Annotated in this window: 47 protein-coding genes and 1 pseudogene; 19 read left to right on the top strand and 29 right to left on the bottom strand. The window is 66.4% G+C overall.

The features are described from left to right. Positions 1–696, bottom strand: a 696-nt coding sequence (locus QMZ25_RS00895; protein WP_283218981.1) for a tyrosine-type recombinase/integrase, incomplete at its 3' end; no start/stop codon positions are given. Positions 697–752: 56 nt separating this feature from the next. On the opposite strand from QMZ25_RS00895, the gene QMZ25_RS00900 reads away from it, so the two are divergent. Beyond that, positions 753–1,244 carry an RDD family protein gene (locus QMZ25_RS00900; protein ID WP_065175339.1) on the top strand — a complete coding sequence of 164 codons (492 nt, stop codon included), beginning with the start codon at positions 753–755 and terminating at the stop codon, positions 1,242–1,244. A gap of 41 nt (positions 1,245–1,285) precedes the next feature. Here the strand turns inward: QMZ25_RS00900 and lptG are convergent, their stop codons facing one another. Both lptG and lptF read right to left on the bottom strand, forming a co-directional pair. Then, positions 1,286–2,392 carry an LPS export ABC transporter permease LptG gene (gene lptG, locus QMZ25_RS00905; RefSeq protein ID WP_053516943.1) on the bottom strand — a complete coding sequence of 369 codons (1,107 nt, stop codon included), beginning with the start codon at positions 2,390–2,392 and terminating at the stop codon, positions 1,286–1,288. Further along, on the bottom strand, positions 2,389–3,471 hold the full coding sequence (gene lptF, locus QMZ25_RS00910; protein WP_053516945.1) for an LPS export ABC transporter permease LptF: 1,083 nt from the start codon (positions 3,469–3,471) through the stop codon (positions 2,389–2,391). The genes lptG and lptF overlap by 4 nt, the downstream gene beginning before the upstream one ends. A gap of 104 nt (positions 3,472–3,575) precedes the next feature. Between lptF and QMZ25_RS00915 the strand changes: the two genes are divergently transcribed. The 4 genes from QMZ25_RS00915 (at position 3,576) to QMZ25_RS00930 (ending at position 9,364) form a co-directional block, all read left to right on the top strand. Then, positions 3,576–5,054 carry a leucyl aminopeptidase gene (locus QMZ25_RS00915; RefSeq protein WP_283218982.1) on the top strand — a complete coding sequence of 493 codons (1,479 nt, stop codon included), beginning with the start codon at positions 3,576–3,578 and terminating at the stop codon, positions 5,052–5,054. 82 nt (positions 5,055–5,136) lie between these two features. Then, positions 5,137–5,562, top strand: coding sequence for a DNA polymerase III subunit chi (locus tag QMZ25_RS00920; protein ID WP_004154132.1), 426 nt, complete (start codon positions 5,137–5,139; stop codon positions 5,560–5,562). 73 nt (positions 5,563–5,635) lie between these two features. Then, the gene (locus QMZ25_RS00925; protein ID WP_283218983.1) at positions 5,636–8,479 is read left to right on the top strand and encodes a valine--tRNA ligase; all 2,844 of its coding nucleotides are present in this window, start codon (positions 5,636–5,638) and stop codon (positions 8,477–8,479) included. A gap of 63 nt (positions 8,480–8,542) precedes the next feature. Beyond that, entirely contained in the window at positions 8,543–9,364 is an 822-nt protein-coding gene (locus QMZ25_RS00930) for an EamA family transporter (RefSeq protein ID WP_180875766.1), read from the top strand. 75 nt (positions 9,365–9,439) lie between these two features. On the opposite strand, the gene rimI is transcribed toward QMZ25_RS00930, so the two are convergent. From rimI to pssA, 3 genes are read right to left on the bottom strand one after another with little or no spacing between them, the layout of a single operon-like run. Next, positions 9,440–9,937: a ribosomal protein S18-alanine N-acetyltransferase gene (rimI, locus tag QMZ25_RS00935; RefSeq protein WP_283218984.1), complete on the bottom strand. Its 498-nt coding sequence runs from the start codon at positions 9,935–9,937 to the stop codon at positions 9,440–9,442. After that, on the bottom strand, positions 9,934–10,428 hold the full coding sequence (locus tag QMZ25_RS00940; protein WP_283218985.1) for a hypothetical protein: 495 nt from the start codon (positions 10,426–10,428) through the stop codon (positions 9,934–9,936). The genes rimI and QMZ25_RS00940 overlap by 4 nt, the downstream gene beginning before the upstream one ends. Then, entirely contained in the window at positions 10,425–11,201 is a 777-nt protein-coding gene (gene pssA / locus QMZ25_RS00945; RefSeq protein WP_053516952.1) for a CDP-diacylglycerol--serine O-phosphatidyltransferase, read from the bottom strand. Before pssA ends, QMZ25_RS00940 begins: the two co-directional genes overlap by 4 nt. An 80-nt stretch (positions 11,202–11,281) precedes the next feature. Here pssA and QMZ25_RS00950 point away from each other — a divergent pair, with 80 nt between their 5' ends. The 3 genes from QMZ25_RS00950 (at position 11,282) to QMZ25_RS00960 (ending at position 14,414) form a co-directional block, all read left to right on the top strand. Further along, positions 11,282–11,659, top strand: a complete 378-nt coding sequence (locus tag QMZ25_RS00950; RefSeq protein ID WP_074902117.1) for a DUF4124 domain-containing protein — start codon at positions 11,282–11,284, stop codon at positions 11,657–11,659. A gap of 460 nt (positions 11,660–12,119) precedes the next feature. After that, a complete protein-coding gene (locus QMZ25_RS00955) occupies positions 12,120–13,811 on the top strand; it encodes a proline--tRNA ligase (protein ID WP_283218986.1) in 1,692 nt (563 codons plus the stop codon). Between the two features lie 222 nt (positions 13,812–14,033). After that, complete coding sequence (locus QMZ25_RS00960; RefSeq protein WP_053516955.1) at positions 14,034–14,414, top strand: H-NS histone family protein; 381 nt, start codon at positions 14,034–14,036, stop codon at positions 14,412–14,414. 54 nt (positions 14,415–14,468) lie between these two features. On the opposite strand, the gene QMZ25_RS00965 is transcribed toward QMZ25_RS00960, so the two are convergent. Beyond that, positions 14,469–15,728: a threonine/serine exporter family protein gene (locus tag QMZ25_RS00965; RefSeq protein WP_053516956.1), complete on the bottom strand. Its 1,260-nt coding sequence runs from the start codon at positions 15,726–15,728 to the stop codon at positions 14,469–14,471. 92 nt (positions 15,729–15,820) lie between these two features. Here QMZ25_RS00965 and QMZ25_RS00970 point away from each other — a divergent pair, with 92 nt between their 5' ends. From QMZ25_RS00970 to QMZ25_RS00985, 4 genes are read left to right on the top strand one after another with little or no spacing between them, the layout of a single operon-like run. After that, positions 15,821–16,942: an ABC transporter permease gene (locus QMZ25_RS00970; RefSeq protein ID WP_053516957.1), complete on the top strand. Its 1,122-nt coding sequence runs from the start codon at positions 15,821–15,823 to the stop codon at positions 16,940–16,942. A 1-nt stretch (position 16,943) separates the two neighbouring features. Next, entirely contained in the window at positions 16,944–17,771 is an 828-nt protein-coding gene (locus QMZ25_RS00975) for an ABC transporter ATP-binding protein (protein ID WP_053516958.1), read from the top strand. Between the two features lie 3 nt (positions 17,772–17,774). Continuing rightward, positions 17,775–18,701, top strand: a complete 927-nt coding sequence (locus QMZ25_RS00980) for an MlaD family protein (protein ID WP_053516959.1) — start codon at positions 17,775–17,777, stop codon at positions 18,699–18,701. After that, a complete protein-coding gene (locus tag QMZ25_RS00985) occupies positions 18,698–19,339 on the top strand; it encodes an ABC-type transport auxiliary lipoprotein family protein (RefSeq protein ID WP_053516961.1) in 642 nt (213 codons plus the stop codon). Before QMZ25_RS00980 ends, QMZ25_RS00985 begins: the two co-directional genes overlap by 4 nt. An 8-nt stretch (positions 19,340–19,347) precedes the next feature. On the opposite strand, the gene QMZ25_RS00990 is transcribed toward QMZ25_RS00985, so the two are convergent. The 7 genes from QMZ25_RS00990 to rfbB form a co-directional block, all read right to left on the bottom strand. Continuing rightward, a complete protein-coding gene (locus QMZ25_RS00990) occupies positions 19,348–19,935 on the bottom strand; it encodes an alpha-ketoglutarate-dependent dioxygenase AlkB (protein ID WP_053516962.1) in 588 nt (195 codons plus the stop codon). 48 nt (positions 19,936–19,983) lie between these two features. Continuing rightward, on the bottom strand, positions 19,984–20,616 hold the full coding sequence (locus tag QMZ25_RS00995; protein ID WP_053516963.1) for a CoA transferase subunit B: 633 nt from the start codon (positions 20,614–20,616) through the stop codon (positions 19,984–19,986). Between the two features lies 1 nt (position 20,617). After that, positions 20,618–21,349 (bottom strand): CoA transferase subunit A, encoded by a 732-nt coding sequence (locus QMZ25_RS01000; RefSeq protein ID WP_053516964.1) that lies wholly within the window; start codon positions 21,347–21,349, stop codon positions 20,618–20,620. A 90-nt stretch (positions 21,350–21,439) separates the two neighbouring features. Then, positions 21,440–22,339, bottom strand: coding sequence for a dTDP-4-dehydrorhamnose reductase (gene rfbD / locus QMZ25_RS01005; RefSeq protein ID WP_283218987.1), 900 nt, complete (start codon positions 22,337–22,339; stop codon positions 21,440–21,442). Then, on the bottom strand, positions 22,336–22,893 hold the full coding sequence (gene rfbC / locus QMZ25_RS01010) for a dTDP-4-dehydrorhamnose 3,5-epimerase (RefSeq protein ID WP_283218988.1): 558 nt from the start codon (positions 22,891–22,893) through the stop codon (positions 22,336–22,338). Before rfbC ends, rfbD begins: the two co-directional genes overlap by 4 nt. Further along, entirely contained in the window at positions 22,890–23,777 is an 888-nt protein-coding gene (gene rfbA, locus QMZ25_RS01015; RefSeq protein ID WP_283218989.1) for a glucose-1-phosphate thymidylyltransferase RfbA, read from the bottom strand. The genes rfbC and rfbA overlap by 4 nt, the downstream gene beginning before the upstream one ends. Before the next feature lie 13 nt (positions 23,778–23,790). Next, a complete protein-coding gene (gene rfbB / locus QMZ25_RS01020; protein WP_263177250.1) occupies positions 23,791–24,846 on the bottom strand; it encodes a dTDP-glucose 4,6-dehydratase in 1,056 nt (351 codons plus the stop codon). 261 nt (positions 24,847–25,107) lie between these two features. Here rfbB and QMZ25_RS01025 point away from each other — a divergent pair, with 261 nt between their 5' ends. The 5 genes from QMZ25_RS01025 to QMZ25_RS01045 all read left to right on the top strand — a co-directional run bounded on the left by QMZ25_RS01025 (position 25,108) and on the right by QMZ25_RS01045 (position 31,155). Then, positions 25,108–25,854 carry an electron transfer flavoprotein subunit beta/FixA family protein gene (locus QMZ25_RS01025; RefSeq protein ID WP_053516970.1) on the top strand — a complete coding sequence of 249 codons (747 nt, stop codon included), beginning with the start codon at positions 25,108–25,110 and terminating at the stop codon, positions 25,852–25,854. Continuing rightward, complete coding sequence (locus QMZ25_RS01030; RefSeq protein WP_283218990.1) at positions 25,854–26,795, top strand: electron transfer flavoprotein subunit alpha/FixB family protein; 942 nt, start codon at positions 25,854–25,856, stop codon at positions 26,793–26,795. The genes QMZ25_RS01025 and QMZ25_RS01030 overlap by 1 nt, the downstream gene beginning before the upstream one ends. Before the next feature lie 143 nt (positions 26,796–26,938). After that, entirely contained in the window at positions 26,939–28,297 is a 1,359-nt protein-coding gene (locus tag QMZ25_RS01035) for a phosphomannomutase/phosphoglucomutase (protein ID WP_053516973.1), read from the top strand. A gap of 14 nt (positions 28,298–28,311) precedes the next feature. Beyond that, entirely contained in the window at positions 28,312–29,721 is a 1,410-nt protein-coding gene (locus QMZ25_RS01040) for a mannose-1-phosphate guanylyltransferase/mannose-6-phosphate isomerase (protein ID WP_065175349.1), read from the top strand. A 3-nt stretch (positions 29,722–29,724) separates the two neighbouring features. Next, on the top strand, positions 29,725–31,155 hold the full coding sequence (locus QMZ25_RS01045; protein WP_197572361.1) for a UbiA family prenyltransferase: 1,431 nt from the start codon (positions 29,725–29,727) through the stop codon (positions 31,153–31,155). Positions 31,156–31,264: 109 nt separating this feature from the next. Here the strand turns inward: QMZ25_RS01045 and QMZ25_RS01050 are convergent, their stop codons facing one another. The 15 genes from QMZ25_RS01050 to QMZ25_RS01120 all read right to left on the bottom strand — a co-directional run bounded on the left by QMZ25_RS01050 (position 31,265) and on the right by QMZ25_RS01120 (position 50,307). Next, positions 31,265–32,401, bottom strand: a complete 1,137-nt coding sequence (locus QMZ25_RS01050) for a glycosyltransferase family 4 protein (RefSeq protein ID WP_164152893.1) — start codon at positions 32,399–32,401, stop codon at positions 31,265–31,267. 2 nt (positions 32,402–32,403) lie between these two features. Then, the gene (locus QMZ25_RS01055) at positions 32,404–32,751 is read right to left on the bottom strand and encodes an EamA family transporter (RefSeq protein ID WP_053516976.1); all 348 of its coding nucleotides are present in this window, start codon (positions 32,749–32,751) and stop codon (positions 32,404–32,406) included. Between the two features lie 61 nt (positions 32,752–32,812). Then, on the bottom strand, positions 32,813–35,011 hold the full coding sequence (locus tag QMZ25_RS01060) for a hypothetical protein (protein WP_111186689.1): 2,199 nt from the start codon (positions 35,009–35,011) through the stop codon (positions 32,813–32,815). Positions 35,012–35,105: 94 nt separating this feature from the next. After that, positions 35,106–36,008, bottom strand: a complete 903-nt coding sequence (locus QMZ25_RS01065; protein ID WP_053516979.1) for a GDP-mannose 4,6-dehydratase — start codon at positions 36,006–36,008, stop codon at positions 35,106–35,108. Then, positions 35,992–37,026, bottom strand: a complete 1,035-nt coding sequence (gmd, locus tag QMZ25_RS01070; protein ID WP_283218991.1) for a GDP-mannose 4,6-dehydratase — start codon at positions 37,024–37,026, stop codon at positions 35,992–35,994. The genes QMZ25_RS01065 and gmd overlap by 17 nt, the downstream gene beginning before the upstream one ends. Further along, on the bottom strand, positions 37,023–40,703 hold the full coding sequence (locus QMZ25_RS01075; RefSeq protein ID WP_283218992.1) for a glycosyltransferase: 3,681 nt from the start codon (positions 40,701–40,703) through the stop codon (positions 37,023–37,025). The genes gmd and QMZ25_RS01075 overlap by 4 nt, the downstream gene beginning before the upstream one ends. After that, positions 40,700–42,121: an FkbM family methyltransferase gene (locus tag QMZ25_RS01080; protein WP_283218993.1), complete on the bottom strand. Its 1,422-nt coding sequence runs from the start codon at positions 42,119–42,121 to the stop codon at positions 40,700–40,702. Before QMZ25_RS01080 ends, QMZ25_RS01075 begins: the two co-directional genes overlap by 4 nt. 9 nt (positions 42,122–42,130) lie before the next feature. Further along, on the bottom strand, positions 42,131–43,393 hold the full coding sequence (locus tag QMZ25_RS01085; RefSeq protein ID WP_053516984.1) for an ABC transporter ATP-binding protein: 1,263 nt from the start codon (positions 43,391–43,393) through the stop codon (positions 42,131–42,133). Next, on the bottom strand, positions 43,390–44,184 hold the full coding sequence (locus tag QMZ25_RS01090; RefSeq protein WP_111186692.1) for an ABC transporter permease: 795 nt from the start codon (positions 44,182–44,184) through the stop codon (positions 43,390–43,392). The genes QMZ25_RS01085 and QMZ25_RS01090 overlap by 4 nt, the downstream gene beginning before the upstream one ends. 37 nt (positions 44,185–44,221) lie before the next feature. Beyond that, on the bottom strand, positions 44,222–45,520 hold the full coding sequence (locus QMZ25_RS01095; RefSeq protein WP_283218994.1) for a glycosyltransferase family 4 protein: 1,299 nt from the start codon (positions 45,518–45,520) through the stop codon (positions 44,222–44,224). Positions 45,521–45,528: 8 nt separating this feature from the next. Continuing rightward, entirely contained in the window at positions 45,529–46,701 is a 1,173-nt protein-coding gene (locus tag QMZ25_RS01100; RefSeq protein ID WP_065175355.1) for a cystathionine gamma-synthase, read from the bottom strand. Positions 46,702–46,824: 123 nt separating this feature from the next. Continuing rightward, positions 46,825–48,195, bottom strand: a complete 1,371-nt coding sequence (locus QMZ25_RS01105; protein ID WP_053516986.1) for a pyridoxal-phosphate dependent enzyme — start codon at positions 48,193–48,195, stop codon at positions 46,825–46,827. 304 nt (positions 48,196–48,499) lie between these two features. Continuing rightward, the gene (locus tag QMZ25_RS01110) at positions 48,500–48,736 is read right to left on the bottom strand and encodes a YdcH family protein (RefSeq protein WP_053516987.1); all 237 of its coding nucleotides are present in this window, start codon (positions 48,734–48,736) and stop codon (positions 48,500–48,502) included. A 324-nt stretch (positions 48,737–49,060) separates the two neighbouring features. Next, entirely contained in the window at positions 49,061–49,945 is an 885-nt protein-coding gene (locus QMZ25_RS01115) for a hypothetical protein (RefSeq protein WP_283218995.1), read from the bottom strand. Then, positions 49,942–50,307, bottom strand: coding sequence for a DUF4398 domain-containing protein (locus tag QMZ25_RS01120; protein ID WP_065175358.1), 366 nt, complete (start codon positions 50,305–50,307; stop codon positions 49,942–49,944). Before QMZ25_RS01120 ends, QMZ25_RS01115 begins: the two co-directional genes overlap by 4 nt. 121 nt (positions 50,308–50,428) lie before the next feature. Between QMZ25_RS01120 and QMZ25_RS01125 the strand changes: the two genes are divergently transcribed. Together QMZ25_RS01125 and QMZ25_RS01130 are read left to right on the top strand one after the other, a co-directional pair. Continuing rightward, a complete protein-coding gene (locus QMZ25_RS01125) occupies positions 50,429–51,556 on the top strand; it encodes a PilT/PilU family type 4a pilus ATPase (RefSeq protein ID WP_053516991.1) in 1,128 nt (375 codons plus the stop codon). A gap of 131 nt (positions 51,557–51,687) precedes the next feature. Beyond that, positions 51,688–51,993 (top strand): annotated as a pseudogene (locus tag QMZ25_RS01130) (biotin synthase); the annotation flags it as partial.

Below are 51,993 nucleotides of genomic sequence, written 5' to 3' on the forward strand. Positions count from 1 at the left end.
CCCATCGGCGAGTGCCTGCACCCTGCCCTTTCCCACCAGCTGCGGCCGCGAATGCTGCAGGTAACGCTCCAGCCAGTGCTGTGACTCCTCGCCCAGCGGCACCAGCCGCTCCTTGCTGCCCTTGCCGGTCACCCGCAGCACGCCCTGCCGCAGGTTCACCGCCGTTGCCGGCAGCAGTACCAGTTCGCTCACGCGCAGGCCCGCGGCGTACATGAGCTCCAGCATGGCCCGATCGCGCAGCCCCAGCGGACTGCCGACATCCGGCGCGGCCAGCAACGCATCGATCTGGCTTTCGGCCAGCGCCTTGGGCAGCAGTCGTGGCAGCTTCGGCGGATCCAGCAGAGCGCCGGGGTCCTCGCTGCGCTCGCCGCGACGCACGCCATCGGCGAAGAACGCACGCAGCGCCGACAGCAGGCGCGCATTGCTGCGTGGCGACCAGCCATGGCGCGTGCGCCAGGCCAGGTAGTCGAACAACCCGGCGCGTTCGACGCCGGCCAGGCCCCCTTCGCGGCCGTCCAGCCAGCGTGCCAACCCTTCCAGATCGCGACGGTAGCTGTCCAGGGTGGCCCTGGCCAGACCGTTCTCCGCCCAGATGGCATCAAGGAAGCGCTGGATGCGCATGCTGTCGTCGGCACGCAGTGCAGGCAGTTGCTGGACCAGCTGACGGCGCTCGGCGGGGGTGGAAATGACGGCCATGCGTGGAGGATACGAGGGTGACTGCGGACGCGGCCAGCTTTGCGTATGCTCGGCGCATGTCCAGCCCTGCCACCGACGTGTCTTCCACTGCCACGCCCGAGGCGCAGCGCCCCCGTGCGCTGCTGCCGTGGCGCGTGCTGGCGATGGTCTACGACGCGCTGCCCGTGCTCGCGCTGTGGATGCTGGCCGGCACGGCGTTCACCCTGGCCTATACCTTCAGTGGCCATGCACAGCGCGAGAACATCGCGCCCTTCAGTGCCTGGCAATGGCTGTTGTGGGCGGTGTGCTGGGTCGTAACCGGGGCCTATGCAACCGCCAGCTGGCGCCGGGGTGGGCAGACCCTTGGCATGCGGCCGTGGCGGCTGAAACTGGTGTCGGCCGACGGCACCGCGCTGCGGCGCGCGCAGCTGTGGCTGCGGTTCGCCGTGGCAACGCTGTCGTTGCTGCTGGGTGGGCTGGGCTTCTGGTGGGCCCTGCTGGATCGCCAACGCCTGGCGTGGCACGACCGTGCCAGTGGCACGCGTCTGGTGCGGATGCCCAAGCGCTGAAGTGTCCTGCTGGCGCCGGGCATGGCCCGGCGTTGCCGGAATCAGCCCGATTTCCGCCGGAACAGCAGGCCTGACACCACCAGCATCACGATCGGCGGCAGCGCGTAGGCGATGCGGTAATCAAACTTCAGTGCGCCGGCCATGCGCCCGAAGAACAGCTGCAGCAGCCAGAAGCCCAACGCGAACAGGATGCCGAGGAACAGGCGCTTGCCCATGCCACCACTGCGCAGCGAACCAAACGCGAACGGCACGGCGGCCAGGCACAGCGCCAGTACGTTCACCGGATAGAACCAGCGGCTCCAGTACACATCCTCGAAGTCACGCGCATCCAGGCCGTTGCGCTCGCGATAGGCGATGCTCGTGCTCAGTTCGGACACGCTCAGGTTGCGCGGCTTGGCGATACCGGTCGCCAGTGCCGCCGCGTCCAGCTTGGAATTCCAGGGCTCGCGCGCCACTTCCTCGCGCGTTGCCGAGCGCTCGCCGAAGGTATCGCGGCGCACGCCGGTCAATACCCAGCCGTCCTTGTCATGTTCGGCAGTGGCGGCGTGGGTCAGGGATGCGATCCGCCCGTCTTCGGCGATCCGGTACAGGCGGACGTCACGCAGGATCAATCGCGTTCCCGTGTTGCCGACCAGCTGTTCCTCACCGCTCTGCGCGTTGAGGAAAGTATCGCCTTCGCGTGCCCACATGCCGGAATAACGGGCCACGGCCATGTCCTGGCCCCATTTGGCACTCATCTTCAGCGAATCGGCACGGTTCTGCCCCCACGGGCCCAGCGTCTCGGCGCTGAACACCATCACTGCGGTCAGCAGCGACAGGGCAATCGCCACCGACACGCTCAGGCGTTTGCGGGACAGGCCCAGCGCACGCAGCGCGGTCAGTTCGGAGGTCGCCGCCAGCTGGCCCAGCCCCATCAGCGCGCCGATCACCGCTGCGGTCGGGAAGAAGGTGTAGGCGCGGCGTGGCACCGTATACAGCACCCACGCCGCGGCGTGTCCCAGGGTGTAGCCGTTCTTTCCGATGTCCTTGAACTCGCCGGAGAAGGCCATCACCACGTCCAGGCCGGTCAGCACCGCCCAGGTCAACAGCACGGTGCCGAACACCGCGCGCCCGAGGTAGAAATCGAACCGCATCGGTCGCAGCATCATGCGCGGGCCCCCTTGGGCAGGCTCATGCGTCCATCACGCGCATACATCCAGACCGCGAACGCCAGCAGTGGCAGGGTCAGCCACCACAGGCCCAGCATCGCCGGCAGCTTGCCACTGGCGATCCAGCCGGCGCCGATGAACGTCAGGTTGGTGCCGACCATGTAGGCCAGCAGGGCCAGCATCATGCGCCCGTAGCGCTGCTGGCGCGGCGAGCTGCGCCCCAGCGGCACGGTCAGCAGGGCGAACGCCAGGGCGATCAGCGGCGGGGCCAGCCGGCGATGCAGTTCGGCCTGGGCCTGGGTGCGGCCGTCGCCCAGCAGCTGCAGGGTCGACATCAGTTCCGGATCGTCATCCTTGCGGGTCTGCGCACCGTCAGGCAGGGCCACATCGTTGCGGGCGAAGGTGGCCAGCCGGTAATCCAGCGCACCGGCCAGCGGACCCTCGACCTGGTGGCCCTTGTCCAGTTCCAGGAAGCGCTGCCGCTCGCCCTCGAAGTACATGCGGCCGCTGGCGGCAGAGACCACTTCCAGCCGGTCGTCCTTGGCACGCTGCAGGAACACCTTGCCCAGTTGGGTGCCATCGGGCGAAATCGAGGACAGGTAGACCACGCCGCCGTTGGGCAGCGGGGTGAAGCGCCCGGGTTCCAGGCCGGCCATCAGTACGCTGCGGTTGGCGTCCTGGATCATCTGCTCGGCGGTGCGTGAGGCCCACGGCCCCAGCCACAGCGAACAGGCGCCCACCACCGCCACCACCGGCACCACCAGCATCAGCAGCGGCCGCAGCAGGCGCCTGGGGCCCACGCCGATGGCGGTGATCACCGCCATTTCCGAGTCGCGGTAGAGGCGGGCGATCGCCAGCAGCAGGCCCAGCATCAACGCCAGCGGCAGGATCAGCGGCATGTAGACGATGAACTGCAGCGCCAGCTGCGAGAACAGCAGCCTGGCCGGCAGGCGCCCGTCGGCGATGTTGCCGAGGATGTCCACCAGCACGCCGCCCACGCTGACCACCAGCAGGACGATCAGGGTGGCCAGGAAACTCTGGACGAAATCGCCCAGCAGGTAGCGGTCGAGCTTCAACATGGGGCGGTGGTTTAAACTCTGGGGTTCGTTCGCGGTGCCGCCCAGTCTAGCGTCTGGGCGTAAACGGTCCGCGATTGTACGGACTTGCCAATGGAATCTGCTCAATGGCTCTCGAATTCACCCTGAACCACCTCGCCCCGGCCGCCGCCCCCGTTGACTGCCTGGTGGTCGGCGCGTACGCCGACCATACCCTGACTCCGGCTGCACAGGCGCTGGATGCCGCCAGCGGCGGCCGCCTGTCGGCCCTCGCCCAGCGCGGCGACCTGTCCGGCAAGACCGGCGCCACCAGCCTGCTGCACGACCTGCCGGGCGTGGCAGCGCCGCGCGTGCTGGTGGTCGGGCTGGGTGAAGCCGCCCGCTTCGGCGTGCCGCAGTACCTGAAGGCCGTAGGCGACGCCGTTCGCGCGCTGAAGGCAGGCGCCACCCGCAGTGCGCTGTTCACCCTGTCTGAAGTGGCTGCGAAGGAGCGCGATGCGGCCTGGGCGATCCGCCAGGCAGTGATCGCCGCCGATCACGCGGCCTACCGCTACACCGCCACGCTGGGCAAGAAGAAGGCCGATGATGCCGGGCTGGCCCAGCTGGCCATCGCCGGTGACGACGCGCAGGCCCTGGCCCAGGGCCAGGCCATCGCTGCCGGTGTCGAGTTCGCCCGCGAACTGGGCAACCTGCCGCCGAACTACTGCACCCCGGCCTACCTGGCCGAAGTCGGCGTGAAGTTCGCCAGCGAGCATGACGGCGCCGAGGCCGAGATCCTCGACGAGACCCAGATGGAAGCCCTGGGCATGGGCTCGCTGCTGGCCGTGGCCCGTGGTTCGGCCAATCGCCCGCGCCTGGTCGTGCTGAAGTGGACCGGTGCCGGCGATGCCAAGCCCTATGTGCTGGTCGGCAAGGGCATCACCTTCGATACCGGTGGCGTCAATCTGAAGACCCAGGGCGGCATCGAGGAAATGAAGTACGACATGTGCGGCGGCGCCAACGTCATCGGCACCTTCGTCGCTGCGGTCAAGGCCAGGCTGCCGCTGAACCTGGTGGTGGTGGTGCCGGCCGTGGAGAACGCCATCGACGGCAACGCCTACCGCCCGTCCGACGTCATCACCTCGATGTCGGGCAAGACCATCGAAGTCGGCAACACCGACGCCGAAGGCCGCCTGATCCTGTGCGATGCGCTGACCTACGCGCAGCGCTTCGAGCCGGCCGCGCTGGTCGACGTCGCCACCCTGACCGGCGCCTGCATGGTCGCCCTCGGTCACCAGACCGCGGGCCTGATGAGCAAGCACGACGACCTGGCCAACGAGCTGCTGGCCGCCGGCGAGCACGTGTTCGACCGCGCCTGGCGCCTGCCGCTGTGGGATGAGTACCAGCCGATGCTGGATTCGACCTTCGCCGACGTCTACAACATCGGCGGCCGCTGGGCCGGCGCCATCACCGCCGGCTGCTTCCTGTCGCGCTTCGCCGAAGGCCAGCGCTGGGCTCACCTGGACATCGCCGGCGTCGCCAGCGACGAGGGCAAGCGTGGCATGGCCACCGGCCGCCCGGTCGGCCTGCTGAGCCAGTGGCTGCTGGACCAGGCCGCCCGCGCCTGATGCTGTACCAGACCCTGGCCGGCCACCGCCGGCCAGGGCCTCGCCCGGCCAGGCCGGGCCCCCGCCTGTTCCGGACCCTGCCATGCCCCGCGCCGACTTCTACCTGATCGCCAAGCCCCGTTTCCTGACCGAGCCGTTGCGCCTGGTCTGCGAGCTGGCACGCAAGGCCAACGATGCCGGCCTGTTCACCCTGGTGCTGGCGCGCGACCAGGCCCAGGCCGAGGAACTGGACGAACTGCTGTGGGCGTTCGATGACGACGCCTACATCCCGCATCAGATTGCCGGCGAGGACATGGACGAGGAAGAAGCGCTGGTACTGATCGCCGTGCCCGGCACCGAGGCGCCGGCCCGCCCGCTGGTGATCAACCTGCGCGACGACCCCTGGCTGGGCCAGTGCGAGCGCGTGCTGGAAGTGGTCCCGGCCGACCCTGAAGCGCGCGAACCGCTGCGCGAACGGTGGCGCCAGTACAAGGCCGCCGGTTACGACCTGAACAAGCACGACATGTGAGCGCCCCGCGGCCCCCTTGATGGGCCGCCGCCGCGCCCTGATCCTTCAACGATTACCTCCTGGTTCCCCCCGCATGACCCAACTCGCCTCCAGCTACGACCCGAAGTCCTTCGAGACCGACCTCTACGAGGCCTGGGAGAAGGCCGGCCACTTCAAGCCGTCCGGCCAGGGCGAGCCGTACACCATCCTGCTGCCACCGCCGAATGTGACGGGTACGCTGCACATGGGACACGCCTTCCAGCAGACCCTGATGGATGCGCTGGTGCGTTACCACCGCATGCGCGGCTACGACACGCTGTGGCAGGTCGGCACCGACCACGCCGGCATCGCCACCGAGATGGTGGTCAGCCGCAACCTGGCGCTGGAAGGCAAGGGCGAAACCCGTGACTCGCTGGGCCGCGAAGGCTTCATCGGCAAGGTCTGGGAGTGGAAGCAGCAGTCCGGCGACACCATCGAACGACAGATGCGCCGCCTCGGCACGTCGGCCGACTGGTCGCGCAGCACCTTCACCATGGACCCGCAGCCCTCGGCGGCGGTGATCGAGGCCTTCGTGCGCTGGCATGAGCAGGGTCTGATCTACCGCGGCCAGCGTCTGGTCAACTGGGATCCGGTGCTGAAGACCGCCATCTCCGACCTGGAAGTGGAGAGCGCCGAAGAAGACGGTTTCCTGTGGTCGATCGCCTATCAGCTCGATGACGGCCTCAGCTACGAGCACGTCGAGCGCGACGCCGACGGTAACGAAACCCTGCGCGAGACCCGCGATTACCTGGTGGTGGCCACCACCCGCCCGGAGACCCTGCTGGGCGACACCGCCGTGATGGTGCATCCGGAAGACGAGCGGTACGCACACCTGATCGGCAAGACCGTGGTGCTGCCGCTGACCGGCCGCCGCGTGCCGGTGATCGCCGATGATTACGTGGACCGCGCGTTCGGTACCGGCGTGGTCAAGGTCACGCCCGCGCATGACTTCAACGATTACCAGGTCGGGGTGCGCCACAGCCTGCCGATGATCAACCTGTTCACTCCGGTGGCGGCGCTGAATGAGAACGCCCCGGAACGCTTCCAGGGCCTGGACCGCTATGAAGCACGCAAGGCCGTGCTGTCCGAGCTGGAAGACCTGGGCATCCTGGTCGAGACCAAGGCGCACAAGCTGCAGGTGCCGCGCGGCGACCGCACCGGCCAGGTGATCGAGCCGTACCTGACCGACCAGTGGTTCGTGAAGATGGACGAGCTGGCCAAGCGCGGCCTGGAGCTGGTCGAAGGTACCGATGGGAAGCCGGGCAGCATCTCCTTCGTGCCGCCGAACTGGATCAACACCTACCGTCACTGGATGGCCAACATCCAGGATTGGTGCATCAGCCGCCAGCTGTGGTGGGGCCACCGCATTCCGGCGTGGTTCGACGCTGCCACCGGCACCTGCTACGTCGGTCGCAGCGAGGATGAGGTGCGGGCAAAGCACAAGCTCGGCAGCGATGTCGTGCTGAACCAGGAAAGCGACGTGCTGGAAACGTGGTTCTCCTCCCAGCTGTGGCCGTTCTCCACCCTGGGCTGGCCGAACGAACAGGCCATGGCCGAGCGTGGCTTCGACCGCTACCTGCCGTCGTCGGTGCTGGTCACCGGCTTCGACATCATTTTCTTCTGGGTGGCCCGCATGATCATGGCCACCGACAACCTGACCGGAAAGATTCCGTTCAAGGACGTCTACTTCACCGGCCTGATCCGCGACGGACAAGGCCAGAAGATGTCCAAGAGCAAGGGCAACGTGCTGGACCCGCTGGACATCATCGATGGCATCAGCATCGATGACCTGGTCGCCAAGCGCACCGGCGGCCTGATGCAGCCGAAGATGGTGGAGAAGATCGAGAAAGCCACGCGCAGGGAGTTCCCGGACGGCATCGCCGCCCACGGCGCCGACGCGCTGCGCTTCACCATCGCGGCGCTGGCCACCCATGGCCGCGACATCAAGTTCGACATGAACCGTGCCGAAGGCTACAAGAACTTCTGCAACAAGCTGTGGAATGCCAGCCGCTTCGCGCTGATGAACACCGAAGGTGCGGCGTTCAGCGGCGTGCCGACACCGCGCACCGATGCCGAGCGCTGGATCCTTGCACGCCTGGCGGCCACCACCGCTGAAGCGCAGGGCCACTTCGCCGCCTACCGCTTCGACCTGCTGGCGCAGTGCCTGTATGAGTTTGCCTGGAATGCGTTCTGCGACTGGTTCCTCGAACTGAGCAAGCCGGCCCTGAGCGGCAGCGACGCAGCGGATGCCGAAAGCACCCGCCACACCCTGCTGTATGTGCTGGAAGCCCTGCTGCGCCTGCTGCACCCGTTGACGCCGTTCATCACCGAACAGCTGTGGCAGCAGCTCGCCCCGCGCCTGGGCCTGGCCGAAACCACGCTGTCGCTGCGCCCCTACCCGACCGCAGCCGAGTTCCAGGGCGATTTCGCCCAGGCCGAGGCCGACGTCGAATGGCTCAAGGCGGTGATCAGCGCGGTGCGCCGCGTGCGCAGCGAACTGAACGTCGCACCGTCCAGGCTGGTGCCCCTGCGCCTGCAGGCCGGCCAGCAGCAGGATCGTGCCCGCGTCGAACGCTTCAGTGCGTCGCTGTCGTTCCTGCTGAAGCTGGACAGCGTGCAGTGGCTGGGCGAAGGCGGTAGCGCTCCGCCTGCGGCCGCCGCCATCGTCGGTGAGTTGAAGCTGCTGGTGCCGCTGGAAGGCCTGGTCGATCTGGATGCCGAACGTGCACGCCTGGACAAGGAGATCAAGCGCGTGGAAGGCGAGCAGGAGAAGAGCGAAACCAAGCTGGCCCGGTTCACCGACAAGGTGCCGGCTGCGGTGGTCGAGCAGGAGCGCGTGCGCCTGGCCGACTGGAACACCCAGCTGGCCGGCCTGCGCGAACAACGCGCGAAGCTGTAACAGCCGACCGGCGGGTGCGGATCCAGGTCCGCACCCGCCCAGGTCTTTTGGCATCATCAGAGGATGCCGCTTTCGATCTTCCTGCTGGTTCTCGCCGCTGCCGCGCTGCATGCCAGCTGGAACGCCATCGTCAAGCGTGGCGCCGACAAGCTCCTCGGCACCGTGCTCGTCACCGGCAGCGCCGCACTGCTGTCCGCCGCGCTGCTGCCTCTCCTTCCTCTGCCGGACGTGACCAGCTGGCCGTGGCTGGCGGCCTCGGTACTGCTGCAGGTGGTCTATTACGCGCTGGTCGCGCGCTGCTATCAGCAGGTGGACATGAGCCTGGCGTATCCGCTCATGCGCGGTTGCGCACCGATCCTGGTCGCGCTGGCTGGCACCGTGCTCGGCGAATCACTGCCCGCAGCGGCGTGGCTGGGCGTGGCGCTGGTCAGCAGCGGCATCCTGGCCATGGCACTGGGCGCGCGCGCAGGCCAGCTCGGCCTGCCGCTGCTGACGGCGACGATGATCGCAACCTACACCCTGGTCGATGCGCACGGCGCGCGCCTGTCGGGCAGCCCGCTGGCCTACACGTTGTGGCTGTTCCTGCTGTCGGGCATCCCGCTGCCACTGTGGGCGCTGTACACCCGCCGCAGCGCGGTGCTGACCTATGCGCGCCAGCATTGGCCGCTGGGCCTGGCCGGCGGCGTGGGCACCACCGCGTCCTATGCGATGGCACTGTGGGCGATGACCCAGGCACCGGTCGCGATGGTGTCGGCCCTGCGCGAGTCATCGATCCTGTTCGCCCTGCTGATCTCGGCATTCCTGCTGCGCGAACGGATACCGCGCGTGCGCTGGCTGGCGGCGTCGCTGATCGTCAGCGGAGTGCTGGCCCTGCGGCTGGCGTGAGCCACACGTGCCCGCCAAGGTTGGCACCTGCCGCCAGCGCCCGGCCGTACCGGCGGGCAACGCGGCGCATGCCGGTTACAGCGGCGGCATCGTCTGCAGGTCGCCCTCGACCAGCTCGATCGCCATCACCACCGCGTCCTCGCGCCCCTGCGCGGCCGGGTAATAGCGCGGACGCCGGCCGATCTCGTTGAACCCTTCGCTGTGATACAGCGCCAGCGCCGGCGCATTGGACGGGCGCACTTCCAGGAACACACGCTGGGCACCGCGATCACCAGCCAGCTGCACCAGCGCACGCAGCAGCTGCCGCCCCAGCCCGCGTGACTGCATCAGCGGATCGATGCAGATGTTCAGCACATGCGCCTCGTCGGCAGCGATGCTCAGCACGCCGTAGCCGAGCAGCTGGCCATCGCGCTCCATTGCCAGACCGGGATAACCCGCACGCAGGCAATCGATGAAAATGCCGCGGGTCCACGGGAAGGGATAGCCACGCACCTCGATCGCCATCACCTCGGCAAGATCGCTCTCGCGCAGCGCCCGCAGGCGCACCGGACCGGGCTGGCTGACCGCACTCACGGCGCGCCCCGCTTGCGCAGGGCGCGCAGCTGCGGCCACAGCGCGCGCTTGGCGGCTGGATCACGGCGCAGCTGCTCCAACGGCCAGCTGTCCATCAGCGCCTGCGTCGCGGCATCGTTCGGATTGCAGCCGGACGCGCGCAGCAGCGCGATCTGCAGGCGATCAGGCAGACGTACCGCCGGCTGCCGGGTGGTGCCCGCCGAGGCTGCGCGTGCCGCCTGCGGTTCGGTTGCCGACACCACGGCGGGCGCGGTGCGAGGCGGCGGCGACGGACTCCGCGGCTGGCGCGGTGCCGGCTCCACCGCTGCCGGTTCGGGCTGGCGTGACTGAGACTGCGCTGCCGGGCTGGCCGCATCGGCGTCGGCCACGCTCAGCTGCAATGCAGCGTCCAGCTCCGCGGCGAGCTGGCCGTCGTGATAGACGGTATAGCCCATCGCCTGCAGCCAGGCCTGCTGGGCCGGTGACCACAGCACGGGCAGATCCTGGCTCACGCGGCCTCGGACTTCTTGCGCAGGCGCTGCACCGCCCACATCACCGGGCCGGACAGGGCATACAGGATGCCCACGGCGAACAGGACGCGCGGCAGGTCGATCACCGCGATCGCGATGGCCATCGGTACCAGTGCCAGGACCAGGAACGGCACCCGGTCGGATCGGGAATCCTTGGCGGCACCGCCCTTGAAGCTCCAGAAGCGGATGCGGCTGACCATCAGCAGCGCAGCGACCAGCGTCACCGCCAGCGCCACATAGCGCAGCTGATTGCCATCCCAGCCCAGGTTGCCATCGGCGAAGGCCCAGACGAACGACATCATCAGCCCGGCAGCAGCCGGGCTGGCCAGGCCGACGAACCAGCGCTTGTCCACCACCGCGACCTGGGTATTGAAGCGGGCCAGGCGCAGCGCCGCGCATGCGGCGTACAGGAAGGCCACGGCCCAGCCGACACGGCCCAGCAGGGGATCATCGAATTTCAGCCAGGACAGCGACCAGTGGTACATCACCAGTGCCGGCGCCATGCCGAAGCTGACCAGGTCGGCCAGCGAGTCGTACTGCACGCCGAACTCGCTGCTGGTGCCGGTCAGGCGCGCGACGCGGCCATCCAGGCCGTCCATCACCGCCGCCACGAACACCGCGATGCTGGCATTGACGAAATCCCCGTTGGCAGCGGCGATGATCGCGTAGAAGCCCGCGAAAAGGCCCGCAGTGGTGAACAGGTTGGGCAGCAGGTAAATCGTGCGCGAACGCGGCGGCGGTGTGATCGGGTCCATGGAATCCAGTTTAATCGACTTGCCAGCGGTCGGTGCCAATGCTGCAATCGGCGTTCTACGCCCATTCTGCGGAGTTTGCCATGCGTGCCCTGTCCTGCCTGGGATGCCTGCTGCTGTTGGCCAGTACCAGTGCCATGGCCGGCCCCGTCTACAAGTGGAAGGACGCCAACGGCGTCACCCAGTATTCGGAAACCCCGCCAGCAGGCAGGACCTACGAGACCCGGGCGCAGGCGCGCTCGGCGCCATCGGCCGACAGCGCCGAACGCCCGGCCGCACCCGTACCGGAGCAGTGCAGCACCGCCCGTGCCAACCTGGCCCTGCTGGAAGGCTCCGGCCAGGTGATGCAGGACACCGACGGCGACGGCAAGGGCGACACCGTACTGACCGCGGAGCAGCGCACCGCGCAGAAGGGACTGGCTGAAGCCAGCATCAAGGCCTACTGCCCAGCAGCCGGTTGAGTGGTCGGCAGGGCTGCGCCCTGCACCTGCTTCAGGCAACGGCAACGTCAAATGCCAAAGCGGCTCTGGTTTTCTGCTGGTCTGGCGGGGCGGTGTGGGCTGGCAGGACACGCCGTAAAGCCATCCATGGGGCTACATGGAATCCAAAATGGGGTCAGATCCGTTTCCGCAGGAAAACGGATCTGACCCCAAGGCATGTCCTGGCAGGTCGCAGAGATCTGTCGAAAGCGGGGTGGGTCCGGTGGCAGGGGTGTGAGCGGCATGGACGCCGCGACCAAGCCCCCATGGACGGGTTTACGGCGTCCCCTGCCACCGGATCCACCCCGCCATCCCACGCGAAGCCCGCTGTTGCTGTGGCAGTTGAAGTTGCTTGAGGCGGGTGCAGGGCGCAGCCCTGCCGATACCCTCCCCCCGCCCGGGCTGGCAGAATAGGGATCTCTGCCGTAGACCGAAGCCGACGATGCGCCTCTCCCAGTTCCACCTGCACACCACCAAGGAAACCCCCAGCGACGCGGAGCTGACCAGCCACCGCCTGATGCTGCGTGCGGGCATGATCCGCAAGCTCGCCTCCGGCCTGTACACCTGGTCGCCGCTGGGACTGCGCGTGCTGCGCAAGGTCGAACGCATCGTGCGGGAGGAAATGGATCGCGCCGGTGCCGTGGAGTTCCAGATTCCGACCATCCAGCCCAAGGAGCTGTGGGAGCAGACCGGCCGCTGGCAGAAGTTCGGGCCGCAGCTGCTGAAGATCAAGGATCGCAAGGACCAGGTGTTCTGCTACAGCCCGACCGCCGAGGAAGCCGCATGCGACTTCGCGCGCAGCGAACTGTCCAGCTACAAGCAGCTGCCGGTGAACTTCTATCAGATCCAGACCAAGTTCCGCGATGAGATCCGCCCGCGCTTCGGCGTGATGCGTGCACGCGAATTCCTGATGAAGGACGCCTATTCGTTCCACCTGCACGATGAGTGCCTGGTGCGCGAGTACGAGAACATGAAGGCCGCCTACAGCCGCATCTTCACCCGGCTGGGCCTGGACTTCCGCATGGTGCAGGCCGATTCCGGCGCGATCGGTGGCGACGCGTCGCAGGAATTCCATGTGATCGCCGATTCGGGCGAGGACGCGCTGGTGTTCTCCACCGGCTCGGACTACGCGGCCAACATGGAAGCGGCGATCGCCGCGGAACCGGCACCGCGCGCGGCAGCCGGCGAGACGATGCGCAAGGTCGAGACCCCCACCCAGAAGACCTGCGAGGACGTTGCCGCCCTGCTCGGCATCGCCCTGCAGCGCACGGTGAAGTCGGTGGCGCTGATGACCGCCGAAGGGTTCGTGCTGGTGCTGGTCCGTGGCGACCACGAGGTCAACGAGATCAAGCTGGGCAAGGTTCCCGGCCTGGAAGAGCAGCGCTTTGCCAGCGAAGCAGAGATCGCCGAGTACCTGGGCAGCGTGCCCGGCTTCCTCGGCCCGGTTTCACCGGCCAAGGCGATCCGCGTGGTGGCCGACCGCGAAGTGGCGGCGATGTCCGATTTCGTGGTCGGTGCCAATGAAGCGGGCTTCCACCTGGCTGGAGTCAACTGGGGCCGCGACCTGCCGGAACCGGAAGTGGTCGATATCCGCAACGTGCGTGCCGGTGACCGTGCGCTGGACGGCGGCGAGTTGAAGATCGCCCGTGGCATCGAAGTCGGCCACGTGTTCCAGCTTGGCCGCAAGTACGCCGAAGCACTGGACGCCACCGTACTGGACGAGAACGGCAAGGCCGCAGTGATGGCAATGGGCTGCTACGGGATCGGCATCTCGCGCGTGGTCGCTGCCGCGATCGAACAGAATCATGACGATGCCGGCATCATCTGGCCGGACGCGATGGCGCCGTGGCAGGTGGTGGTGTGCGTCATCAACCCCAAGGGCGATACCGCTGTGGCCGAAGCCGCTGCCGGCCTGCTGCAGGAACTGCGCGATGCCGGTCTCGATGCCGCGCTGGATGATCGCGGGCTGCGCCCGGGTGCGATGTTTGCCGACATGGAGTTGATCGGCATCCCGCATCGCGTGGTGGTCAGCGAGCGCGGCCTGGCGGCCGGCACGTACGAGTACCGCTCGCGACGTGCAAGCGAAGCCGAAAGCCTGGATAAGGCTACCCTGCTGCAACGCCTGCAGGGTTGAGTGACCGGACCGGGGCATGCCCCGGTCTTTTTCTTTGCACCGGCGGTGGGCCGGTGAATATGCAGCTGGACATAATCCGGTCAAAATGGTCACGATGCAGTCGGTCCATCGCCATACCCTGACCTGCATGATTTGTACTGGATTTAATTCATCATTATCCTGTGCGCCGACGCCACGGACCGGCTCGTCCCTGTCCCTTATTAGTTTCCGGAGTAACCGTAGATGAGCATCGACCTGACCGGCCTGTCGGCACGCGAGCTGGGCGCATTGATCCGCACCGCGAAAAAGCAGCAGACCATCGTCGCCAAGCGTCGCCCGATCGCCAAGGTGCGGGCCCAGCTGAGCAAGCTGGCCAAGACCGAGGGTTACACCATCGAGGAGTTGTTCGGTACCGCTACCACGGCTGCCAAGCCACGCGCCCGCAAGGCAGCGGCGCCGTCCAAGACCGCCGGCCGCAAGCTGGGCAAGGTCGCCCCGAAGTACCGCAACCCGGCCAACCCGAAGGAAACCTGGACCGGCCGTGGCAAGCAGCCGCGCTGGATGGCCGAGCTGACCGCCAAGGGCAGCAAGAAGCCGGAAGATTTCCTGATCAAGAAGGCCTGAGGCCGGATCGGAAAGAATGAAGAACGCCGGCGCAAGCCGGCGTTCTTCATTCCATCACAACGTCTTGCGCGCCGGCATCAAGAGGTTGCCGAACAGCAGGCCCGCCACCAGTGCCATCACCACGTTGAGCACGGTCAGGAACACGCTCTGGCCGGCACCGACATCCTGCTGCTGGACGAGCGTCAGCACGCCACGCAGGCTGGTGCTGCCAGGGACCATCATGATGATGCCCGGCAGGCGGATGATCGCACCCGGACGCCCGGCCAGCCGACCGAACAGGTTGCCACCGGCGGTCAGCACCATCGCCGACAGGAAGATGCCTGCCGGTGCCCCCCAGGCGTGCCCGCCAAACTTGGAAATGGCATAGCCGGCCACGGACGCGGCAATCACCCAGGGATAATCGCGACGGCTGGCCTTGAACAGCATCGCGAAGGCGAAGGCCGCGGTCAGCAGCGACCCCCACTCCACCCACGGTCCCTGCGGTCGCGAGGCACGGATCACCGGGTCCAGGCCCAGCACATCGGCCAGGGTCACCGCGATCATCGCGCCGACGCTCAGTTTCATGATCGTGGTCAGCGCACCGGCAAACCGCGCGGTGCCTGACACCCAGTGCTGGCTGGCCAGTTCGTTGACCGCATTGGTCAGCGACATGCCGGGCAGCAGCACCACCAGCGAGGCGATGATCACCGTGTTGAGGTTGAGCGCGCCGACAAACGAAGCGACCAAGGTGGCAACCAGGCCGGCCAGCAGCGCGGCCAGCGCCTCGGCGGCCTCGCGGGTCGCCGGGCGACGGTCGGTGACCATGCCGAGCAGGCCGATCATCAGGCCGATGACACCGGCGGTGGCGATGTCCAGCCAGGGCAGCTTCCACATGCCGGCGACGCCGGCCGCGCCGAGCGTGAACGAGAGAATGGTGCGGAGCTTGCCGCGACGGCCGGGATCCTTGTCCAGCTGACGCAGCGCGGTGTGCCCCTGCGCGATGCTCATCCGCCCGTTGGCCACTTCCTCGGCGATCCGGTCGGCGACACTGAGCTTGTGCAGGTCGTTCTCGCCCGGTGCCAGGCGGATCACGCGGGTGATGTCGCTGGAGCCGATCGCCTGGGCCGGGTCGCTGAAGCTGAGGATGATGCCGGTGGGGTTAGACCACGGTTCACAATCGAGATCGAGCTGTTTTGCCAGTGCGACCACGGCCGTTTCCAGACGCTGGGCCGTGGTGCCGTAGCTGTGGAGGCGGCCGGCGATCTCGGAAACGAAGGCCACGCGCTGCGCGTAGGTGGCCTGGGGCGTGGGGATCGTGTGAGCGTCTGCGGACATGCGCCGTAGTATTACCTAGGCCGGGCCCCGCCGGAGGAATTCATCCTGGTTCAACGCGAAGCACAATACAGAACGGTTATGCTGCGACCCGAATGGCCCACGTGACCCAGAACCTCGCCCCCCAGCTCGAACAGGACGCCCACGACCCCGGGCTGATCCGCCTGTCCGGCCACTGGACCTTGAAGACCGCGCTGGCCGCGGCCGAGGTGCTGCGCGCCGTTCCCGACAAACTGACCGGCATTGACGCCACGGGCATCGAGCAGCTGGATTCGGCCGGCGTACTGCAGCTGTTGCGCGTGGCCCATCGCGCCGACCTCGGTGAGGATGCGCTGCAGTTCCGGCCGGATCACCAGGCCCTGGTGTGCACCATCGAGGAAGTGGCCGACGATCGGCCCAAGCCCAAGCGCGACTTCGGCGTGCTGGCCGCGCTGGAACGGCTGGGCGTCAGCATGCATGGCACCGGCCACAACATCGTGGCCCTGGCCAGCTTCCTCGGCGAGGCGATGGTCAAGACCGCTCGCCTGGTCAAGCAGCCGCGGCGCTTCCGCCTCACCGCCACCGTGCACCAGATGGAACAGGTGGGCCTGGACGCCGTGCCGCTGGTGGCGCTGCTGTCCTATCTGGTCGGTGCGGTGATCGCGTTCCTGGGCTCGACCATCCTCCGCGACTTCGGCGCGGAGATCTACGTGGTCGAGCTGGTCAACATCGCCTTCCTGCGCGAGTTCGCCGTGCTGCTGACCGCGATCGTGCTGGCCGGCCGCACGGCAAGCGCGTTCACCGCGCAGATCGGCGCGATGAAGGCCCGCGAGGAGATCGATGCGATGCGCACGCTGGGCCTGGACCCGATCGACCTGCTGGTACTGCCGCGCCTGTTCGCGCTGCTGGTGACCCTGCCGCTGCTGACCTTCATCGCGATGATTGCCGGCCTGGCCGGCGGCATCACGGTCGGCGCGTTCGATCTGGACATTCCGCCGCAGATGTACATCGCGCGGATGCACGACACGATGGAGGTGCGGCACATGCTGGTCGGCCTGTCCAAGGCGCCCGTCTTCGCGGTGGTGATCGGCCTGATCGGCTGCCTGGAGGGCCTGAAGGTCACCGGCACCGCGCAGTCGGTCGGCGAGCGCACCACATCCAGCGTGGTGCAGACCATCTCGCTGGTGATCATCATCGACGCCTTTGCGGCGTTGTGGTTCATGCATATGGACTGGTGACATGAACACGACCTCCGGTTCCGGCACCTTCGAGATGCGTGATGACGATGGCCATGACCTGGCCATCCGCGTGCGCGGGCTGGTCAACCGCTTCGGCAGCCAGACCGTCCATGAGGACCTCGACCTGGACGTGCGGCGCGGCGAGATCCTCGGCGTCGTCGGCGGCTCGGGCACCGGCAAGTCCGTGCTGATGCGCTCGATCCTGGGCCTGCGCGTACCGGATGAAGGACAGATCGAAGTGCTCGGCCGCGATGCGCGTGCCGACGATGCCGAAAGCCGGCTGCATATCGAGCGCAACACCGGCGTGCTGTTCCAGGATGGCGCGCTGTTCTCCTCGCTGACCGTCGGCGAGAACGTGCAGGTTCCGCTGAAGGAGCATCATCGCGACCTTCCCGAACGCTGGCACTACGAGCTGGCACTGCTGAAGGTGAAGCTGGCCGGCCTGCCCGCCGATGCGATCAACAAGCTGCCCTCGCAGCTGTCCGGCGGCATGCGCAAGCGTGCCGGCCTGGCCCGCGCGCTGGCACTGGACCCGCCGCTGCTGTTTCTGGACGAACCGACCGCCGGCCTGGACCCGATCGGCGCGGCGGCCTTCGACCGGCTGATCAAGACCCTGCAGGAAGCGCTGGGCCTGACCGTGTTCCTGATCACCCATGACCTGGACACGCTGTACGCCATCTGCGACCGCGTCGCCGTGCTGGCCGATCACAAGGTGATCGCCAACGCACCGCTTGCGGAAATCGAGAAACTGGATCATCCGTGGATCCAGGAATACTTCCACGGACCACGTGCGCGTGCCGCGCGTGGTGAACAGATCGAGAGTGCCTGAGCCATGGAAACCAAAGCCAACTACGTGCTGATCGGCGCGTTCACCCTGATCACCGGCCTGGCCCTGCTGGCCTTCGGCCTGTGGGCGGCCAAGTACTCATCCGACCGCACCTGGCAGGAATACCGCGTGGTGTTCCGCGAGGCGGTGACCGGCCTGTCGGTCGGCAGCCCGGTGCAGTACAACGGCATCGCGGTCGGCTCGATCATCGAGCTGAACCTGGTACCGGACGATCCGCGCCAGGTGGTGGCGCGCATCCGCCTGAACTCCACCACGCCGGTGAAGACCGATACCCGTGCCAAGCTGGCGATCACCAGCCTGACCGGTCCGTCGATCATCCAGCTCAGCGGTGGCACGCCGCAGTCGCCGGCACTGACCACGGTCAACAAGGACCCGGCGCCGATCATCCCGACCACGCCTTCGGCACTGCAGAACATCACCGATGTGGCCAACCGCATCGTCGAGCGCATGGACCAGATCCTCAGCGATCGCAACGTGGCGTCGATCAACGCGACCCTGGCCAACCTGGAAACCATCAGCGGCGGACTGGCCGACCGCGACCAGGGCACACAGGCGCTGCTGCTCAGCGCGCGCGATGCCGCACGCAGCCTGGACACCACGCTGAAGACCACCAACGGCACCATCGAGCGCCTCGACAGGAACCTGGTGCAGCAGCTGCCGGGCATCATCGACAAGCTCGACGCTACCCTGGTCAAGCTCGATTCGGCTGCCGGCAATGCCGATTCGATCCTTGGCGAGAACCGCGCCGCGATCAACAGCTTCGCCAATGACGGGCTCGGCCAGCTGGGCCCGACCCTGACCGAACTGCGTGGCCTGATCCGCGACCTGCGCCGGGTCAGCGACCGCCTCGAGAACAACCCCGCGCGCTATCTGCTCGGCCGCGATGCCCCGAAGGAGTTCGAACCCAAATGAGCCCGACCCTCTTCCCACGCCTGCTGCTGCCAGGCCTGGCCCTGGCGCTGCTGTCGGGCTGCTCGATCCTCGGCAGCGGCGACAAGAATCCCGTCACCCTGTACTCGCCTGCCGTGCAGGTGAAGGTCGATCCCAGCTGGCCCCAGGTCGCCTGGCAGCTGGTGCTGGCCAAACCCAGCGCGGCGCGCATGGTCGACAGCCCGCGCATCAACGTGCGTCCCACGCCGTCGGAGCTGGAGATCTACAGGGGTGCCAGCTGGGCCCAGCCGGCCACCGACATGATCGAGGACACGCTGCTGCGCGGTTTCGAGGACTCCGGCCGCATCAACGGCGTGGCCCGCACCGCCGCCGGTATCCGCGCCGATTACAAGCTGTCCACGGACATCCGTCGTTTCGAATCGGACTACCAGGGCCAGACCACGCCGACGGTGGTGATCGAACTCAATGCCAAGCTGATCCACGTGGCCGACCAGCGCGTGGTCGCTGATCGCACCTTCCGCCAGGCGCAGCCCGTTGGCAGTACCGATGTGCCGGCGGTTGCGGCGGCGTTCGAACGTGGCCTGCAGCAGATCGCGCAGGACGTGGTCGGCTGGACGCTGGTCAGTGGGCAGAACGACAGCGCCGCAGCACCGCGCTGATCCCTCGCTCAGCGCGGCGTGATCCAACGGAATGTCAGGTTGATCCGCTCGCCCTGGGCCCGCGCCATCTTCGGCAACGCGTGCTGATAGAAGCGCTGGGTGCTGCCGGCCATCAACAGCAGATCGCCATGGCCCAGCAGGAACTCCGCCTTGCGTGCCGGCTCGTCGCGTCGTCGCAGCAGGAAACGCCGCGCCGCACCCAGGCTCAGTGAAGCGATCACCGGCGCCGGTCCCAGTTCGGGTTCGTCGTCGCTGTGCCACCCCATGTAATCGCCACCATCGCGGTATCGATTGAGCAGCACGCTGTTGAACCGGCCGATACCCTCTTCCTGCAATCGCACGCGCAGCGCCTGCAAAGCCGGCAGCCAGGGCCGCGGGACGAACTCGGCGCCGGAATACCGGTAGCGCGCCTGCGGATCGCCGATCCAACTGCTCAGCCGCGGCGAATCCACCCAGTGACCGAACATCCGGATGCGGTGCACATCCCAGGCCACCTGTTCGCCCAGTGTCCGCTGCAGCGCATCCGCCCGATCCGGCAGCAGCCAGCCCGGAACATGACGGACGTCGGCATCGGGCAGTTCGTGTGGAAACAGCATCGGGATCGCCAGGCAGTGTCGGGGCGGCACGAGGCCGCCCCGCCGGACTCAGGCACGCCGGAACGGCACGCCGGTCTTTTCCTTCAGTTCGTCCTCGCCAACCCCCGGCGCGGTCTCCACCAGCACCAGACCGGCATCGGTCACGTCGAACACAGCCAGATCGGTGATGATGCGGTCGACCACGCCCACGCCGGTCAACGGCAGCGTGCATTCGGCCAGCACCTTGTGCTCGCCGTTCTTCGCGGTGTGCTCCATCAGCACCACCACGCGCTGCACGCCGGCCACCAGGTCCATCGCGCCGCCCATGCCCTTGACCATCTTGCCGGGCACCATCCAGTTCGCCAGATCGCCCTTGTCGGTCACCTGCATCGCGCCAAGAATGGCCAGATTGATGTGGCCGCCACGGATCATGGCGAAACTGTCATGGCTGCCGAAGTAGCTGGCACCGGCGCGCGCGGTCACGGTCTGCTTGCCGGCGTTGATCAGGTCGGCATCGACCTCGGCTTCGGTCGGGAACGGGCCGATGCCAAGCAGGCCGTTCTCGGATTGCAGCCACACGTCCACGCCCTCGGGAATGTGGTTGGCGACCAGGGTCGGCAGGCCGATGCCCAGGTTCACATAGGCACCGTCGGTCAGTTCACGGGCGGCGCGGGCCGCCATCTCATCGCGGGTCCACGCCATGTCAGTTGCCCTCCGCACGCACGGTGCGCTGCTCGATTCGCTTTTCAGGATGCGCGTTGTGCACGATGCGATGCACATAGATCCCCGGCAGATGCACCTGGTCCGGATCGATCGCACCGACCGGCACCACCTCTTCCACTTCGGCGATGCACACCTTGCCGGCCATCGCGCAGGCAGGATTGAAATTGCGCGCGGTCTTGCGGAACACCAGGTTGCCGGCTTCGTCGGCCTTCCACGCCTTCACCAGGGCAACGTCGGCACGCAGCGCGGTTTCCAGCACATAGTGCCTGCCGTCGAATTCGCGGGTCTCCTTGCCTTCGGCCACCACCGTGCCGTAGCCGGTGGCAGTGAAGAAGGCAGGAATTCCGGCGCCGCCGGCACGCAGGCGCTCGGCCAGGGTGCCCTGTGGATTGAATTCCAGCTCCAGCTCACCGGCCAGGAACTGGCGCTCGAACTCCTTGTTCTCGCCCACGTACGACGAAATCATCCTGCTGATCTGGCGTGTTTCCAGCAGTTGGCCCAGGCCGAAGCCATCGACGCCGGCGTTGTTGGAGATCACGGTCAGGCCCTTGACTCCACTGTCGCGCAAGGCTGCGATCAGTGCCTCGGGTATGCCACACAGGCCGAAGCCGCCGACGGCCAGCGTCTGGCCATCGGCGACCACGCCCTCCAGCGCCTGGGCCGCGCTGGCATAGCGCTTGCTGCGCTTGCCGCCGGTATTGGACTTGTCCATCGCTTTGCTGTCCCACACGGTAAGGATGCCCGCATTCTAGCGGCACACCCGCATCCGGCTGGGATGCGCCGCAGCAATTGCGGCGTGCCCTCAGCCGCGCGCGATCGCGGCCATGACCTGCTTCAGGCCGTCCTGCCACGGCGGCAGCACGATGCCCAGCGCCTGCTGCAGGGCGCTGTTGTCCAGCACCGACCAGGCCGGCCGCCGCGCCGGGGTCGGATACTCGGCACCCGGAATCGCTTCAACCACCGGCACCCTGTGCAGGACACCGGTTGCCAGCGCTTCGGCGAAGATCGCTTTAGCGAAGCCGTGCCAGCTGGTCTGGCCACTGGCGGTGAGGTGCCAGGTACCGGAGAGCGCGGCAGGATGCTGCAGCGCGAGCGCGGTGACATCGGCGATCAGCGCAGCCGGCGTCGGCGTGCCGATCTGGTCGGCCACCACACGCAGATGGTCGCGCTCTGCGGCCAGGCGCAGCATCGTGCGCAGGAAGTTCGCGCCGTGCTCGGCATACACCCATGCGGTACGGAAGATCAGGTGGCGGCCACCGGCAGCGCGCACGGCGTCTTCGCCATCGCGCTTGCTGGTGCCATACACACCCAGCGGCGCCGTCGGCTCGTCCTCGCGATAGGGCGCGGAACCTTCGCCGTCGAACACGTAGTCGGTGGAGTAATGCACGAACGGCACGCCCTGCGCCTGGCACCAGCGCGCGATCACGCCCGGGGCCTGCGCATTGGCGGCGAAGGCGGCCTCGATGTCCCGCTCGGCGCGATCCACGGCGGTATAGGCCGCCGCATTGACCACCACCGATGGCTGCACGCGATCCAGCAGCGCCGGCAGGCTCGCGGGCTGGCCGAAGTCCGCCGTCTCGCAGGGGCTGCCATCAGGCAGCCGGCCACTGCGGGTGGTGGCGACCACCGGCCCCAACGGCGCCAGCGCGCGCAGCAGCTCCTGGCCGACCTGGCCGTTGCCACCCAGCACGAGAACCGTCATGGCGCGAAGACCGGCAGACGTTCCTCGGCGATGTCCTTCAGGAACGGCGCATGTTCGTCCTTGGGCGAGAGCGTCGGCGCGCCTACCGGCCAGTCCACTGCGATGTCCGCGTCGTTCCAGCGCACTCCGGCATCGGCTTCCTTCACGTACACATCGGTACACAGGTAGTGGAACAGCGCGGTGTCGGACAGCACGGCAAATCCGTGCGCGAAGCCTTCCGGAATCCAGAACTGGCGCTTGTTCTGCGCGCTCAGCACCACTGCTTCCCACTGGCCGAAGGTGGGCGATCCGCGGCGGATATCGACGGCCACGTCGTACACCTCGCCTTCCAGCACGCTCACCAGCTTGCCCTGCGGTCGCGGCCACTGGTAATGCAGGCCGCGCAGCACGCCCTTGCTCGATGAGGAGACATTGCTCTGCACGAAGCGGTCGGGCAGGCCCAGCTGGCCGAATCGCGCCGCGTTCCAGCCTTCGAAGAAGAAGCCGCGCTCGTCACCGAACACCACCGGTTCAATCACCACGCATCCCGGCAACCGGGTTTCAATCACTTTCACGGAACCACTCCACGCAATGCGAGTGTGTGCAGGTACTGGCCGTAGCCATTCTTGATCAACGGGGCAGCCAGCGCTTCCAGCTGCTCGGCATTGATCCAGCCCTGCCCGAACGCCACTTCTTCCGGACAGCAGACCTGCAGGCCCTGGCGCGTCTGGATGGTCTCGATGAAGTTGGACGCTTCCAGCAGCGACTGGTGAGTGCCGGTATCCAGCCATGCATAGCCACGCCCCAGCGCCTCCAGATGCAGGCTGCCCGCACCGAGATAGCGCTGGTTGAGATCGGTGATTTCCAGCTCGCCGCGCGGCGAAGGCCTCAGCTCGGCCGCATAATCGCTGGCGTTGCCATCATAGAAATACAGGCCGGTGACCGCGTAGTTGGAACGCGGGTTCTGCGGCTTTTCGACCAGGCCGACAACCCGGCCGTCCTTGTCGAATTCGGCCACGCCGTAACGCTCGGGATCGTTGACCCAGTAGCCGAACACGGTCGCGCCATCGGTGCGGGCGTCGGCCCGCCGGAGCACGTCGCGCAGGCCGTGGCCATGGAAGATGTTGTCGCCGAGGACCAGGCAGCTGGGCTTGCCGGCGACGAACTCGCGGCCGATCAGATACGCCTGCGCCAGCCCATCCGGACTGGGCTGCACGGCGTACTGGATGTCCATGCCCCATTGCGAGCCATCACCCAGCAGCTGCTGGAACAGGGCCTGCTCATGCGGGGTGTTGATGATCAGCACTTCCCGGATGCCGGCCAGCATCAGCACGCTGAGCGGGTAGTAGATCATCGGCTTGTCGTACACGGGCAACAGCTGCTTGCTGACGCCCTTGGTGATCGGATACAGCCGGGTGCCGGATCCGCCGGCGAGGATGATGCCTTTGCGTTGGGTCATGATGTCTCCCGAATTAGACGGCGGTGCCGATGCGCTGCAGGCGGTAGCTGCCATCGAGCACGCCGTTGACCCATTCCTGGTTTTCCAGGTACCAGTCGACGGTGAAGGCGATGCCCTGTTCGAAGGTGTAGGCCGGCTGCCAGCCGAGGTCGTTCTTCAGCTTGCTGGCATCGATCGCGTAACGGCGATCATGGCCGGGGCGATCGGCCACATGGGTGATCTGGCTGCTGCGCGGCTGGCCGTCAGCGCGCGGACGGCGCTGATCCAGCAGGGCGCAGATCGCATGCACCACCTCGATGTTCTGCCGTTCCGAATTGCCGCCCACATTGTAGGTCTCGCCCACCCGGCCCTTGGCCAGCACGGTGCGGATCGCCTCGCAGTGATCTGACACGAACAGCCAGTCACGCACCTGCCTGCCGTCGCCGTAGACCGGCAGCGGTTCGCCGGCCAGCGCCTTGGCGATCACCAGCGGAATGAGCTTTTCCGGGAAGTGGTAGGGGCCGTAGTTGTTGGAGCAGTTGGTGGTCAGCACCGGCAGCCCGTAGGTGTGGTGGAACGCACGCACCAGGTGATCGGACGCGGCCTTGGACGCCGAGTACGGCGAGTTCGGCGCGTACGGGGTGGTCTCGCTGAACGCGCCGGTCTCGCCCAGCGTGCCGTACACCTCGTCGGTGGACACATGCAGGAAGCGGAACGCTGCGCCGCGCTCGGCCGGCAACGCCTTCCAGTAGTCGCGCACCGCTTCGAGCAGGCCCAGGGTCCCCACCACATTGGTCTGGATGAAGGCGCCGGGGCCATCGATGGAGCGATCAACGTGGCTCTCGGCCGCGAAGTTCAGCACCGCGTCGGGCTGATGCTCGGCGAGCAGGCGGGCGACCCGCTCACGGTCACCGATGTCGCCGTGCACGAACACGTGGTCCGGGTTGCCTTCCAGGCTGGACAGCGTCTGCAGGTTGCCGGCATAGGTCAGTGCATCGAGGTTGACGACCTTGACGCCACGGGCCACAGCCTCGAGGACGAAATTGCCGCCAATGAACCCGGCGCCGCCGGTGACAATCCATGTAGGCACTACCTGATCTCCTGTGTTGTTGATTCAACCGCGGCGCCCGACGGCAGCCTGCGAAGCGCCACAGCATACATCGGGCTTCCTGCCGGACTGCGTGCCGCAGGTGAACGGCACCCCGCATCGGCGCAGCATCGTTTCCGCGCCGCAGCACAACCATACGCATTCGCATGGTTGCCCCAAGCCAGCTAGAATCGGGATCCCACCCCCGAACCGGTTGCTGTCAGGACCGGACGTTCTCCCTGTTACTGAAGGACCCCGTACCAGATGAAAATCCTCGTCGCATACAAGCGCGTGGTGGACTACAACGTCCGCATTCAGGTCAAGCCGGACGGTTCCGGCGTGGTCACCGATGGCGTCAAGCTGTCTCCCAATCCTTTCGATGAAATCGCCCTGGAAGAAGCCCTGCGCCTGCGCGACAAGGGCATCGCCACGGAGGTGGTGGTGGCCACCATCGCCCCGGCCGACGCCCAGGCGCATCTGCGCAACGGCCTTGCCATGGGCGCCAACCGTGCCGTGCACGTGGTCACCGACCAGGCCATCCAGCCGCTGACCGCCGCGCGCACCCTGCTCAAGCTGGTCGAGAAGGAGCAGCCGGACCTGGTGATCCTCGGCAAGCAGGCCATCGACGATGACGCCAACCAGACCGGGCAGATGCTGGCCACGCTCTGGGGCCGCCCGCAGGCGACCTTCGCCAGCAAGCTGGACATCGCCGATGGCAAGGCCACGGTGACCCGTGAGGTCGACGCCGGCCTGGAAACACTGGAAGTGGATCTGCCGGCGGTCGTCACCACCGACCTGCGCCTGAACGAGCCGCGCTTCATCAAGCTGCCGGACATCATGAAGGCCAAGGCCAAGCCGCTGGAAACCCTGCAGCTGGCCGACCTCGGCGTTGAAGCCGCCGACACCTTCAAGACCACCCGGTACGCTGCGCCGTCCAAGCGCAGCAAGGGTGTAATGGTCAAGGACGCGGCCGAACTGGTGGCCGCACTCAAGCAGAAGGGGTTGCTGTAATGAGCAAGATTCTCGTCATCGCCGAGCACCACGACGGCAAGCTCAACGCCGCCACCGCCAAGACCGTCAGCGCCGCCGCTGCCATCAGCGGTGCCAGCATCGACGTGCTGGTGCTGGCCGCCGATCCGACGGCCGTCGCCGCCGAGGCCGCCAGGATCGCCGGCGTCGCCAAGGTCCTGACCGTGGCCAACGCCGCCAACGCACAGGCCCTGGCCCAGGTGCTGGCGCCGCAGATCGCACGGCTGGCCAAGGGCTACAGCCACGTGTTCGGCCCGTCCACCACCTTCGGCAAGGACCTGATGCCGTGCGTGGCCGCCCTGCTGGGTGTCAACCAGGTCTCCGACCTGATGGCCGTGGAAGGCAGCCACACCTTCAAGCGCCCGATCTACGCCGGCAACGCCATCATCACTGTGGAAGCCCCGGCCGACCAGGTCGTGGTCGCCACCGTGCGTGCCGCGTCGTGGCCGGAAGCCGCGCAGGGCGGCAGCGCTGCCATCGAATCGGCCAGCGTCGATGCGGCACTGCCGACCCACACCCGCTTCGTCGGCCTGGCCGCCGGTGCCAGCGACCGTCCGGACCTGCAGAGCGCCAAGCGCGTGGTCTCCGGTGGCCGTGGTGTCGGCTCGGAAGAGAACTTCAAGGTCGTCTTCCAGCTGGCCGACAAGCTCGGCGCCGCCGTCGGCGCCTCGCGCGCCGCCGTCGATGCCGGCTACGTGCCCAGCGACCTGCAGGTCGGCCAGACCGGCAAGATCATCGCGCCGGAGCTGTACGTGGCCGTCGGCATCAGCGGTGCGATCCAGCACCTGACCGGCATCAAGGATGCCGGCACGATCGTGGCGATCAACAAGGACGGCGATGCGCCGATCTTCGAGATTGCCGATATCGGCCTGGTCGGGGATCTGTTCACGATCCTGCCGGAACTCGAGGCCGCGCTGGGCTGAGCGCCCGCCCGGGGTGCCGCGTAATCAACAGGTTACGCGGCATTCCCTTCCTTCTGGGGCCCGCAGGGACGCTGGCCTGGCTCACCCGTCCTTGCAGTGCCTGTCGCTATAATCCGGGGTCAACCCGTGTAAGGACTGCATTGATGACGCTCCCGTGTTTCAAGGCCTATGACATCCGTGGCCGCGTTCCGGATGAACTGGATGAACGCCTTGCCCGCCGCATCGGCGCCGGCACTGCCGCGTTGCTGGGCCCGGGACCGGTGGTGGTGGGACACGATATCCGCCTGAGCAGCCCTGCCCTCCTGCAGGCCGCCATCGAAGGCCTGACCGCCAGCGGCCGCGATGTCATCGACATCGGCATGTGCGGTACCGAGGAGGTCTATTTCCAGACCTTCCACCGCAAGGCCGCCGGCGGCATCATGGTCACCGCCAGCCACAACCCGATGGACTACAACGGGATGAAGCTGGTGCGCGAGGAGTCCAAGCCGATCAGCGGCGATACCGGCCTGTTCGACATCCGCGACTTCGCCGCCTCGGAGGCGCCGCTGGGAACCGGCCAGGGCGAGGTCCGCCAGGACACCGACAAGTCCGCCTACATCCAGCACCTGCTCGGCTACGTCGACGTGGCCGGCCTGAAGCCGCTGAAGATCGTCACCAACCCCGGCAACGGTGGCGCTGGCCTGGTGATCGACGAACTGGCGCCGCACCTGCCGTTCGAGTTCATCCGCATCCAGCACGAGGCCGATGGCAGTTTCCCGAATGGCATCCCCAATCCGCTGCTGCCGGAGAACCGTGCGGCAACGCGCGATGCCGTGCGCGCGCACGGTGCCGATTTCGGCATCGCCTGGGACGGCGATTTCGATCGCTGCTTCTTCTTCGACGCCGACGGCAACTTCATCGAGGGCTACTACCTGGTCGGGCTGCTGGCGACGGCGCTGCTGGCCCGCCAGGCGGGCGGCAAGATCATCCACGACCCGCGCCTGACCTGGAACACCGTGGAAATGGTCGAGCAGGCCGGCGGCGTGCCGATCATGAGCAAGACCGGGCATGCGTTCATCAAGGAGCGCATGCGTGCCGAAGATGCCATCTACGGCGGCGAGATGAGCGCCCACCATTACTTCCGCGAGTTCGCCTACTGCGACTCGGGCATGATCCCGTGGCTGCTGATCGCGCAGCTGGTTTCCACGACCGGCAAGTCACTGGGCGAGCTGGTGGCCGATCGCATGAAGGCCTATCCGTGCAGCGGCGAGATCAACTTCCGTGTTGACGATGCCAAGGCGACCGTGGCGCGCGTGCTGGCGCATTTCCAGCAACAGCAGCCGGTACTGGACCATACCGATGGCGTCAGTGCGGATTTCGCCGACTGGCGCTTCAACCTGCGCAGCTCCAACACCGAGCCGCTGCTGCGCCTGAACATCGAAACCCGTGGCGATGACGCCCTGCTGCGCGAACGCATCGCCGAGCTGACCGCGCTGATCGGCGGCACGCCGGCAAACCATTAACCGAAGGACGCACCATGAATCCCATCGTTCCCGTCATTCTTTCCGGCGGCTCTGGCACGCGTCTGTGGCCGCTGTCGCGCGAAGCGTATCCGAAGCAGTTCCTGCCGCTGGTCGGCAACGACACGATGCTGCAGGCGACCTGGAAGCGCGTTGCGTCGATTGCCGGCGCGGCACCGATCGTGGTCGCCAACCAGGAACACCGTTTCATGGCGGCCGAGCAGCTGCGCGAATGCAAGGTGCTGCCGCAGGCGCTGATCCTCGAGCCGGTCGGCCGCAACACCGCGCCGGCGATCGCCATCGCCGCGCTGCAGGCACTGTCGGCCGGCGATGACGCGCTGCTGCTGGTGCTGCCGTCGGACCACGTGGTCCGCAACGAGGCAGCGTTCCATGCCGCGGTCAAGCAGGCCGCCGTCGCGGCCGAATCCGGTAAGCTGGTCACCTTCGGCATCGTGCCGACGGCGCCGGAGACCGGCTACGGCTACATCAAGGCCGCCACGGGTGAAGGCGTGCGTGCCGTCGACCGCTTCGTCGAGAAGCCCGACCTGGCTACCGCCGAACAGTACGTGGCATCCGGCGAGTACTTCTGGAACAGCGGCATGTTCCTGTTCAAGGCCTCGCGCTACCTGAAGGAACTGGAGACGCTGCAGCCGGCGATCCTCGCCGCCTGCCGCAATGCGCTCGACAAGGCCGCACGCGACAACGACTTCATCCGCCTCGACGCCGAGGCCTTCGCTGCCAGCCCGAACGACTCGATCGACTACGCGGTGATGGAAAAGACCGCCGATGCCGCCGTGGTACCGCTCGACGCGGAATGGAATGACGTCGGCTCGTGGTCGGCATTGTGGGAAGTGTCCGACAAGGATGCCGACGGCAACGCCTGTCATGGCGATGTCATCGCCCTGGACTGCAAGGACAGCTATGCCTATGGCAACCGCCTGATCGCGATGGTCGGCCTGCAGGACGTGGTGGTCGTGGAGACCGACGACGCCGTGTTCGTCGGCCACAAGGACCGCGTGCAGGACGTCAAGGAGATTGTCGGCCGGATCAAGCGCGAGGGCCGCAGTGAAGCTGCCGCGCACCGCAAGGTGTACCGTCCGTGGGGCGCCTACGATTCCATCGACAACGGCGACCGCTTCCAGGTCAAGCGCATCACCGTCAAGCCGGGCGCGACCCTGAGCCTGCAGATGCATCACCACCGCGCCGAGCACTGGATCGTGGTCAGCGGCACGGCCGAGGTGACCCGGGGCGACGAGGTCATCCTGCTGTCGGAAAACCAGAGCACGTACATCCCGCTGGGTGTCACCCATCGCCTGAAAAACCCGGGCAAGCTGCCGCTGGAGTTGATCGAAGTGCAGTCGGGCAGCTACCTGGGCGAGGACGATATCGTTCGTTTCGAAGACCAGTACGGCCGCGCGGGAGGCTGATCGGTGAGTGCTTCGGGTGCCGGCCGTTCGAGGCCGTTGTGTGTTGATCTGGACGGCACCCTGCTGCGCAGTGACCTGTTGTACGAGACCTTCCTGAGGATGCTGGCACGGCAGCCCTGGATGCTGTTCGTGCTGCCGTTCTGGCTGCTGCGTGGCAAGGCGCACCTGAAGCACCAGCTGGCGGTGCACGGTGCCGGCGATCCGGCACTGCTGCCGTACGACCCGCGCGTGGTCGAACTGCTGCGGACCAGCAGTGATCGCAGGCGGGTCCTGTGCACGGCATCGGACGCGGCACTGGTGGAGCCGATCGCGCGCCATCTGGGCGTGTTCGACGACGTGTTCTGCAGCGATGGACACACCAATCTTGCCGGCCATCGCAAGGCCGATCTGCTGGTGGAGCAGTTCGGCGAGCGCGGTTTCGACTACATGGGCAACGCGCGGGTCGATCTGGCCATCTGGAAGCACGCGCATTCGGCCTGGGTGGTCAACGCCAGTGCCGGTGTCGCCCGCGCTGCGGCGCACTGTTCGGAGCTTGCCGCCCACTGGCCCCGCGAAGGCGGCGGCCCACGCGCCTGGCTCAAGGCGATGCGTGTCCACCAGTGGCTGAAGAACGTGCTGGTATTCGTGCCATTGCTGGCGAGTCATCGTTTCCTGGAGTTGGAGACCACGCTCAACGCGGTGCTGGCGTTCATCGCCTTCGGGCTGTGCGCATCCGGCGTGTATCTGTTCAATGATCTGCTGGACCTCGACTCGGACCGGCAGCATCCGCGCAAGCGCAAGCGCCCGTTCGCCTGTGGCCGGCTGGATCTGCGTTCGGGGCTGCTGGCCACGCCGGTACTGACCCTGGCCGGCTTCCTGCTGGCGGCCATTGTCGCCCCTGCATTCCTGCTGGTACTGGCCATCTATTTCTGCCTCACCCTGGCCTATTCCCTGCGGATGAAGCAGGTGGTGATGATCGATGTGGTGATGCTGGCCGCGCTCTACACCATCCGCATCGTCGGCGGTGCCGCGGCAATCGACGTCACGCTTTCGTTCTGGCTGCTGACCTTCTCGATGTTCATCTTCCTCAGCCTGGCCATGCTCAAGCGCTACACCGAACTGCGCATGACGCTGGCCAGCGGCAAGGAGAAGCCCAGCGGGCGTGGCTACCACGTCGAGGACCTGGGACTGGTACAGGCCCTGGGTACCGCGTCGGGCATGGCGTCGGTACTGGTGCTGTGCCTGTACATCAACGCGCCGGAAAGCCAGGAGCTCTACGGGCATCCGCTGTTCCTGTGGCTGCTGTGCCCGGTCCTGCTCTACTGGATCTGCCGCACTTGGCTGCTGGCCCACCGTGGACAGATGCACGACGACCCGGTCGTGTTCGCAGTGAAGGATCCCGGCAGCCTGATCACGGTGCTGGTGGGTGGCCTGTCGGTACTGGCGGCGATCTGAATCAGGCACATCACGGCTGCGCCACCGGCGCGCAGCCTGTCATTCAAGCACGGGGAATGACGGTGCCAGCGCTGCCCGCAGGCAGCGCTGGCAACCCGGCCAGGTGGGATCAGGCCGGACGCTCGGACCCGGTACGATCCAGCAGCATGGCTTCCTGCAGGTCGTAGAAGCGCCGCAGCGGATAGGCCTGCAGTGCCTGTGCGCGTACCTCGGCACGGCTTGCCGCATCGCGGCTGGCCATCAGGCGCAGCATCGCTGCCGCCAGTGCCGGTGCATCGCCGACCGGCACCACTTCGCCATTGCCGGTGTTCTGCACGATGGTGCGCACGCCCGGCAGGTTCGACGCGATCACCCGTGAACCACTGAGCATCGCCTCCAGCTGCACCATGCCGAACGCTTCATAGCGGTTGACGCTGGGCAGTACCAGCACATCGAGCTGCGCATAGAACGCCTGCAGTTCCTGTTCGCTGACGCGACCGCGCACGTCGACCGCATCCCCCAGCGCGGCGATGCTGCCGTGGATGGCATCCATGATGCCGCCGCCGGCGATGTTGTGGGTATCCCCGACCAGCACCAGGCGGACACGGTCGCCATGCAGGGCATGGACCTGGCTGAAGGCCTCCAGCAGGACGGGCAGGCCTTTCTCGGCAACGAAGCGGCCCACGAAACCAAAGCGGAACACCCCGTCGGTACTCGCCGGGCGATCCTGCCAGGGCATCGCCTTCATCGGCGCCAGCACTTCATGCTGCTTGTGACGGATACCGGACAACCAGGCCGATGAGCTCGCGTAATCGTGGGTGAGCACCCCGACATCACGGGCGCGCCGCGTGGCCAGCCAGCAGGACACACGGGTCACGTTCACCGCCAGCCGGTCCAGCAGTCCACCCACCACGGCCATGTCGCACTGGTAGTTCACCACCAGCTTGCGGGCCGGGACCAGCAATGACAGCAGGCCCGACTCCAGCATCGGCATATGCAGGTTGACCACATCATGCTGCCGCGCCAGTCGGCGGAACCAGGTGATGAACTTCCAGCTCAGGACGCCTTTGTGCATGCGGGCGAACACCGGTGCGCGCACCACGCGCACGCCGTTGATGGTCTCTTCCACCGGCAGGGATGCATCGTGCTGGGTGGTGAGCACGGTGACCTCGTGGCGATGGGACAGGTCCTCGGCAAGCATCCGCGCGAATTCAGTCACCCCGCTCATGTAGGGCGTGTAGTAGGTCAGGACGATCAGGATCTTCATGCTCAGCTCGCGCTCACCAGTACCACGCCCAGCACGATCAGGCCGATTCCGGCCATGCGCAGTGGGCCGATGTGCTCGCCCAGGAACAGCACGGCAAGCACAGGTGTCACCACGTAGGTCAGGGCGATCATCGGCTGCAGCTTGGTCAGTGGCATGTACTTGAGCAGCACCACCCACGACACCAGCGGGATCATCTGCAGGATGAAGCCGGTCACCAGTGGCAGGTTGAACGCAGACGACAGCATGGGCAGGAGGCCGTCGGAATAGGTGACACGCCCTGCCCCGACCTTCAGCAGGACGGTTCCACAGGCGCCGAGGATGACCAGGCCGAAGACGATCAGGAGTTGCATGGGAGACCTCTTGCGCCGTGGCCGTGGCCCGACGCTGTTCGATGGATGATTGCGAAGACCGTCATTCTGCCGGCTCGGCAGGCACGCCGCAGCTGATGCGGGCGTGGGACACGTTGGCGAACAGAGGCCGGGGATCGGTTGATAGACCCAACGCCTGCGGCGACGCAACCGGCCAATCCGGCGCGAGGACGACCACCGAGCTGCCGCCGGCCAGCGACAAACTGACCTCGCCCTGGTGCCCGTCGACGGTTGCTGCTTCCACACCGTTGACGGTCACATGGATACGTCCCTCGGCGGGTGGCTGCAGCAGATCCAGATCAACCTGCAGTCGTGCGTCCGCACATCCTTTGGGCACGAAGGTTTCAAGGCTGAAGGCGCCGCGGGTCCAGCAGTGATCCTGTTCGCAGGTGTGCCAGCCCGTACCCGCCTGGGCCAGCGGCAACTGACCGGACTGCAGCGAGAACAATGCGAATGTGGGATCTTCCAGGAGCGGGGCAGTACCCGGCGGCAGCGCTGGGCCCGTCCCGGGCTGCCTGAGTACCAGCAGCCAATCGGGTGATTCGGCACCGCGCAGGCTGTCATTGAACAGGGCATCGCTGTACCCCACCGGAGCGTCGCCACGGTCGGCAATGCGCGCGCGCACCCCGCGCCGATGCAGCTCCAGCACAGCAAAGTCCTGCTTGACGTAGCGCTCCGGCCCGTTGACCCCGGACGTGTCGATGACAACCTCATCGCCCTTCTGCGGCAGCCTGATCGCTTCCGAGAGGGCATGGGTGATACCCGAAGGCACATGCGAGACCAGGATCGATCGCGAACGCACGGCGTAGGCCGCCGACAGCGCCCCCAGCGTCGCCATCAGCAGCAGTACCACACCTGTGCGGCCGCGACGGCGCGCATGGCGCAGCAGAAGCCAGCTCAACAGCGCCACCCATGCCGGCCCGAGCACCTGCACCAGCTTGTGCTCGCCGTACTGATAGCCATGGCTCTGCACATAGGCAACCAGCACCATGCTGGCTGCCAGCAAGCCGACGAAGAACCGCCAGCGTCCTTCCCGGATGGAAAGCCATGCAGTGGACGCCATCAGCACCAGCCCGAGCATGATGGCTTCCGGATTCACGGCAGGTTCGCCGGTCATCAACAGGCCGGCGAAGGGAGCCGACAGCCACCAACCCCAGAAGGGCTGCCGGATGTACCAGCTGGGCCACGACGACTGCGCGACGATGCCACTGACCTGGGCATAGGATGCCATCAGCTCGGGCAGCATCCGGTTGAGGACGATCGCGCAGGCCAGCATCGCCAGCAGGCCGCCCAGCAGGAACACCCGCCAGGAACGCAGCCACATGGCCGTCACCAGTACGGCCAGGGCCACGATCATGCACGCATGCACCGCCGCTTCGCCGTATGCCATGCCGGTACAGCCCGCGGCTGCACCCAGCATGATCCACTTTGCACCCAGCGACTGCATCGGCGTAAGCGCCCACAGCACGATCATCATCAGCAGGGCGCCCGCCATCGCCGTACCGATGTTCTCGTTGACCACCGCAAGCATCATGCCGGTACCCAGCATGCACAGCACCGCCAGCAGGAAGGCCACCGCGGTTCCCCGCGGCCAGCGACGCGCGCCGCCGAAGCGGCCTGCCATCGAGGGCAGCATGCCGAGCACCGGGAACAGTGCGGCGGTGCCGATCATCGCCCGCACCTGGTTTGGGCCTGCCTCCGGCACGAAGCTGGACGCCAGTGCCAACAGGCTGTACGCCCCATTGCGCTGCACGATGCAGCCGTTGCCGATGAACTGCATGCCCTGACCGCATTGCCCCAGCGCCCACTCGCGGGCCACCGTGGCCTGCTCGACCCAGAGCGGGTGTTGCATGGCCCATTTGGCACCGCCGTAGAAGAACACCAGATCATGGTTGGTGCCTTCAAGCATCCACAGATGCCGGGAGGCGAACATGAGATTCCACCATGCGACCAGCAGAACGCCCGCAAGCAGACTGATCGTGAACGCCCAGATCGACGCATGGGCGAGCGGATCGGCGAAGCCACGGCGAAGCGCCACGAGGGCTCCCACGGCCCCGCTGATCAGGAAACAGGGAAACACCACGTAGCCGGGCAGCCACGCATTGGCATTCATCAGCAGGGCCAGTACGCACACGCTTGCAAGCAGCAACGCCTGGACCGGCCCGATCCGCCGCAGATGCGGGCTCACGCGGATGCCGGCGACGGCCAGCAGGGTCGAGCTGCCGATGACAGCAAGACACATCGCCAATACCGGCGCAATCAGTTGCCAGACATAATGCACTGCGTGTTCTCCCTGCACTGAAGGCGGGATCCGCCGAAGCGGACCCCGCGCTCTTTCAGGCCTCCGCGCGGGCCTGGTACATCCAACGAAGCGTCTCGCCCAGATCGAAGTCCGGCAATGAGCCGACCGCGGCCCGCAGCTTGCCGTTGTCACCACGCAGCGACTTGACCTCGTTGGCGCGGACGAAGGCGGGATTCACTTTCACTTCGATGTCGCGGCCGGAGATGCCACGCATGCGTTCGATGACCTCATGCAGCGAATGCTCCTGGCCGGAGCAGACGTTGTAGGTCTGGCCATTGCCCGGCAGTGCCAGCAGGCCTTCGTAGGCAGCGGCCACGCCCCGCACGTCATTGAAATCGCGCGAGACATCGGTGTTGCCCAGCTCGATCACATCGGCACCGCGGCGGAAGTGCGCCACGATCTTCGGAATCAGGAACTTCTCGTCCTGGCCCACGCCGGTGTAGTTGAATGGACGCACCAGGGTCAGCGGAAGCTGATCGATCCACAGCGCCGCCATGGCCTCCATCGCCATCTTGCTGACCGCGTAGTCGTTCTGTGGCGAAAGCGGCGCCTGCTCGTCGAGCACGCCGGACGCGTTGCCGTAGACATTGGCACTGCTGGCCAGCAGTACATTGCTCGGTGCCTCGTCCAGAGACGCCAGCGCTTCCAGCAGGTTGCGCGTACCCACCACGTTGACCCGGTAGATCTCGTCGGCATCACCGTGGGCGACGAACGAGATCGCAGCCAGATGGACCACGCGCTGCGGACGCACTCTGGCGACGTGCTGCTTGAGCGCAGCACGGTCGAGCAGATTGACCGACGTTGCGGTGTCGCCGGAATGCAGATCATGCACATCGCAACCGGCAGCACGCAGGCGCTCGATCACGTAGCGCCCGGTGAACCCGGACGCCCCCGTGACCAGCACGCGCTGGCCTGACAACTCAGAACGAGAAGCCACGCTCGTTCCTCTTGAGGTCAGCCTCGACCATCATCTGGCACAGCTGTTCCAGGCTGGTCTGCGGCTTCCAGCCAAGGATGCGCTCGGCCTTTTCCGGGTTGCCGATCAGCAGATCGACTTCGGCCGGGCGGTGGAACTTCGGATTGATGCGCATCACGGTCTTGCCGGTGGCGGTGTCCACCGCGACTTCTTCCGCGTCCTTGCCCTTGAACTCGACATCGATGCCGGCGCCCTTGAACGCCATCGCCACGAAGTCGCGCACGGTCTCGGTACGGTTGGTGGCCAGCACGAAGGTGTCCGGCTGCTCGGCCTGCAGCATGCGCCACATGCCTTCCACGTATTCCTTGGCGAAGCCCCAGTCACGCTTGGCGTCCAGGTTGCCCAGTTCCAGGACGTCCAGCTGGCCCAGCTTGATCTTGGCAACCGAGTCGGTGATCTTGCGGGTCACGAACTCGCGCCCGCGCAGCGGGCTTTCGTGGTTGAACAGGATGCCGCTGGAACCGAAGATGTCGTAGCTCTCGCGGTAGTTGACAGTGATCCAGTGCGCGTAGAGCTTGGCCACGCCGTACGGGCTGCGCGGGTAGAACGGGGTGTCCTCCACCTGCGGCACGGCCTGCACCTTGCCGAACATTTCCGAGGTCGACGCCTGGTAGAAGCGGATCTTCGGATTGACCAGGCGGATCGCTTCCAGCAGGTTCAGTGCACCCACACCGGTGATCTGCGCGGTGGTGGTCGGCTGGTCGAAGCTGACGCCGACGAAGCTCTGTGCGGCCAGGTTGTAGATCTCGTCCGGCTGGATCTTCTGCACCATCGCCAGCGACGTGCCGAGGTCGGTCAGGTCGTACTCCACCAGGTGCAGGTTCGGGTGGTTGGTCACGCCCAGCTCATCCAGGCGCCAGAAATTGACCGAGCTGGTGCGGCGGTAGGTGCCGTGCACTTCATAGCCCTTCTCCAGCAGCAGCTGGGTGAGATAGGCGCCGTCCTGACCCGTGATGCCTGTGATGATTGCCTTCTTCATTGCTTCTCGTCCTGATGATTGAGTGTATTTGCAGCCAGAACCTGCCGACGCGTGCGGAGGATCTGTCGAGCCATGGAGTCCAGACGGCGGGCCAGCGCAGGATACCGGTGTTCGGCGCGCCATTGTGCGGCACGCTGCTGCACTTCGGCCAACACTGGATCGCCGTCACGGCTGGCACGCAGCAGTTGCCGCAGACCGGCCGCAAGATCGGCCGGGGAGGTCCCGGGCAGACGGTGAACGACGTCGCCGACGTTGTCGAAGATCGCCAGCGGCGTGACGGCCACCGGGCGGCCTGAGGCCAGCCCGTAGCGGACTGCCGCGCTGGAGGATTCGCCGGTGCCCTGGTATGGGAACACCACCACATCGGCCTGCACCAGCTCCTGCATGCTCTCCTGGTCACGCAGGAAACGGGTCACCATCCGCACACGCGACTGCAGGCCGTGCTGCACGACGCGCGCCACCGCCTGGTCGATCTGCTGCCGCGAGACATCCACCGGATACTCGGCATTGATCATCGCCAGTTCGACGTCCACGCCCTGGGCGACCATCAACGCAACAGCGTCGATCAGTTCCAGCAACCCCTTGTGCGGCAGGAAGAAACCGTAGGAAACGACGCGCAGGCGTGCGCCCGTGTTTGCCGCCGCCGGCTCAGCCGGTTCCAGGATGCCGTGCGGGAACATCGCGGTGTTGCGCTCCACGCCGATGTCCTTGAGACGGTTGAGGTCGTGTATGGAGTGCACCAGCACGCGATCGCAGCCGGCCAGTGCCGGCCCCAGGTCGCGCAGCCGCTTGCGCGGATTCTCCGCGGCATCAACGGTTGCATGCATCATCACGATCAGGCCCCTGCCGGCCGCCTGCTGCCGCTCAAGGAAGGCCGAGAACGCGGGGAAGTCAAAGAAGCCGTACTGGAACTGGATGATCAGCGTGTCCAGCTTCAGGCGCTCGATCTGCTGTTCCAGCCGCTCGAGCATGTCGCCTTCGCCCTGCCGCCAGCAGCGGACAACCTCTGGCCCATCGCGGAACGTGCGGTCATCGGCCTCGGCCGCCAGGATCGCCACCGGCGTTCCGCCGCTCTCCACGAGATAGCTGGCGTAACTGGCCACGCCGCAGCGCGTATTCCAGGTCGTGATCCAGCCGACGCGCGCATCGGGCAGCGTCGGCTGCGCCGCGAACGCGCGTACGTCCTGCTCCAGTCTCCGCGCGGCATCGGACCACGTGAAGCGCGACTTCAGAAGTCGCCGCGCGGCCTCGACCTTGTCCCGCACACGCGCCGGATCGGCGCCGTGCACCTCACGCATTGCGGCGGCCAGCGCGTCGACATCGGGTTCGGCCCAGACCGAATTGCGCAGATTGAAGTGGGTCTGCGCCGGAACGAAGCGGTAATCCACCATCCAGGCGGTTTCTTCGCTGCAGAAATCCAGCTGCCCCCCCCAGTTGGTGGTGATCACCGGCAGGCCGCCCAGCATCGCTTCGGCCAATGGCAGGCCAAAGCCTTCAGCCCGGCTCGGCGCCAGCAGCGCGTTGCAGCTCGCGTACAGATGCTTGAGCTGGGCGTCGCTCACGTCCTCCTCGATGATGTGCACGTCCGGATAATCCGGGTTGTCGCGGCGTGCTTCAGCCAGCCAGCGATGCACTTCATTGTGTGGATTGGCGAAGGTCTTGATGACGAGGCTGACATCGTCGGCGGCGCTGAACGCCTTGCCATAGGCCACAAGCATCGCGTCCACGCCCTTGCGCGGGAAGCACGAGGACACGTGGAGGAAGCGGAACCCCCTGCCCGGCACCGGATAGGTCGCATCGGCAACAATCTGCTCCCAGTGATCCACGCCGTTCCAGCAGACGCCAAGGGGAACCGACACGCCGTTATCCACCATGATCTTCTCGACATGATGCGAAACGCAGGAGATCCCCTGCAGGCTGTCATTGAACTCCTCGACCCACTCCTGCGGAAAACCGCTCTCCTCCCAGGGATAGGCGTGCAGCAGATTCATCCTTGCGCGTGCATCGGCAACCCGTGGCGGATACAGCAGCCGGCTGGTCACATCGGCCTGGTCGGCCGGGATCGCGGCCACGGCAGCATGCAGCGCCGCCACGCGCGGATTGCGCGCAAGGAACTGCGGTGACGGATCGAAATCACCCGGGCCCTCGGTCGAATGCAGACCCACGCGGTGGCCACGATCGGCCAATGCTTCGGCGAGGCAACGGTTCACCAGGGCCAGGCTGTAGCTGCTGTCGAATGGCCCTTCCACGCGCCAGGACAGCGACGCGGGCAGCTCACCGCCGCGTGCGAGCGCCTCGTTGGCCGCCATTCCGGAGGAGATCAGCGCTGCCGCCTGCTGCAGTTCGAAGGGTTCCGGCTCGCAGCCGACGTCCAGCCCACCCACCGCCTGGACCAGGGTGCGGTAGCCGGCGTCGAGTGCAGGCGACGCGGCGACCCAGCGGCGATCGCGTGGCGCACGACGCGATGCGACCGCTTCCATGGCCTGCAGCGCGGCCTTGGCCGAATTGTCCCACGAGAACTTCGCCGCCTGTCGGGGAGCATGGGCACGCAGGGAATCGGCGAATGCGGTGTCAGTCAGGACGTTCTGCATGGAGCGGGCGATCGAAGCAGGCTCCGTTGGATCGAACAACGCATCTTCACGACCGATCACCTCGGGGATGCTGGTCGTGCCTGAGCCAATGGTCGGTGCTCCGCAGGACATGGCCTCCAGCGCGGGCAGGCCAAAGCCTTCATGCAACGAGGGGAACACGAAGGCCGCCGTCGCGCTGTACAGCGCGATCAGCTCTTCGTCGGTGATATAGCCGGTGAACACCACCTGGTTGCTGACGCCGAGCTGCGCTGCCAGCACATCGAAATTGCGGCGGTCGTGCTCGGACACTTTGCCGGCGATGACCAGCTGCGTCGACGCACGTACGGCCGGATCCATCAGGGAGAATGCCCGCAGCAGACCCTCTGCATTCTTGCGCGGCTCCATTGCCCCGCTGTACATCACGTAGCGGCCACGCAGGCCGAAGCGCTCGCGGAACAGGGTCTGCTCGCGTTCGCCGATGGCCATCGGCACGAAGTGCGGCGAGATTGCCGAGGAGATGTTGACCACACGCGCCGGATCGATATCCAACGCCTGCAATGCCTCCTGCCGGGCATGCTGGGAGATCGACAGCAGCAGGTCGGCGCGCTTGAGCGACTCGACCTTGTCCATGTACCAGGACCGGACCCAGTCCGATGCCAGATAGACGTCGGGATTGAGCAGCGGAATCAGGTCATAAAGGGTCAGCGCAGTCGCAGCCCGTACGCCCGGCAACTTGCCGATCGAGCCGACCGCACCGCCCTGGGAACCTTCGAACAGGCTGGATACGTGGATGAAGTCGGGCTGGAGGCCATCCAGGAACGCTTCCCACATCAGCTCGGATGCACCACGCCGCCACGCATCCGCGGCGTTCGGCCAGCCTACCCGGCTGAAGGTATCGAACTGACGGATCCGTTCCTGCGGGACCAGGCCATCCAGGGCCTGGCGGATGTCGCCAATGCCATCGGGGAAGGTGCCGTTGACCGCCACCCAGATCTCATGGTCGCCCGCATTGCGGGCCATCGCTTGCGCCAGCGAGGTCGAATAGCGCCCGATGCCCCGGAATCGGCTCTCGGTCTGTGCACCCTGCAGGTCAATCAGCACTCTCATCGGGCAGCCCTTTCATTCCTTGAACGCTTCAGGTCTTCCAGCACGCGCCGGGCCCGTCGATCCAGATGGACGACAGTGACTTCGTGCTCGTTGCCCTCCATTGCAGCCAATCGCGCCCGCTCGATCTCGAACAGCTGTTCGCTGATGGCGATCTTCTGCAGGCGCTGGTGAAGGAAGGGAATGCGCGTAACCAGGGGCTTGGCCAGGCGTCGCAGCCACGGTGCGGCCATGGCGACCTTCAGCGCGCGCACGACCGCCGGCCGCAGCGCACGTTTCATGCGGCCCAGCACGCTGGACGACAGGCGTCGGCGCACGGCCCGGAACGGCCGCGTGAGCTGCCACGAACGGCTGCGTTCGATCGCATCCAGCTGCGCGCGCAGCTGCTCATGCGCCAACCACCAGCGATGGGCCTCGTGCTTGCCCTTGGTGACCTGCTCAGTCAGCTCATGCAGTTCGGCCAGCGCCTTCCTGTCGAGCAGGCTGCGCTCACGCTCATGCTTGCTCACCAGTTCCCGCTGGGCCACTGCCATCGCACGGACCGCGCCCTCGTGCTCGCTGCGCAGCCTTTCCATTGCCCGGGCGTTGTGCTCGGTTGCCTCGGCGGATTCTTCCTGCGCCCGCTGCAGTGCCGCGTCCAGATCCTGGATCCGCTCGTTCAGTTCGACCTCGCGTCGATCCGCCAGCGTCTGCAGTTCGTGATAGGCCAGGTTGATCTGCGAGCAGAACTGCGAGCCCGAACTCAGACTGAAATCATCGAACACATTGGGTCCGCTCTCGAATGCCGCATCCAGTTCGGGATGCTGCGCACTGGCGTAGAACCGGTTGAGGCCGTCGAAATAGACGAACCGGTACCCCTTGTCGAGCAGGATCGGTTCCCAGTTCTGGTGGGATTGTTCCGAACTCAGCGGACGCGTGCTTTCCACCACCACCAGCCAGGGCAAGCGGGTATCGCGCTGCCAGCCGCGCAGCACCAGTTCCTCTGCGCCCTCGACGTCGACCTTCAACCAGTGGATGTCAGTGGCTGGCACCTGCTCCAGCACGGTGTCCAGCGTCAGCGCCGGCACACGCACGTCGGAGACGTTGAAGCCCGCCTCCCGATGTTCGGCAGCGATGGCCGGATCCGTGGTGCTCAGGCCGGTATCGGCGATGTTGAAGAACTGCAGTATCCCGGGTTGATCGCTTACGGCAACCTGCAGCACCACCTCATCCGGCCGGCGATCGCGCAGCAGGTTGGCATACTGCGGCGTGGGCTCCACGTGCACGCCGCGCCAGCCATGCTCGTAGAACATCCGGCTTACCGAGTCGGTGTCGGGGCTCTGTGCGCCCACATCGACATAGCAGCCATTGACCACATGTGACAGCGCGCGCCAGAGCATGACGTCTTCGAAATTCTGCGCGTAGGAAATCAGCTTTGACATGGTTGTCCGTCAGTCCGCCTGCACACCATCGGCCGATGCGCGGCTGCGTTCGACGCTGAAGGCAGCATCAAGCCAGTTCGATCCGATGAACGTGGTCCTGTCGGCATTCATCACGTCGAACACCAGCAGGTTGTCCACCCACTCGAAGTTGTCGACCATGTGCGTTTCGGTGCTGACCAGCGCCGGCGACACCGAGTAGGAACCCGGGCCCAGCGTACAGGTGAAGTCCAGGTGGTAGACCACCTGTTCTCCGCCCCGTACATCACGCTGGACCTGACCGGTATGCCAGGTGTTGCTGCCCCAGATGATGTGGCCCTGCTTGTCGCGCAGCATGAACCCCAGTACCAGGCTGGGCAGGTCGGCACTGACCTGTGCCTTCAGTTCAAGCCGGAGCTTCTGGCCAACGGTTGCCAGCTTGACCTCCTGGCTGCTTTCGCCATCGAGCAGTCGCAGCGATTCCACGCGGGCCTGGCCGGTCCCGCTCCGGGTAGTCACCCAGCCGGATTTGCCACGGCGCTGCTCGACCGCAAGCGTCTCGTTTTCCTTCTTCGCGATCAGCGCGTTGTAGAAATCGATGACCTCGTCCGGCTCGCCATCCTTCAGCACTCGTCCCTTGTCCAGCAGGATCGCGCGGTCGCACAGTGCCTTCACGTCGCTGAGGCTGTGCGAGACCAGCATGATCGACGTGCCCTCCTCGCGGAAGCGACGCATGCGGTCGAAGCTCTTGTGCTGGAAGTAGCTGTCGCCGACCGACAGGGCCTCGTCGACGATCAGCAGGTCCGGGGTGAATGCAGTGGCGACGGCAAACGCCACGCGCACCTGCATGCCGCTGGAATAGGTACGCACGGGCTGGTCGAAGTACTCGCCCACTTCGGCGAAGGCCTCGATCTCCGGCATCGCGGCTTCGATCTGCTCCTGCGAGTAGCCCATCAGGCCTGCGGAGTGGAACGCGTTCTGGCGACCGGTGAGGTCGGGGTTGAAGCCCATGCCCAGCTCGAGAATCGCCGCAACGCGGCCGGTCCGCGTCACCTGGCCCTCGGTGGGCTGGGCGGTTCCGGTGATGAGCTTGAGCAGGGTGCTCTTGCCCGCGCCGTTCTGGCCGATCACGCCCACGGCTTCGCCGGGCGCGATGGTGAAAGACACATTGCGCAGCACCCAGTTCTCTTCCTTGGGCCGCGTCGGCACACCGAACCAGCGGGCCGCGCGCAGCCACTCACTCGTCCAGACACGATACGCCTTGCCGACGTTGTCGACCTTCAGTTCACCACTCATAGCGCATCCACCATTTCCGGGCTGGCACGACGGAACATCACCAGCGAAGCCAATGCCAGCACCACCGTGGCGATCATCAGCCACAACAGGTCACCCCAGACCGGCGGCTTGTCGAACAGCAGCACGTTCTGGTAGCTGGTAACCAGCGGCAGCAACGGGTTGAGCCGGAAGATGGCCTGCACGCGCTCGGGCAGAATGGTGATGTGGTAGACGATGGGGGTCAGCCAGAACAATGCCTGCAGGACCACCGGGACGACCTGGCCGATATCGCGCATGAACACGTTGAGCACGCCCAGCAGCAGGCCCAGCGCCATCGAGAAACTCAGCGTCAGCAGCATCAGCGCCGGCAGCCACAGGGCCTCGGCAGTTGGCATGTGGCCCATCACCGCGAACACCGCGAAGATCGCCACCAGCAGCAGCACGTTGTTGACCAGCATCGTGCCACCGGCGATGAACGGCAGGCAGATGCGGGGGAACGACATCTTCTTCATCAAGTTGCCGCTGTCGACGAACAGGTTCACCGACTTGCCGATGGTCTCGGAGAACATCGTCCAGCACAGGGTGCCGGACATCAGGTACAGCGCGTAACCGTACTTGTCATCGATGCCCGGCAGCTTGGCGGCCAGCACCTCGGACAGGATCGTGGCGAAAATCAGCACCTGCATCAGCGGGTGGATGATCATCCACAGGGCGCCCAGGCGGCTGCGGATGAAGCGCAGCCGCAGCTCGTTCTTGATCGAGGAAAAAATGAAATAGCGGTAGTTCCACAGGGCTTTCAGCATACCCAGCATGTCGAATCCTCGTGCCCGGTGGGGGTGGTTCTTGGGTTCATCGGTCGTGTCGTTCCAAAGACTGCAATCGAGCGCGCATGGCCGTTGCGGCGGCCTGCAGGCTCATGGTTTCCAGGATGTCGCTGCGTGCCTGCACGCCGATCCGCTGCGCCAGGCCCGGTTCACGGGCGAGCCGGCGCATCCACGCTGCCGCGGCCGGCACGTCGGCCTCGGCCCAGGTGCCGCCATCGGCGAAGGGATACTCCCCCGGGCGGATCGGCACCGTGCGGAACGGCACCAGGCAGCTGTTGCCCTCGTTCATGAAATCGAGATTGCCCGACCAGGCGGTGGCGATCACCGGCTTGCCACGGGCCATGCTCTCGGCCAGTCCGAGCCCCAGCCCTTCCGCGCGGTGCAGCGAGACATAGGCATCGGCAGTTTCCTGCAATGCGTGCAGCTGCGCATCGTCGAGCACCTGGTCGCGTACCAGGATGCGCGGATCGCCGGCAGCCTGCTGCATCAGCTCGCGCAGCCGCTGCGGATGGCGGAAGCCGTTGCTGCACTTCATCACCAGCTGCACGTTGTCCGGTGCGCCATCGAAGGCCGCGCGGAACGCCGCCAGCACCGCCCACGGATTCTTGCGGTGGATCGACGAATTGAAGTCGAAGCTGCACAGGAACACGAACGCGTCGTCGTCCAGGCCGAAGCTGGACCGGGACAGGTCCGCGCCGGGCTGCGGCACGATCGGATGCGGAATGCGCACCACCGGCTTGTCGGTCGCGCGCCGGAAGGCATCCTCGACGAAGCGGGTGGAGACCCAGACTTCGTCGACCTGCTCCAGCGTTCGCTGCCATGCGGCCGGCACGGTATCCAGTTCCCAGAACCAGAACGCGATGGTGTAGGTATCGCGCGGCAGGCGGGGCGCCAGTTCACCGAACAGGTCCGGATTCACGAATACCAGGTTGAAGGGATAGGGCGCGCCCCGTCCGAGCTGGCCGGACAGGCTGTGGTCATTGCACGCATGCGGGATGCGGAGGGCGGCATCGTTCACCGCAACCGGATATCCCTCACCCAGCAGGGCCCGGGCATACATCCGTGCCGTCTGCCCCAGGCCGAACTGGCCGTGGATGTAGCCGTACAGATTGACGCCGGGCCCCAGGGTGGGATCGGTCGGCGGGAAGACCAGCGTTTCACCGCGCGCGTCGCCAGCGGCCGGTGCGGGCAGCGTGGGGAAACGTGCCTGCTCCAGTCCGCGGGCAAGCCACCAACGGCGCAGCCCGCCCAGGCGGGCGCGCAGGGCGTGGACGATGCGACGTGGCGCCCGCCTCCCTCCCCGGCTTTCGTCGTTGCTGGCCATGGTGCGGCTCAACCCAGCGCCCGTTCCAGGTCCAGCTGCAGGTCGCCCAGGTCTTCCACCCCCACGCTCAGGCGCACCAGCGCATCGCTGATGCCCAGCTGCTCGCGGCGCGCGACCGGGATCGACGCATGGGTCATCACGGCAGGATGGTTGACCAGGCTCTCCACGCCGCCGAGCGATTCGGCCAGGGTGAACAGCTCGGTCTTCTCGCAGAAGCGCTTGGCCGCCTCGAAACCGCCCTTGAGGACGATCGAGACGATGCCGCCGTAGCCGCCCATCTGGCGGGTCGCCAGGTCGTGCTGCGGGTGCGAGGCCAGGCCGGGGTAGATCACCTTGTCCACCGCCGGGTGCTTTTCCAGCCATTGGGCCAGGGCCAGCGCGTTGGCGCAGTGCGCCTTCATGCGCAGCGGCAGGGTCTTCAGGCCACGCAGGGCCAGGAAGCTGTCGAACGGCCCCTGCACGCCCCCCACCGAGTTCTGCAGGAACGCCATCTGCTCGGCCAGTTCGGCGTTGTCGCCGACCACGACCATGCCGCCGACCATGTCCGAATGCCCGTTGAGGTACTTCGTGGCCGAGTGCAGGACCAGATCCGCACCCAGCTCCAGCGGACGCTGCAGCATCGGTGAGGCGAATGTGTTGTCCACCACCACGATCAGGCCGTGGCGCTTGGCGATGGCGGCGACCGCGGCGATGTCCACGATCTTCAGCATCGGGTTGGTCGGGGTTTCGATCCACACCATGCGCGTGGCCGGCGTGATCGCAGCCTCGAACGCGGCCAGGTCGGTCAGATCGACGAAGCTGAAGTCCAGCCCGGCGGTACGACGGCGCACGCGCTCGAACAGGCGGAAGCTGCCGCCATAGATGTCATCCATCGCCACTACGTGGCTGCCGGCGTCCAGCAGTTCGATCACGGTCGAGCTGGCGGCCATGCCGGAAGCAAAGGCGAAACCGCGGGTTCCCCCCTCCAGCGAGGCGACGCAGCGCTCATAGGCAAAGCGGGTCGGATTGTGCGTACGCGAGTATTCGAAGCCCTGGTGCTCGCCCGGGCTGGACTGCGCATAGGTCGAGGTGGCGTAGATCGGCGGCATCACCGCACCGGTGCTCGGATCGGGCGACTGGCCGCCGTGGATGGCCAGGGTGGCCAGGGCGAGCGCGCGATCCTGGGAAGAAGCGTTGGACATGTTGATTCCTGATGGGCACCGGTGGACGGTGCCGTCGAAGGAGCGGAAGTCTATCAGCGCGGCCTTAACAACCTTTGACGCGAATAAACGTGAATTCAGCTGCGATCGTCTGCGATCTTCGCGTTACTGAACGCGACGCCGCAGGTAGTTGAGCAGATCGATCCGGGTGATCAGGCCGAGGAAGGCATTGCCGTCCATGACGATCGCCACCTGGCCACGGTCGAACACGGGCAGCAGGGCTTCGATCGGCGACTTCACGTCCAGCCGGTCCAGCTTGCTGACCATGGCCGTGGCCACCGGATCCCGGAAGCGCGCCTCGTCGCCGTAGACATGCAGCAGCACGTCGCTTTCATCGACGATGCCGACCAGCTGGTCGCCCTCCATCACCGGCAGCTGCGAGACGTCGTACAGCTTCATCCGCTGGTAGGCGGTGGTCAACAGATCATTCGGGCCGATCACGACGGTGTCGCGCTGGCCGTACGGGCGCAGGATCAGGTCGCGCAGGTCGCCGTGCTGCGGGCGCTCAAGGAAGCCGTTGTCCAGCATCCAGTAGTCGTTGTACATCTTCGACAGGTACTTGTTGCCGGTGTCGCACACCAGCACCAGCACCTTCTTCGGCGTGGTCTGCTCGCGGCAGTACTTCAGTGCGGCGGCGAGCAGGGTACCCGTGGAGGAGCCACCGAGGATGCCTTCCTTGCCCAGCAGTTCGCGTGCGGTGTGGAAGCTCTCGGCGTCGCTGATGGCATAGGCCTTGGTGACACGGCTGAAATCGGAGATCGAGGGCAGGAAATCCTCGCCGATGCCTTCCACCAGCCAGCTGCCCGACTTGTCATTGAGCACGCCATCGTTGATGTACTCGGCCAGGATCGACCCGACCGGGTCAGCCAGCACCAGCTCGGTCTTCGGCGACAGCGTGGCGAAGGCGCGCGACAGGCCGGTCATGGTGCCCGAGCTGCCGCAGCCGAACACGATGGCGTCCAGATCGCCGCCCATCTGCTCCAGGATCTCCGGGCCGGTGCCGAATTCGTGGGCGGCCGGATTGTCGGGGTTGCCGAACTGGTTGATGAAGTAGGCGCCCGGCGTCTGCTCGGCAATGGTCTTTGCCAGATCCTGGTAGTACTCCGGGTGGCCCTTGGCCACGTCCGAGCGGGTCAGACGCACTTCAGCGCCCATCGCCTTCAGATTGAAGATCTTTTCCCGGCTCATCTTGTCGGGAACGACCAGGATCAACTTGTAGCCCTTCTGCTGGGCGACCAGGGCCAGGCCCAGTCCGGTGTTGCCCGCGGTGCCCTCGACCAGCGTCGCGCCCGGCTTCAGGTCCCCGCGCTTCTCCGCTGCCTCGATCATCGACAGGCCGATGCGATCCTTGATCGATCCACCCGGGTTGGCGTTCTCGAGCTTCAGATAGAGCTCGCAGACACCGGTGTCCAGGCGCTGGGCCTTGACGATCGGGGTCTGGCCAATGAGTTCGAGGACGGAAGAATGGATGGGCATTCGCAGGACTTTCGGTTCGCGCCACACAGGGCCGGACAGATGATTATCCGACGGATGGCGCTGAAAGTCAGGTCAGTCCGGGCATGGGCGCGACGCTGCCGGAAAAGGGATGCGGACGGCCCCGGATCGACGAGGAGACCGGTACCGTCCGCATCGATGAGACAGGGACGTGCGGGCCAAGGCACCACCGCCTGTGGTGCCTTGGCGCGGCCGCCGTCATCGGCGGTACCGCGACGCCAGGGCGCGAGCGCCTGGCCGGGCCTTCTGTGGCCGGATCACGCCGTTCCGGGCGTGACGAGGTGCGTCACAGCGTGGCGGACGTCGTTGGGAGCGGTGTTTCGTACATTCGCAGAAGTCGTTGCTTGGCCAGCAGCTTCTCACGCTTCATGCGACCCAGGGTGACATCATCGATCGGGAGTACACCCAACTCCGCGTCCATGCACTTCTTGTTCAACTTGCGGTGCTGGTCATGGAGTGCCCTGAACTCCGGATCACGCGCGCGACGTGCGTCGATCTCGCTCTGGGGCTGATCTTCAAACATGATGGACCTCCTTCGACAGATACGCGAACGCCCCGGCCGCAAGGCACGGGGCGTTGTTCATGGAGGAGCGCCGTTCGATGGCTGCATGGGTGCGCACAACGACCTGCGGCACTGGCCTGCGCACGTCGGTCTGCTGCGGTTCGCGCCCTGCTTGCATCGGCCCGGCCCTCCCATCGTCCGGTCCGCGGCATTGCGTCCCGGACGATTGACCCTACGCCTGCTCCGGGCGGGGTACAAGACCCCTGCGACAAAAAGACCGAACCCCGCCGGGGCGGGGTTCAGGCTGAATGCTCAACGCAACGAAAAACAAACAATATCAATCAATTACGGGGCGATGATGACCTCGGCCGAGCGCGCCCGGGTCGACGCCGCCTTCTTGCCGCTGATCTGGATGCGGTTGCTGGCGACACCGCCCGCCACCAGTGCATCACGCAGCGCCTCGGCGCGCTTCTGCCCGACGCCGTTGGCGCTGTCGTAGGCCTCGATGCGCAGCCGGCCCTTCTTGCCGATGTTCAGGTACTCGGCCAACGCCTTGGCCTGGTTGCGCGCCCCGGCGGACAGACTGGAGCCGCCCGCTCCGAAAGCATCACCGGCGAAGGTGAAGACCTCGCCGCGTCCGTCGAACTTCGAGCCCGGCAGCTTCTGCCCGGACACCAGCTCGGCCTCCTCGCGGGCCAGTTTCGCCGCATTCTGCTGGGCCGCGCTCAATCGTTGCTGCTGCTTGCCGGCCACGCTGGTCAGGGCGTTCTCGGCGTCCTGCCGTGCCAGCGTCTCGGCCTCGGCAGCCTGACGCAGGCGTTCAGCTTCCTCGGCCTGCATCTGCGCCTGCATGCGCAGCTGTTCGGCCTCCTGGCGGGCGCGGGCGGCATCGCGGCGGCTCGCCTCGATCAGCAGGTCACTGCGGGTCCGCTCGAGCCGATCGACCTCACGGGCGGCCAGGGCCGCGCGTACGGCGGTCTCGGCGATCTCGACCCGGCGCTGGGCCAGGTAGGTCGCCAACTCCTGGTCGCGGCGCTTGGCCTTGTCCAGGTTGGCAATGGCCTGCTGGGCCTGCATGCGCTCGAAGGCGCCCAGTTCGGCGGTGTCCGGATTGGCCTGGATGGCCATCAGGCGCTGGCTCAGCTGGGCCACCACGGGGTTGTCGGCCGCCAGGGCAAGGGTCGGCAGAGCCAGCAGTACGGCTAGGGTTGCGGCGTTCACGGGTTTCACCGGCGGTCCTCCCCGGTCGAGAGCTGGCGCTGCAGCTGGTTCACCTCGTTGCGGCGCAGCTGCAGCTGCGCGGTGGCAGTGGCCTCCTCGCTGCGGGCGCGGGCCAGGTCGGCATCGGCCGCCGCGCGCAGGGCCATGGCCGGGGCATTCTTGCGTTCGCGGCGATCGCCAGCGGCGCGCTGCGCCTGCTCCAGGCCCTGCCGGGCCAGATCGATCAGGTCCGGCGCGTACTGGTCGGCATCGGCCTGGGTGGCCTTGTCCACCGCCTGCCGGGCCTGGGCCAGTTCCAGCGCACCGTCCTGCGCCCAGACGGGGGCAGACAGTGCGAATGCAAACGCCATCACATACAGGCCGTGGCGCATTCGTGCGAAGCTAGGTCGTTTCATTGGGGAGGCCGTACCGGTTGTCGGTTCACGGCCATTGTCGTCAAGCCAGCGCCGTGCTTGCAACGGGCGCCGGCAGTTTCGTTGGGGAAAATTCGCGATGGATATCGGCTACTTCCTGAAGCTGATGACCGAAAAGAACGCCTCGGACATGTTCCTGACCACCGGAGCACCGGTCTACATCAAGATCGAGGGGAAGCTTTATCCGCTGGGCAACACCGGCCTGCCGCCCGGCATGGTCAAGAAGATCGCCTATTCGCTGATGGACGAGGGCCAGGTGCCGCAGTTCGAGCGCGAGCTGGAGCTCAACATGGCCATCGCCCTGGCCGATGCCGGCCGTTTCCGGGTGAACGTGTTCAAGCAGCGGGGCGAGGTGGGCATGGTCATCCGCGCCATCCGCAGCCGGATCCCGAGCATCGAGGAGCTGAACCTGCCGCAGGTGCTGAAGGACGTCATCATGACCCCGCGCGGGCTGGTGCTGGTGGTGGGGTCCACCGGTTCCGGCAAATCGACCTCGCTGGCGTCGATGATCGACCATCGCAACAGCACCACGACCGGACACATCCTCACCATCGAGGATCCGATCGAGTACCTGCACAAGCACAAGATGTCCATCGTCAACCAGCGTGAAGTGGGGCTGGACACCCATGCCTTCCACAATGCGCTGAAGAACGCGATGCGCGAGGCACCGGACGTCATCCTGATCGGCGAGATCCTGGATGCCGAGACGATGGAAGCGGCCATCGCCTTCGCCGAGACCGGCCATCTGTGCCTGGCCACGCTGCATTCCAACAATGCCGACCAGACCATCGAGCGGATCCTCAACTTCTTCCCGGAAAGCGCGCACAAGAACGTGCTGATGAACCTGGCGCTGAACCTGCGTGCGGTGATCAGCCAGCGCCTGGTGAAGAACAAGGACGGCCGCCGTCTTCCAGCCACCGAGGTGCTGATCAACACCCCGATGATCCGCGACCTGCTGCGACGCGGCCAGGTGCACGAGATCAAGGCAGCGATGGAAGCCTCGCTGGAAGAAGGCATGGAGAGCTTCGACCAATGCCTGTTCCGGCTCGCCAAGTCCGGCGTGATCGAGCAGGAGGAAGCCTTGCGCGCTGCCGATTCGCGCGACGGCCTGGCGCTGAAGTTCCGCCTCTCCGAAGGCAGCAGCGGCGAGCACGACCCGTACGCCGACTATTCAGCAGGCCAGCCGAGCATCACCCACGGCTTCTGATCCACCCCCGCCGGGCCATGCCCGGCGGGGGTGCCAGTGCATCGGTAGCGCCGGGCCATGCCCGGCGGCAGATCCTGAAGAGTTCAGGGGCTGTCTCACCCAATGAGACAGCCCCTGCGTAGCGTGCCGCCATGGACACCCTCCGCAAGCTGGCCATTCTTGCCGACGCCGCCAAATACGACGCCTCCTGTGCTTCCAGCGGGTCCGGCAAGCGCGACTCCCGGACCAGCGGTGGCATCGGCAGCACCGAGGGCATGGGCATCTGCCACAGCTACACGCCGGACGGCCGCTGCGTGTCCCTGTTGAAGATCCTGCTCACCAACTTCTGCGTCTACGACTGTGCGTACTGCATCAACCGCGTCTCCAGCAACGACGAAGTTCTCGGCCTGGTTGCTCAGATCGTCCAGCGTGCTCTTGTCGTACACGTGTTCGATGAA

The organism is Stenotrophomonas sp. RS-48 (assembly GCF_030053245.1).
Taxonomy (GTDB): domain Bacteria; phylum Pseudomonadota; class Gammaproteobacteria; order Xanthomonadales; family Xanthomonadaceae; genus Stenotrophomonas; species Stenotrophomonas maltophilia_P.

What these genes read in the sequence shown, in the direction of transcription:
- QMZ25_RS00995 (WP_053516963.1), bottom strand. Translation starts at nt 20,616, where the DNA reads ATGGCGTGGACCCGCGATGAGATGGCGGCCCGCGCCGCCCGTGAACTG.
- rfbA (WP_283218989.1), bottom strand. Translation starts at nt 23,777, where the DNA reads ATGACCCAACGCAAAGGCATCATCCTCGCCGGCGGATCCGGCACCCGG.
- QMZ25_RS00965 (WP_053516956.1), bottom strand. Translation starts at nt 15,728, where the DNA reads ATGTCCGCAGACGCTCACACGATCCCCACGCCCCAGGCCACCTACGCG.
- QMZ25_RS01105 (WP_053516986.1), bottom strand. Translation starts at nt 48,195, where the DNA reads ATGCCCATCCATTCTTCCGTCCTCGAACTCATTGGCCAGACCCCGATC.
- QMZ25_RS01090 (WP_111186692.1), bottom strand. Translation starts at nt 44,184, where the DNA reads ATGCTGGGTATGCTGAAAGCCCTGTGGAACTACCGCTATTTCATTTTT.
- QMZ25_RS00930 (WP_180875766.1), top strand. Translation starts at nt 8,543, where the DNA reads ATGCCGCTTTCGATCTTCCTGCTGGTTCTCGCCGCTGCCGCGCTGCAT.
- QMZ25_RS01040 (WP_065175349.1), top strand. Translation starts at nt 28,312, where the DNA reads ATGAATCCCATCGTTCCCGTCATTCTTTCCGGCGGCTCTGGCACGCGT.
- QMZ25_RS01030 (WP_283218990.1), top strand. Translation starts at nt 25,854, where the DNA reads ATGAGCAAGATTCTCGTCATCGCCGAGCACCACGACGGCAAGCTCAAC.
- QMZ25_RS00960 (WP_053516955.1), top strand. Translation starts at nt 14,034, where the DNA reads ATGAGCATCGACCTGACCGGCCTGTCGGCACGCGAGCTGGGCGCATTG.
- QMZ25_RS00990 (WP_053516962.1), bottom strand. Translation starts at nt 19,935, where the DNA reads ATGCTGTTTCCACACGAACTGCCCGATGCCGACGTCCGTCATGTTCCG.
- pssA (WP_053516952.1), bottom strand. Translation starts at nt 11,201, where the DNA reads ATGGACCCGATCACACCGCCGCCGCGTTCGCGCACGATTTACCTGCTG.
- QMZ25_RS01085 (WP_053516984.1), bottom strand. Translation starts at nt 43,393, where the DNA reads ATGAGTGGTGAACTGAAGGTCGACAACGTCGGCAAGGCGTATCGTGTC.
- QMZ25_RS01110 (WP_053516987.1), bottom strand. Translation starts at nt 48,736, where the DNA reads ATGTTTGAAGATCAGCCCCAGAGCGAGATCGACGCACGTCGCGCGCGT.
- QMZ25_RS01120 (WP_065175358.1), bottom strand. Translation starts at nt 50,307, where the DNA reads ATGCGCCACGGCCTGTATGTGATGGCGTTTGCATTCGCACTGTCTGCC.
- QMZ25_RS01125 (WP_053516991.1), top strand. Translation starts at nt 50,429, where the DNA reads ATGGATATCGGCTACTTCCTGAAGCTGATGACCGAAAAGAACGCCTCG.
- QMZ25_RS01000 (WP_053516964.1), bottom strand. Translation starts at nt 21,349, where the DNA reads ATGGACAAGTCCAATACCGGCGGCAAGCGCAGCAAGCGCTATGCCAGC.
- QMZ25_RS00985 (WP_053516961.1), top strand. Translation starts at nt 18,698, where the DNA reads ATGAGCCCGACCCTCTTCCCACGCCTGCTGCTGCCAGGCCTGGCCCTG.
- QMZ25_RS00925 (WP_283218983.1), top strand. Translation starts at nt 5,636, where the DNA reads ATGACCCAACTCGCCTCCAGCTACGACCCGAAGTCCTTCGAGACCGAC.
- QMZ25_RS01025 (WP_053516970.1), top strand. Translation starts at nt 25,108, where the DNA reads ATGAAAATCCTCGTCGCATACAAGCGCGTGGTGGACTACAACGTCCGC.
- QMZ25_RS00980 (WP_053516959.1), top strand. Translation starts at nt 17,775, where the DNA reads ATGGAAACCAAAGCCAACTACGTGCTGATCGGCGCGTTCACCCTGATC.
- QMZ25_RS00920 (WP_004154132.1), top strand. Translation starts at nt 5,137, where the DNA reads ATGCCCCGCGCCGACTTCTACCTGATCGCCAAGCCCCGTTTCCTGACC.
- QMZ25_RS01055 (WP_053516976.1), bottom strand. Translation starts at nt 32,751, where the DNA reads ATGCAACTCCTGATCGTCTTCGGCCTGGTCATCCTCGGCGCCTGTGGA.
- lptG (WP_053516943.1), bottom strand. Translation starts at nt 2,392, where the DNA reads ATGATGCTGCGACCGATGCGGTTCGATTTCTACCTCGGGCGCGCGGTG.
- QMZ25_RS00955 (WP_283218986.1), top strand. Translation starts at nt 12,120, where the DNA reads ATGCGCCTCTCCCAGTTCCACCTGCACACCACCAAGGAAACCCCCAGC.
- QMZ25_RS01060 (WP_111186689.1), bottom strand. Translation starts at nt 35,011, where the DNA reads ATGTGTCTTGCTGTCATCGGCAGCTCGACCCTGCTGGCCGTCGCCGGC.
- QMZ25_RS01075 (WP_283218992.1), bottom strand. Translation starts at nt 40,703, where the DNA reads ATGAGAGTGCTGATTGACCTGCAGGGTGCACAGACCGAGAGCCGATTC.
- QMZ25_RS00915 (WP_283218982.1), top strand. Translation starts at nt 3,576, where the DNA reads ATGGCTCTCGAATTCACCCTGAACCACCTCGCCCCGGCCGCCGCCCCC.
- QMZ25_RS01035 (WP_053516973.1), top strand. Translation starts at nt 26,939, where the DNA reads ATGACGCTCCCGTGTTTCAAGGCCTATGACATCCGTGGCCGCGTTCCG.
- QMZ25_RS00950 (WP_074902117.1), top strand. Translation starts at nt 11,282, where the DNA reads ATGCGTGCCCTGTCCTGCCTGGGATGCCTGCTGCTGTTGGCCAGTACC.
- QMZ25_RS00970 (WP_053516957.1), top strand. Translation starts at nt 15,821, where the DNA reads ATGGCCCACGTGACCCAGAACCTCGCCCCCCAGCTCGAACAGGACGCC.
- QMZ25_RS00975 (WP_053516958.1), top strand. Translation starts at nt 16,944, where the DNA reads ATGAACACGACCTCCGGTTCCGGCACCTTCGAGATGCGTGATGACGAT.
- QMZ25_RS01050 (WP_164152893.1), bottom strand. Translation starts at nt 32,401, where the DNA reads ATGAAGATCCTGATCGTCCTGACCTACTACACGCCCTACATGAGCGGG.
- QMZ25_RS00900 (WP_065175339.1), top strand. Translation starts at nt 753, where the DNA reads ATGTCCAGCCCTGCCACCGACGTGTCTTCCACTGCCACGCCCGAGGCG.
- QMZ25_RS01080 (WP_283218993.1), bottom strand. Translation starts at nt 42,121, where the DNA reads ATGTCAAAGCTGATTTCCTACGCGCAGAATTTCGAAGACGTCATGCTC.
- QMZ25_RS01100 (WP_065175355.1), bottom strand. Translation starts at nt 46,701, where the DNA reads ATGTCCAACGCTTCTTCCCAGGATCGCGCGCTCGCCCTGGCCACCCTG.
- rfbD (WP_283218987.1), bottom strand. Translation starts at nt 22,339, where the DNA reads ATGACGGTTCTCGTGCTGGGTGGCAACGGCCAGGTCGGCCAGGAGCTG.
- gmd (WP_283218991.1), bottom strand. Translation starts at nt 37,026, where the DNA reads ATGAAGAAGGCAATCATCACAGGCATCACGGGTCAGGACGGCGCCTAT.
- lptF (WP_053516945.1), bottom strand. Translation starts at nt 3,471, where the DNA reads ATGTTGAAGCTCGACCGCTACCTGCTGGGCGATTTCGTCCAGAGTTTC.
- QMZ25_RS01095 (WP_283218994.1), bottom strand. Translation starts at nt 45,520, where the DNA reads ATGGCCAGCAACGACGAAAGCCGGGGAGGGAGGCGGGCGCCACGTCGC.